Here is a 56,786-nt window from a genome sequence, read left to right on the forward strand (position 1 = left end):
CTACGACGGTGATCGCGTCGTCGGCTCCGCGACGATCACGGCGACCAGCTGATGCTGGCCAGCGGCGTCGGCTCGATGCCCGGCGGGGCCGTGGGCGAGGAGGCCCAGAACGCCCGCGCCTACGCCGAGGCGACGCGCGTGGTGCTCGGCGAGCTCGACCTGCCCCACGTGCCCGAGCTGCCGGGGCGCGGCGCAGTCGCGGGCCTGGTCGGTCGCACGATGGGACTCATCACCGAGCTGGGGGCCGACCTGCAGCCGGCCGGCTGGCGGCTCACCGACGCCAGCGGGGTCGACCAGCGTCGCGCCCGCTCGCTGCTCGCACAGGACCTCGACACCGTCGAGGAGCAGGCCCAGCAGGTCGAGGGCTGGTTCAAGACGCAGCTGTGCGGGCCGTGGACGTTGGCCGCGTCGGTGGAGCGCCCGCGCGGCGACCGGGTGCTGGCCGACGTCGGCGCCCGCCGCGACCTGGCTCAGGCGCTCGCGGTCGCGGTCGCCGACCACGTGGCCGACCTCCGCCGGCGCGTCCCCGGTGCCGCCGGTCTGCTGGTGCAGGTCGACGAGCCCGCGCTGCCCGCGGTGCTGGCCGCGCAGGTGCCCACCGCCTCCGGCTTCGGACGGCACCGCACCGTGCACCCGCCCGAGGCCAGCGAGGCGCTGGAGTGGGTGCTCTCGGCGGTCAGCGACGCGGGCGCCACCCCGGTGGTGCACTGCTGCGCCGCGGACGTGCCGGTCGACCTGCTGACCGGAGCCGGCGCCGTCGGGATCTCGGTCGACGTCGGCGTGCTGGCTCCGCAGGCCTACGAGGGCGTGGCGGGCGTGCTGGAGTCCGGCGGCTGGGCGATGCTCGGCGTCGTGCCCTCGCTCGACCCGCCGAGCTGGGACGACCGCGCCGGCGTGGCGGCCCTCGAGCGTTTCCTCGACATGCTCGGCCTCGCCCCGAGCGAGCACACGGTGGTGACCCCGGCCTGCGGCCTGGCCGGCGCGAGCGGCACCTGGGCGCGGACGGCGCTGGCCTCGTGCGCCACCGCGGCCCACGCCGACGACCGGACGTAGCCGGCGAACCGGACGGCGGGCTACCGAAACTCGTGTCCTGGAGGCGTTCTGAGACCGAATTTCGGGGGGTTTTGCCGGGTGCCCGGCAAAACCCCCCGCCGGCCCGACCTCAGACCCCGACCCCCTCCGGAGCCTCATCGGTGGCCAGCTCCTCGTGCTTGACGTTGAGGAAGATCCACACGATCACCGAGGCGCCCCAGATCATGAACGCGCCGACCAGGAAGGCGTGCACGGCGCCCTCGCCGAAGGCGAGCTGGCCCACGATCGAGCTGAAGCGCTCCTGCTGGGCGCTGGTGCCCTGGCCGGTGCCCTGCGGGGTGGCCTGCTTCACCGCGGCGACGATGTCGGCCGCCTTGGACTGCGTGTAGTGGGTGGCGACGGTGGCCAGCGTGGCCAGGCCCAGGGCGCCACCCACCTGCTGCATCGTGTTCAGCACGCCGGAGCCGATGCCGGAGTCGCGGTGATCGACGCGGTGCACGGCGGCCAGCGTCATCGGCACGAACACCAGGCCCATGCCCAGCGACATCAGCGCGATGAAGGGGAAGATGTGGGCCCAGTAGCTGATGTCGTCGCCGACGCGCACCGTGCCCTGGCCCGAGGCGAGGGCGAACACGTTCTTGACGCTGTCGTCCAGGCCGAGCCGGGAGAACCCGAAGAGGGCGACGCCGGCCATGATCGTGCCGATGCCGGCCAGCCAGCGCGGGTCGACCCGCTCCATCAGCTTGGAGGCCGCGGTGGCGGCGATGACGATGCCGAAGCTGAAGGGCAGGAAGGCCACGCCGGTGTGCAGCGGGCTGTAGCCCATGATGTTCTGCACGTACAGCGACAAGAAGAAGAACATCGCGAACATCGCCGCCGGCACGATCATCATGGCGACGAAGGCCGTGCCGCGGGTCCGGTCGAGCAGGATCCGGAACGGCAGCAGCGGGTGCTCCACGCGGCTCTCGATGACGACGAAGACGGCCAGCAGCGCGACGCCGAGGATCAGCGCGGTCAGGGTCTGCCCGCTGCCCCAGCCGTAGGCCGACTCACCGGCCCGCGAGAGGCCGAACACGATGGCGACCAGGCCCAGGGTGCCGGTCAGTGCGCCCGGGACGTCGAGCTCGCCGGGGTGGCTCTCGGACTCCGGCAGCAGCACCGGGGCGAAGGCGGCGGCGGCGATGCCGATCGGGACGTTGATGAGGAAGGTCAGCCGCCAGCCGTCGACGGTGGTGCCGAACAGGTCCGGCGTGAGGCCGGTCAGCCAGCCGCCGAGGATCAGACCCACGGCGGCACCGACGCCGGACATGGCGGCGTAGACCGAGAAGGCCTGGTTGCGCTTGGGGCCGGCGGGGAAGGTCGTGGTGATCAGCGCCAGCGCGGTGGGCGAGGCGAGCGCGGCTCCCAGGCCCTGCAGGCCTCGGGCGCCCAGCAGCATCGCCTCGTTCTGCGCGACCCCACCGAGGGCGGAGGCGAGCGCGAAGAGGGTGACGCCGATCATGAAGATCCGGCGGCGGCCGTAGAGGTCGCCGAGGCGACCGCCCAGCAGGAGCAGGCCGCCGAAGGCCAGCGAGTAGCCGGTCACGACCCACTGCAGGTTGGCCTGGCCGATGGAGAGGTCCTTGCCGATGAAGGGCAGGGCGATGTTGGCGATGGTGGCGTCGAGCACCACCATCAGCTGGGCGACGCAGATCAAGACGAGCGCCCAGCCCGGGTGGCGGCTGCGCCCGGACGAGGCCGCCGGGGCGGCGTCGATGGCGGTGTCGGTCATGTGAGGTCCTCGGAGTTCGTCGGAGTTCGTTGGAGTGGGGAGCAGGGGAACGGGTCAGGAGACGGGAGCGGCCTGTGGACGCAGGACCGCGGGGAGGATGACGTGGTCGACGACGCGACGGACCACGTCATCGTCGAGGGGGAGTCCGAGCACGAAGGCACGGTGCAGCAAGATCCCCGCCATGGCCGGCGCGATGACCTCGAGATCGGCGTCGGCGTCGATCTCGCCGCGTTCGATGGCACGGGCGTACAGCTGGGTGGAGACGTCGACCTTGGGGCCGATGAACCGCTCGCGGAACTCGGCGGCCAGGGCCGCGTCGGAGGTCAGGGCGGTGCAGACGGCGCCGAGCACCTTCGTGGCCTCGCTGGCCATGTGATCGCCCGTGCCGCAGAAGGTCTCGAGCAGGTCGCCGCGTAGTGAGCCGGTGTCGGGCGGCAGCTCGACCTCGGGTGCCCCCTTGGCGCGCACCAGCGCGTCGATGACCAGCGCCTGCTTGGTCTCCCAGCGCCGGTAGAGCGTGGCCTTGCTGGCGCGGGACGCCTTGGCGACGGCGTCCATGGTGAGCCGGTCGTAGCCGACCTCGATCAGCAGCTCGAGCGCGGCGTCGAGGATCTCGCCCTCGCGGTCGCCCTCGACGCGCGGTCGGACCGGGGTCATGGTCACCTGCCGTTTACCTGATTGAAACGAAACGGTTTCGTTCTCTGGAAACGGTACGGTTTCGTTCCATGCTTGGCAATCGGCCCGTCAGGGTGTCTAGACGGCCAGCAGCCGCAACGTCTGACGCAGCGCGAACCGGTGCCACATGTGCGGCCGGTAGAGCATGTAGTGCCCGGCCGCGCCGAGCGGGTCGAACTCGGCCAGCCGCGCCACCGCGCGGGCGCGCTCGACGTAGGCGCGGGTCGCGCGGGCCGAGGTGATCCGGTCGCGCAGGCCGTGACCGCAGACCAGGTCGCGGGCCTCGAGCGCGCCGACCGGGTCGTCGCGTTCGAGCCAGGGCGCCAGCCCGACGACGCCGGTGACGTTGCGGTCGTCGGCCACGTAGGCGGCGGTGCGTCCGCCCATCGAGTGACCCAGCAGCACCACCGGCACCTCGCCGTGGGCGTCTCGCACCTGGTCCAGGGCCCAGCGTGCGTCGGCGACGGGGGAGGGGGCGTCGAGCTCGGCGTTCCAGCCGCGGACGCCGTAGCGCAGCAGCCAGGTCGCATAGCCCTCGCGCGTGAGGCGGTGGGCGATCGCCGAGCGCAGCACCTCCATCCGCCACAGCGAGCCGCTGCGGGAGGTCACCGGCTCGGTGCTGTGCTGCGTGCCTCCGTGCAGCATCAGGACCACACCGCGAGGCGGACGGCCGGGCTCCACACGACTCAACGCCCGACCCTCGGAACTGTCGAACGGCATGGGTCCATCCTTCCCGGCCCGCGAAAGGGCATCGGTAGAGCGTTTCGTCGGAGGGCCGGTGTTGGATGGGTGCGTGAGCCAGTCCCAGGTGGCAGCGGCGACGCCGCAGGCGCGCGAGGAGCACCGCGTGCTGAGCGAGGAGATCGAGGACGCGCGCTGGCGCTACTACGTGCTCGACGACCCCACCCTCTCCGATGCCGACTTCGACCAGCGCATGCGGCGCCTGGAGGAGCTCGAGGAGTCCTTCCCCGAGCTGCGCACGCCCGACTCGCCGACCCAGAAGGTGGGAGGCGCGGTCTCCACCGAATTCACCGCGGTGGACCACCTTGAGCCGATGCAGAGCCTGGACAACGCGTTCTCCTACGAGGAGCTCGAGACCTGGGCGACGCGGCTGGCGCGCGATGGCGTCGAGGCCCCGGCCCTGCTGTGCGAGCTGAAGGTCGACGGGCTCGCGATCAACCTGCTCTACGAGAACGGTCGCCTCGTGCGCGGCGTCACCCGCGGCGACGGACGCACGGGCGAGGACGTCACGCCCAACGTCAAGACGATCGACAACGTCCCTCACCGGCTCACCGGCACCGAGGAGTACCCCGTGCCCGCGCTGGTCGAGGTCCGCGGCGAGGTGTTCTTGGGCGTCGAGGCCTTCGAGCGGCTCAACGTGGCCATGTCGGAGGCGGGCAAGCCGGTCTTCGCCAACCCGCGCAACGCTGCGGCGGGATCGCTGCGGCAGAAGAACCCCAAGGTGACCGCCACGCGTGCGCTGGCCCTGGTCTGCCACGGGATCGGCGCGCGCGAGGGGTTCGAGCCCGTCGCGCAGTCGGAGTCCTACGCCGCGCTCGCCGCCTGGGGCCTGCCCATCAGCGACCGGGCCCGGGTCGTGCCCACGCTGAAGGCGGCCGAGGAGTTCATCGAGTACTTCGGCGAGCACCGCCACGACCAGGCCGTCATCGGCGAGCACGAGATCGACGGCGTGGTCCTCAAGGTCGACGACGTCGCGCTGCAGCGCCGGCTCGGGTCCACCTCGCGCGCGCCGCGCTGGGCGATCGCGTTCAAGTACCCGCCCGAGGAGGTCAACGCCGAGCTGCTGGCCATCGAGGTCAACACCGGGCGCACCGGCCGGGTGACGCCGTTCGGCCGCATGGTGCCGACCAAGGTCGCCGGGTCGACCGTGGAGATGGCCACCCTGCACAACGCCCACGAGGTCGAGCGCAAGGACGTACGTCCCGGCGACACCGTGGTGCTGCGCAAGGCAGGCGACGTGATCCCCGAGATCGTCGGACCCGTGCTGGCGCTGCGACCCAAGGGCCTGCGCCGGTGGAAGATGCCCACGGTCTGCCCGGCGTGCGGCACCGCACTGGTGCAGGAGAAGGAGGGCGACAAGGACCTGCGCTGCCCCGACCACGAGCACTGTCCCGCCCAGGTGCGCGAGCGCGTCTTCCACGTGGCGGGCCGGGGCGCGTTCGACATCGAGGTGCTGGGCTACGAAGCCGCGGTCGCGCTGCTCGAGGCGGACGTGATCGCCAACGAGGGCGACGTGTTCTCCCTCGACCGCGAGCAGCTGCTGCGGACGCCGCTGTTCACCCGCGCCCCCAAGAAGGGCGAGGAGGGCCCCCAACTCTCCGCGAACGGGCAACGGCTGCTCGACAACCTCGCGGCGGCCAAGGACCGGCCGCTGTGGCGGGCCCTGGTCGGGCTCTCGATCCGCCACGTGGGCCCGACCGCCGCCCGGGCGCTGGCGGGGGAGTTCGGCTCGATGCAGCGCATCCGCGAGGCATCGGAGGAGGAGCTGGCCGCCGCCGAGGGCGTCGGACCGACCATCGCGGCGTCCGTCCGGGCCTGGTTCGACGGCCCGGAGTCGGCCTGGCACACCCGCATCGTGGACGAGTGGGCCGCCGCCGGTGTCCGCATGGAGGACGAGCGCGACGAGTCGGTGCCCCGCACGCTGGAGGGCAAGACGGTCGTCGTCACGGGCTCCCTGGCCGGCTTCAGCCGCGACCAGGCCAAGGAGGCGATCCTGGTCCGCGGCGGCAAGGCCAGCTCGTCGGTCTCCAAGAAGACCGACTACGTGGTCGTCGGCGACTCGCCCGGCTCCAAGGCCGACAAGGCCGAGCAGCTCGGCGTCCCCGTGCTCGACGAGGACGGGTTCCGCCGGCTGCTGGAGACCGGCGAGGCGGGATAGTCCGAGACGAGATGGTCGTCAGGACGGCGTTGTCACAGCCATTTCGTCTCTGACTATCCCCTCTCGCAGCGCCACCGCCGCACCCGGAGCCAGCGGCAGCCGGGGGAGGACGACGGCGTGCAGGGAGTGGTAGAGGTCCGGACGTCCCGTCCAGACGCTGTCGCTGGGGGACAGGTCGGGGGCGAGCTGGTGGGCCCAGGAGCCGGTGGCCGGGTCGATCCAGTGGCGGGCGGCGTGGTTCCACCAGCGGCGGTACCACTGGTCGTAGACGGCGTTCCCGGTCGCCTCGTGGAGGGCTGCCGCGGCGCTGATCGCCTCGCACACCACCCAGTGCATGCGCTCGCGGACGACCGGGCGGCCCGACCAGTCGGTGGTGTAGACGAAGCCGTCGTGGTCGTCCACGGACCAGCCGTCGGCCACCGCGCGCTCGAAGAGCATCACCGCGGTCTCCAGCATCCAGCCGGGAGCGTCCCGGCCGAGCGCCGCCCGCACCGCGAGGGTCAACCGCGACCACTCCAGGCCGTGGCCGACGGTGGCGCCGTAGGGCTGGAAGGGGTGGTCCGGCTGGTCGCGGTGGTACTCGGGCATCGGCGTCCAGTCGACGTCGAAGTGCTCGGGCACCCGCCAGTCGTTGGCGGCCGCCCAGCTGTGCACGCGGGAGGTGATGTGGTGGGCGCGGTCGAGGAAGGTGCGGTCACCGGTGGCGTCGTAGGCGGCCAGGGTGGCCTCGACGCCGTGCATGTTGGCGTTGACGCCGCGGTAGGGGTCCAACCGTGTCCAGGCGGCGTCCCACTGCTCGGCGTAGAGGCCGGCCTCGGTCAGGAACCGGGTCGCCAGCACCTCGGCGGCGTCGTCGAGCAGGGCGGGCGCCCCCGGCCGGCCGGCGACGCTGGCCGTCGAGGCGGCCAGCAGCACGAAGGCGTGGGCGTAGGCCGACTTGGTGTCGTCCTCGCTCGAGGCGTACCAGCCGCCGTGGGCGTCGTCGTGCAACCGTCCGGTCAGCCCGGCGAGCGCGACGTCGGCCAGGTCGTCGCAGCCGGGCACCCCGGCCAGGGCGCCGAGGGAGTACACGTGGGCCATCCGCGCGCTGATCCAGGTGTGCACCGGTCGCGACAGGTCGGGGCGGCCGTCGTCGCCGAGCCACGCCGCCCCACCGTCGGGGTGCGCGAACGCCGTGCCGAAGGCCAGCTGCTGCGAGGTCTGGCGCACGAGCCAGGCGACGTGGTCCGTGCGTCGTTGCCACGGGATGCTCATGTCCGCATCCTGCCCGGTGGTGGTCAGGGACGGCAGGCCGCGCTCGGACCGCGATAGTCCGGCGAGCGGTAGAGCACGAGGTCGCCTTCGCGGGCGACCTCCTCGTAGCCGAGGGAGCGCACCCGGTCCCGCGTGCGCTGTGGGGTGGCGCGGACGGCCTGACTCCGGCCGGCGGAGAGGTCGATGGCCACGAAGTCCGGAGCGCGGTCGAGCTGTCCCAGCTCGCTGACGCGGTTCGTGGTGACCAGATGAGGGATGAGGTTGTTGGCCGCCTCGACGCAGGTGCCGGCCGGGATCCGGGCCACCACCTCACGTTGGGGTTGCGCGTGTCGGACGTCGCGCAACAGCCCGCCGTTGGCCATGGCCCACATCGGGAAGATCACGGGGACGATGCAGATCCCCACCACCAGGCTCCCCAGGAGTCCGAAGCCGAGCGTGTCTCCCATGCGGGGCCAACGGCTCAGCATGCGTCGGGCGCCGTCCACGCCGGCCAGCACCACGATCGGCCACGCCGTCGCCGAGTAGTGGTAGATCGGCTCCCACAGCTCGGGTTGGGACGAGAAGAACCGTTCGGCCAGCAGGGGCAGGACGGCGAGCAGCATGGGCGAACGCAGGCACAGCAGCAAGGTGGGGGCCAAGAGCAGATCGAGGCTGCCCTGCTTGACCCACGGAGTCGAGAAGAGCTGGACCGCATGCAGCGGGTGCGTGACGACCGAGAGCAGTGCTCGCGGCATATCCGGACCCAGGGAGTCGTAGGACCAGTGCGTGAGGCCACCGCCGACGCTGAGAGCCGGGATGACGACCATCGCCGCCACGACGTAACCCAGTAGTCCCAGGCCTATCGCCGCGAGGCCGGCACGGCGTCCGGCCCGACGTCCGGCAGGGGTGGCGTGCCGGACGTCGAGGACGAGCCGGACCACTCCCAGCATCACCACCAGCGGACCCATGTCCTCCTTGACGACCAACAGCCCGGCGCAGCAGAGCAGGAACACGCGGTCGCGACGTCGGTCGAGGGCGTCGAGGGCGAGAGCGATGAGAGGGACGGCGAACATCACCTCGTGCACGTCGAACGCCAGCATGTTCTGCAGCGGCCAGCTCACGGCGTAGCCGACGGCGACCAGGGCGCCGGCCCGTCCGCCCAGGCGCCGGGCGGCCATGGCGTGCACCGGGAGCACCGAGAGCGCCATGAGGGCTGCCTGCGCCAGCAGCAGCGCGCGCGGGTCGGGCCAGATCCAGTACAGCGGGGCCAGCAGCGCCATGACGGGGCTGAAGTGGTCACCGAGGAGGTTGAGGTGGGCGCCGGCGACGTCGGCGTGGGGGGTCTGGAAGCGGGCGTAGCTCTGGACCAGCTGGTAGTTCAGGCCCAGGTCGTAGCCCTCGGTGTGGAAGGCGGCGTGACGCAGCAGCGCGAAGACGGCGCCGAGGACGCCGGCTGCGGTGGCGATGAGGAGTCCGGCGCGGCGCCGTGGGGTGGGTGCGGGTCGGCGCGCGGGTGCGTCGGTGGCTCTCACCGCGGCGTCGGTCACGGGCTCAGCGTAGGCATTTCCGGTACTGGTTCGTGGTGTTTTGTCGGATTATCTGGTCGGCTCGACCGGCGTCGGTCCGGCGTCGCGGCGACTCCTAGGATTGGCCCATGCCGCAGATCACCCGAGACGAGGTCCGCCACCTGGCCGACCTGGCCCGGATCGACCTCGACGATGCCGAGCTGGACCGGTTGGCCCCCCAGCTGGAGGGCATCCTCGACGCGATCGCCTCGATCAGCGCCGTGGCCGCCGAGGACGTCCCGGCCACCTCGCACCCGGTGCCGCTGAGCAACGTCTACCGCGAGGACGTCGTCGCCGCATCGCTGGCGCCCGAGGAGGCGCTCAGCGGGGCCCCGCAGGTCGAGCAACAGCGCTTCGAGGTGCCGCGCATCCTCGGGGACGAGCAGTAGATGAGCGACCTGACGCGGCTCACCGCCCACCAGCAGGCCGAGCTGCTGGCCACCGGCGAGGTGAGCTCGGTGGAGCTGACCCGCGCGCACCTCGACCGCATCGCCGCGGTCGACGGCGCGGTGCACGCTTTCTTGCACGTCGACGAGCACGGCGCGATCGAGGCGGCCCGCGCGGCCGACGACCGGCTGAGCAAGGGTGAGCCGGCCTCGCCGCTGGACGGTGTGCCGATCGCGGTCAAGGACGTCATCGTGACGCGCGGGCTGCCCTCCACGGCCGGGTCGCGGATCCTGGAGGGATGGGTGCCGCCGTACGACGCCACCGTCACCGAGCGGCTGCGTGCGGGCGGTCTGCCGATCCTGGGCAAGACGAACATGGACGAGTTCGCGATGGGCTCCTCCACCGAGCACTCGGCCTACGGGCCCACCCACAACCCGTGGGACCTCGACCGGATCCCCGGCGGCTCCGGCGGCGGCTCGGCCGCGGCGGTCGCCGCCTTCGAGGCGCCGCTGGCGATCGGCACCGACACCGGCGGCTCGATCCGGCAGCCGGGGGCGGTCACGGGCACCGTCGGCGTGAAGCCGACGTACGGCGCGGTGAGCCGATACGGGTTGATCGCGCTGGCCAACTCCTTGGACCAGGCCGGTCCGGTCACCCGCACCGTGCTCGACGCGGCGCTCCTGCACGAGCTGATCGGCGGGCACGACCCGCGCGACTCCACCAGCCTCACCGACCCGGTGCCGGCGCTGGTCGAGGCCGTCCGTGCCGGCGCGGCGGGCGACCTGTCCGGCCTGCGGGTCGGGGTCGTCAAGGAGCTCGGCGGCGAGGGCTTCCAGCCCGGCGTCGAGGCCCGGTTCGCCGAGTCGGTCGAGCTGCTGCGCGACGCAGGGGCCGAGGTGGTCGAGGTGTCCTGCCCGCACTTCGAGCACGCGCTGGCGGCCTACTACCTGATCCTGCCGAGCGAGGCGTCGTCGAACCTGGCCCGCTTCGACGCGATGCGCTACGGCCTGCGGGTGACCCCGGAGGGCGACCCCAGCGCGGAGGACGTCATGCGCGCCACCCGCGACGCCGGCTTCGGAGACGAGGTGAAGCGGCGGATCATCCTGGGCACCTACGCCCTCTCCAGCGGGTATTACGACGCCTACTACGGGCAGGCGCAGAAGATCCGGACGCTGGTGCAGCGCGACTTCGACGCCGCCTTCGCCGAAGTCGACGTGCTCGTCTCGCCGACCTCGCCGACCACGGCGTTCCCGCTGGGCGACAAGCTGAGCGACCCGATCTCGATGTACCGCCAGGACATCGCCACGATCCCGGCCAACCTAGCCGGCGTGCCCGGCATCTCGGTGCCCAGCGGCGTGGCGGACGAGGACGGCCTGCCCGTGGGGCTGCAGGTGCTCGCGCCGCAGCGGGCCGATGACCGGCTCTACCGGGTCGGCGCCGCGGTGGAGGCGCTGCTGGAGGAGCGATGGGGCGGCCCGATGCTGGCCCAGGCCCCCGAGCTGGAGGTGGCACGGTGAGCGACCAGGTGCTCTCGTTCGAGGACGCGCTCGAGCGCTACGACCCGACGTTCGGGCTCGAGGTGCACGTCGAGCTCAACACCGAGACGAAGATGTTCTGCGGCTGCCAGAACGCCTTCGGCGCCGAGCCCAACACGCAGACCTGCCCGACGTGCCTGGGTCTTCCCGGCTCGATGCCGGTGGTGAACCGGACGGCGGTGGAGTCGGCGATGCGCATCGGGCTGGCCCTGAACTGCCAGATCGCCGACTGGTGCCGGTTCGCGCGGAAGAACTACTTCTACCCAGACATGCCGAAGAACTTCCAGACCTCGCAGTACGACGAGCCGATCGCCTTCGACGGCTACCTCGACGTCGAGGTCGCCTCGCCCGACGGCGGCAGCGAGACGGTGCGCGTGGAGATCGAGCGCGCCCACATGGAGGAGGACACCGGCAAGTCGCTGCACGTGGGCACCTCGGGCCGCATCCACGGCGCCGACTACTCACTCGTCGACTACAACCGGGCCGGCATCCCGCTCATCGAGATCGTCACCAAGCCGGTGGCCGGCACGCGCGCCTCGGCGCCCGCCGTCGCGCGGGCGTACGTGGAGCAGCTGCGCGAGCTCATCCTCGCGCTCGGCGTCTCCGAGGCCCGCATGGACCAGGGCAACATCCGCGCCGACGTGAACCTCTCGCTCGCCCCGGCCGGGTCGGGCGAGCTCGGCACGCGCACCGAGACCAAGAACGTGAACTCCTTCCGCTCCATCGAGCGGGCGGCCCGCTACGAGATCGGTCGCCAGGCGGCGGTGCTGGAGGAGGGGGAGAAGGTCTTCCAGGAGACCCGGCACTGGCACGAGGACACCGGCGTCACGACGTCGGGCCGTGCGAAATCCGACGCCGACGATTACCGCTACTTCCCCGAGCCCGACCTGGTGCCGCTGGCGCCCTCGCGCGAGTGGGTCAACGAGCTGCGCACCACGCTGCCCGAGCCGCCGCGCGAGCGCCGGGCGCGCCTGCAGGCCGAGTGGGGCTTCAGCGACCTGGAGATGCGCGACACCGTCGGCGCGGGAGCGCTCGTCCTCGTCGAGCAGACGGTCGCCGCCGGAGCCCCCGCGCAGGCGGCCCGCAAGTGGTGGCTCGGCGAGCTGGCCCGCCGCGCCAACGAGACCGAGACCGAGCTGTCGGCGCTGCCGATCACCCCGGCCGACGTCGCCCGCGTGCAAGCGTTGGTCGACGCGCGCACCATCAACGACAAGCTCGCCCGGCAGGTGCTCGACGGCGTCCTCGCCGGCGAGGGCGACCCTGACGAGGTGGTCGCCGCCCGTGGGCTGGCCGTGGTCTCCGACGACGGCGCCCTCTCGGCCGCCGTCGACGAGGCGATCGCGGCCAACCCCGACGTCGCGGACAAGATCCGCGAGGGCAAGCTCAACGCCGCCGGCGCTCTCATCGGCGCGGTGATGAAGAGCATGAAGGGCCAGGCCGACGCGGCTCGGGTGCGGGAGCTGATCTTGGAGAAGCTGGGCTGAGGCCCCGGGGGTGCGCCAACCGCACACGTGCGCACCTGGCTCGCCGATCGGGCGCGACCCTGCGTGCCGACGTCGCACGTGTGCGGTTGGCGCACCCACCGACTGGCCCGGGGCCGGCCGCGACCGGCCCTGTCGCCGGCCCGGGGCCGGCCGCGCCCGGCCCTGCCCGACCACCAAAACTCCACACTTGCGAAGCAAACCGGGGGGTCCGCCCGATATGTCACGCCCACAACTTCGCAAGTGCGGGACTTTGGCGCTCAGGGGGCGATCTCGAGGATCCGGTCGTCGCTGGCCTTCGGGTTGCCGCGGCCGTCGCGGTTGGAGGTCGTGACCCACAGGTTCCCGTCCGGGGCGGCGACGACGGTGCGCAGCCGGCCGTACTGGCCAACGAAGAAGTCGGTCGGGTCGCTGGCCCGGGTGCCGGACACGGTGACCCGCCACAGCCGCTGGCCGTGCAGCGCCCCGAGCCACAGGTGGCCGTCGAGGTAGGCCAGGCCCGAGGGGGAGGCGTCGTCGGTGGACCAGACGACCTTCGGGTTGCGGAACTCGCCGGACTCGACGCGGCCCTCGGCCTTCGGCCAGCCGTAGTTGGTGCCGCGGGTGATCAGGTTGAGCTCGTCCCAGGTCTGGTCGCCGAACTCCGAGGCCCACAGGTGGCCGTCGGGGTCGAAGGCCAGGCCCTGGACGTTGCGGTGCCCGATGGTCCACACCGGCGAGTCGGGGTCGGGGTTGCCGGGCGCGGGGCGACCGGTCGTGGTGATCCGCAGGATCTTGCCGCCCAGCGACGAGGGGTCCTGGGCCAAGGAGCTGTCGCCGGTCTCGCCGGTCGAGGCGTAGAGGTAGCCGTCGGGACCGAACGCCAGCCGGCCGCCGTCGTGGATGTTGCCGGCCGGGATCTTGGTGAGCACCGGCGTCGTGGGTCCGAGCGAGGTGCCGTCGAGGCGGGCCTTGACGATCCGGTTGTCGCGCGTGGTGGTGACGTAGAAGAACACCGTGTGGTCCTGGGCGAACTGCGGGGAGACGGCGACGCCGAGCAGCCCGGACTCGCCGCGGGAGTCGCCCTTGACGGTGCCGACGGGGGTGACCTGGCCGCCGCTGGTCACCAGCAGCACCCGGTCGGTGTCGCGCTCGGTCACCACGGCCGTGCCGTCGGGCAGGAAGGCGATGCCCCACGGCACGCGCAGGCCGGAGGCGACGGTGCGCACGACGCGCGGGCCGGTCGAGGTCGTCGCCTCGGGCGAGGCGGTCACCGGTGCCGCGCCGCGGGATGACGTGGCGAACGGACCGCTGTCCGTGCCGCCGCCGCAGCCGGCCGCGAGCACGGCCACCACCAGCAGCGCGACGAGGGGTCTCACGCTGACACGGTAGTGAGCAGGTCCACGAGCAGGCCGTGCACCGCGTCCGGCTGCTCGAGCTGCACGAAGTGCGAGCCGTCGAGCTCCACGTAGGTGGCGCCGAGCACCCGCGCGGCGGCGGCGCGGACGTCGGCCGCGCGGGCCAGCAGGTCGTGCCGGGCCCCGACGAAGGTGGCGGGCACGGCGATACGGCCGACGTCGACGCGGTCGGCCGCCAGCGTGCGGGCGGCGTGGGCGTACCAGTCCACCGGCGTGGTCAGGAACTCCGCGACCGCGCGTCGAGCGGTGTCGAGATCGGCCACCGGGCGCATGAAGCCCGAGTGCGCGAGGGCGTTCGTGGTGCGCGGGGTGACCGGGGCGTGCTGGGTGAGCGGGGTGAACGCCGCGCCGATGCGGGCCAGGGTGCCGGCCAGTCCCCGGCCGAACGCGCGGGCCACCGGCCGCGGCACGTGGAGCGGACCGCCCATCGCGCCGAAGGGGTCATCGGGCACGCCGGCCAGTGCGAACAAGCCGCGGACGCGGTCGGGGTGGGCGAGCGCGAACCGGCAGGCGGTGCCCACGCCGATCGACCAGCCCGCCACCACGCAGCGTTCCACCGCGGCGTCGTCCAGCACGGCCAGGGCGTCGTCGATGAATGCCTGCTGGCCGACGTGGCGGCGGTCCGAGGGTCGGTCGGACCCGCTGACGCCGCGGTGGTTCCACGAGACCACCCGCACCCCGCAGTCGGGGTCGAGCAGCGCCGGCCAGGCGTGGGCGTTGGTGCCCAGCCCGTTGCACAGCAGCACGGTCGGCAGGTCGCTGGCGACGTCGTTGGTCCAGGTGACCAGCCGGGTGCCGTCGGCGCTGCGGACCTCGCCGAAGCGCAGTCGTGCCTCTTTGCTCACCGAGCCGCGAGTCGCAGCACGGGGATCACCCGGTCGGTTTTCTGCTGGTAGTCACGGAAGCCCGACGACATCTCGGTGAACCGCTGCCACGCCGCGTCGCGCTCCTGCCCCTGCAGGTCCTCGGTGTGGACGTCGACGGTGCGCTCACCGGTCTCGATCTCGACGTCGGGGTGGGCGAGGAGGTTGCGGTACCAGTCCGGGTGCCGGTCGGCACCGGCCGCCGAGGCGGCGATCAGCCAGCTGCCGCCCTCGTCGATGGCGGCGACGGGGTTGACCCGCTCCTCGCCGCTCCTGGCTCCGATGCTGTGCACCAGGACGAGGCCGTCGCCGAACATCTCGGTGTGCCCGCCGTGGTCGCGGAACTCGGCGATGATCTGGGCGTTGAAGTCGCTCATGTCGCCCGAGCGTAGGTCGCGTCGTCGGCGATGTCGGAGCCGCTGTGCTCGCGCATGAGGCCGACGGCGATCAGCGTGACCACCGAGCAGCCCAGGATGGCGCCGGCGATCGCGAAGCCCGACCCGGTGTGCTCGAGCAGGTAGGTCGCCACCAGCGGCGCGGGGCCACCGGCGATCACGGACGCCAGCTGGTAGCCGACGCCGGCCCCCGCGTAGCGCAGCGCGGTGGGGAACTGCTCGGCGATGAGCGAGGCCTGCGGCCCGTACTGCATGCCGTGCGGGATGAGTGCGACCAGCATGCCGACGAAGGCCAGCGCCGCCACCCCGGAGTCCAGCAGCGCGAACAGCACGAACCCGTAGACCCCGGTGACCGCGGCGCCCACCATGTAGATCCGTTTACGGCCGTAGGTGTCGGAGAGGTGGCCGAACAGCGGCACGGCCACGACCTCGACCGCGGCGGCCAGCAGGATCGCCGAGAGCGCGAACCGCTTGGAGTAGCCCTGCTCCTCGGTCAGGTACGTCAGCGTGAACGTGGTGATGACGTAGAACGGCGCCTGCTCGGAGAGCCGCGCGAAGGCGCTGAGCAGGATCGGCTTCCAGTGCGCGCGCCACACCTCCAGCGACGGCAGCCGCGAGAGCTCGCCCTGCGCGACCCGCTTGGCGAACATGGGCGTCTCCAGGATGGAGAGCCGGATGTAGAGGCCGATGCCCACCAGCACCGCGCTGCACAGGAAGGGGATGCGCCAGCCCCAGGCCTGGAACTGGGCGTCGGTGGTGACCGCGCTCATCAGGTAGAGGAAGCCGGTGCCCAAGATGAGTCCGAACGCGACACCGAGCTGGGGCAGGGAGGCCATGAGGCCGCGACGCTTCTGGTCGCCCCACTCCATCGAGAGCAGCACCGAGCCGCTCCACTCACCGCCCACGGCGATGCCCTGGAAGAGTCGCAGCAGCACCAGGATCAGCGGTGCCGCACGGCCGATGTGGTCGGCGCTGGGCAGTACGCCGACGACGGTGGTGGCCAGGCCCATCATCAGCAGCGTGATGATCAGCGTCGCCTTGCGACCGATGCGGTCGCCCCAGTGGCCGAAGATCGCGGCGCCGACCGGCCGCGCCGCGAAGCCCACGGCGTAGGTGGCGAAGGACTCCAGCCGGCCGGCGTACTGGCTGGACTCGGGGAAGAACAGCGCGGGGAAGACGAGCGCGGCCGCGGTGTTGTAGAGGAAGAAGTCGTACCACTCGATGGTGGTGCCGACCGTGCTGGCCAGTCCGGCCTTGCGGATCTGGCGTCGATGCTCGGCGGTACCCTCGGCAGCGGTGGCCTCCGAGGCGGCGTTCGGGTCGAGAGTCATCTGTGATCCCTACCACACTCCGAGCGGGCGATGGGTCGCCCGAGCCCCGCGACTAGTCTCGGCGCATGGCCGAGCAGCAGAGTCCCGACATCAAACCCCGCTCCCGCGACGTCACCGACGGCATCGAGAAGACCGCCTCGCGCGGCATGCTGCGGGCGATCGGCATGCAGGACGAGGACTTCGCGAAGCCCCAGATCGGCGTCGGCTCGAGCTGGAACGAGACCGGCCCTTGCAACCTCTCGCTGCGCCGGCTCGCCGAGGCCGCCAAGCGCGGGGTCACCAGGGCCGGCGGGTACCCGATGGAGTTCGGCACCATCTCGGTCAACGACGGCATCTCGATGGGCCACGAGGGCATGCACTTCTCGCTGGTCTCGCGCGAGGTGATCGCCGACTCCGTCGAGACCCTGATGAGCGGCGAGCGGCTCGACGGCTCGGTGCTGCTCGGCGCCTGCGACAAGACCCAGCCGGGCATGCTCATGGCGGCGGCCCGGCTCGACCTGGCCAGCGTGTTCCTCTACGGCGGCTCGATCATGCCGGGCAACCTCGACGGCCAGGACGTCACCATCATCGACGCCTTCGAGGCGGTCGGCGCGTGTCTGGCCGGCAAGATCAGCGAGGAGGAGGTCAAGCGCGTCGAGCGCGCGATCTGCCCCGGCGAGGGTGCCTGCGGCGGCATGTACACCGCCAACACCATGGCCTCGGTGGGGGAGGCGCTCGGCATGAGCCTGCCCGGGTCGGCTGCCCCGCCGTCGATCGACAGCCGTCGCGACCTGTTCGCCGAGCGCTCGGGCGAGGCCGTCGTCGAGCTGCTGCGGCAGGGCATCACCGCCCGCGACATCATGACGATGGAGGCCTTCGAGAACGCCATCACGGTCGTCATGGCGCTGGGCGGCTCCACCAACGCGGTGCTCCACCTGCTCGCGATCGCGCGGGAGGCCGACGTCGACCTGCGGATCGACGACTTCAACCGCATCGGCGACAAGGTGCCGCACCTGGCGGACATGAAGCCGTTCGGTCGCTACGTGATGAACGACGTCGACAAGATCGGCGGGATCCCGGTGGTGATGAAGGCGCTGCTCGACGCGGGCCTGCTGCACGGTGACTGCCTGACCGTGACCGGCAAGACGATGGCCGAGAACCTCGAGGCGCTCGCGCCGCAGCCGCTCGACGGCGAGGTGCTGCACACGATGGACAGGCCGATCCACGCCAGCGGCGGCCTCACCATCCTCAAAGGCACGCTGGCCCCCGACGGCGCGGTGGTGAAGTCGGCCGGCTTCGACTCGGAGGTCTTCACCGGCACGGCGCGGGTCTTCGACGGCGAGCGGGCCGCGATGGACGCCCTGCTCGAGGGCGGCATCAGCGCCGGCGACGTCGTGGTCATCCGCTACGAGGGCCCCAAGGGCGGCCCGGGCATGCGCGAGATGCTCGCGATCACCGGCGCCATCAAGGGCGCAGGCCTCGGCAAGGACGTCCTGCTGCTCACCGACGGCCGTTTCTCCGGCGGCACCACGGGCCTGTGCATCGGGCACGTCGCGCCCGAGGCGGTCGACGGCGGCCCGATCGCGTTCGTACGCGACGGCGACACCATCACCGTCGACATCGCCAACCGCCGCATGGACGTCGCGGAGGCCGAGGACGACGAGTGGGAGTCGCGCCGCGAGGGCTGGGAGCCCCACCCGCCGAAGTACACCACCGGCGTGCTGGCCAAGTACCGCAAGCTCGTGCAGTCCGCCGCCGTCGGCGCGGTCACCGGCTGACGGCGGCCGATCCGCCGTCGACCCGTCAAAGATGCAGCCGCACCTCTGACGGGTCGCCGATGGCTACTTGATGGCGCTGTTGAGCTTGTTGACGTCCCAGCTGCCCAGCCCGGTGGTGAAGTCGTAGCCGGGCAGCGCGGTGTAGGCGCCGTTCGTGCCGACCACGACGTCGTGGAAGGACGCCGGGACGGTCGTCGGCGGCAGCGGCTGGGTGGTCTGGGCCTGGGCGTAGATGCCGTACAGCTTCGGTGAGGCGAAGCCGAGCTTGCCGCCGTGGCTGGAGTTCAGCCTCGTCCAGAGCCCCAGCGCGAGCGGCGAGGACAGGCTCGTGCCACCGATCTGCTCGTCGGCGCCGTCGACCGTGATGAGTGCGCCCGTGGTGGGGTCGGCGTCGAAGGCGACGTCGGGCACGCCGCGCAGGCCCGCGGCCGACGTCGGCACCACGCCGCTCTGCCAGTAGCCCGGCGTCTCGACCGGGCTGACGCCGCCGCCACCGGCGTTCCAGGCGACCTCGGCGGTGTAGGCGTCGGCGTCGGTCGTGGCCAACGTGGTGCCGCCGACGCCCACGACGTACGGCGAGGAGGCGGGGTACTCGGTGTCGGGCAGGCCAGCGCCGGGGACGCCGTTGGTCGGCGCGACCGCGCACGCGCTGCCGGTGTCGCCGCTGGAGGCGAAGAACGTCTGGCCCTGCACCGCGGCCTCGGCGAAGGCGATGTCGTCGACGGTCATCGACCCGTCCAGGAAGGGCAGCACGTCGCACTCGCCGAGCGAGGCGGAGCCGGCCTGGGCCTTGTCGTCGGAGACGAAGCGGTTGATCGAGCGGGCCAGGTCGGAGTTGGTGAGCGAGGTCGCCACGTAGACGTAGAGCTGCTTGGTGCTCGGCGCCGCGCCGGTGGAGGTCTGCGTGTCCAGGTCCCACTCGTCGGCGCCGGCGGTGTCGGTGCTCTTGATGCCGGTGTACACCAGCGACACGGGCACCTGGCGGAGCTTGCGCTTGGCCTCGTAGGTGCGCAGGTCCTTGACCGTCTGCGTCAGGTCGCCCTCCGCGATCACCGCGAGCGACGTGCCGTCACCGGCCTTGGTGGCCTTGGCGTCGTAGACCGTCGGGAACTCGTCGGGGTAGAAGCCGGTCAGCTTCGGCAGGCTCGCGGCCTGGGGACGCACGGTGGCGCCCAGCGTGGAGAGGCCGAGCACGCCGGTGACCGTGCCGGCCAGCGACGTCGGCACCTGCGCGGCGGCGGTGTTGGCCAGCACGGTGCGGCCGGACTGGGTGAAGCGGCCGATCGTGGTGTGGAAGGCCTGCTGGGCCTGGGCGACGGTGGCGTCGGCGGTGACCTGCAGCCGGTTGCCGGCCACCGTCACGTTGGTCATCCCGGCGCTCTGCAGGTAGCTGCGCACGGCGTCGGCCTGGGCCTGGGTGGCGGCGAAGCGGTCGGTGAACTGCGCGGGGGTCAGGTACTGCTCGTAGGCGGCGTCACCCGGCGTGCTCTGGGCCTTGATGAGCGCGTCGAGACCGGCCCGGTCGCGCGGGGTGAGGCCGACGGTCAGGCGCAGCGGCGTGCTCGCCGGCGCGGACCCGAGCGCGGTGGCGCCGACCAGGCTGAGCGCGTCGGTGGCGGTGGGAGCCCAGCCGGTGTCGGCTGCACCGGCGGCCAGGTCGGGGGAGACGACGGCGAGGGCCGCGGCCGCGAGGGCGGCCAGGGCGATGCGGAGGTGCGAGCGACGCATGGTGCTCCGATCGGCGAGGGGCGGGTGCTCCCGCCCGGGTACCGGTTCAACGACGTCGCCCGGGGATGGTTACTGACCGGTCACTTGTGTCTGGACCACACCGGCCCCGATGACGGCGCGGGTCGCGGCAGACTGGGGCGGCATGGACCAACGCCTCAGCTTCGTCACGCTCGCGGTCGCCGACCTCGACCGCACCCGCGCCTTCTACGTCGACGGGCTGGGCTGGACGCCCGAGATGGTCGTGCCGGGCGAGGTGCTGATGATCCGGGCCGGGGAGCGGCTGGTGCTCTCCTTCTGGGCCGAGTCGGGCTTCGAGGCCGAGGTCGGACCCATCCGCCGGGGCCAGGGCATCGTGCCCATCACGCTCGCGCACAACGTCGCCACCCCGGCCGAGGTCGACGCGGTGCTCGAGGTGGCCGCCTCGGCCGGCGCCGAGGTCTCGCCCGGCCAGCAGCGCGACTGGGGCGGCTACACCGGCTACTTCGCCGACCCCGACGGCTTCCGCTGGGAGATCGCCACGAACCCCGGCGACATCGGCCGCCTGGTGCTGCCCGACTGACCGGCACGCCCTAGGGTCGAGCCGTGCCGATCAACGACCACGGCCAACCCGTGGGCGAGCCCGTGCCGGACTGGTCGCCGCGCCCGGTGGTGGCGCCCGTGAGGCTGGTCGGGCGCACGGTGCGCGTCGAGCCGCTGGCCGAGGAGCACGTCGCCGACCTGTGGCAGGCGCTGTGCGTCGAGAGCCCGCCCTCGACGTGGACGTACCTGCCGTGGGGCCCCTACAGCGACGCCGCCGGGGTGCGCGGCTACGTCGCCACCCTGCTGGACGACCCCGGTTGGGTGCCCCATGTGCTGGTGGTCGAGGGCCGCGCGCAGGGGGTGGCCTGCTACCTGCGCAACGACGCGCCCAACGGCGTGGTCGAGGTGGGCGGCATCGGCTACGGCGCGGCGCTGCAGCGCACGGTCGCCGCCACCGAGGCGATGTACCTCATGGCGAGGCACGTCTTCGACGAGCTGGGCTACCGGCGCTACGAGTGGAAGTGTGACAGCCTCAACGAGCCCTCGCGCCGGGCCGCCACCCGGCTCGGGTTCGGCTACGAGGGCCGCTTCCGCCAGGCGCTGGTCTACAAGGGCCGCAACCGCGACACCGACTGGTTCGCGATGACCGACGGTGACTGGCCGGCGCTGCGCGCGGCGTACGAGTCGTGGCTGGATCCGGGCAACTTCGACGACGGCGGCCGTCAACGCGCTCCGCTCGCATGCCGGACGGCGAGTCCAGATCCTGGGACGGGTGTCACACTGTCTTGACCGGTCCCGGACGCAGACGAGAACCTAACCTCATGCGTGAGCTTCTCCTCGTACGCCACCGGCGCGTAGGTCGGGCCTGAGACAGGCCGCACCTCCGCGTCGTCCCTCCGTCTGCCGATCCGGCCGGAGGGTTTTTTGTTGCCCGACCCCCGTACCGAACCCGTGTCACCTGAACCGACGAAGGACATCCGATGAGCCAGGACGCCCCCGGCGCGGCAGAGCGCGTCACCGGAGCGCAGAGCCTGATCCGGTCGCTCGAGGCGGCCGGTGCCGAGACCATCTTCGGCATCCCCGGCGGCGCGATCCTGCCCGCCTACGACCCGCTGTACGACTCCTCGATCCGCCACATCCTCGTGCGTCACGAGCAGGGCGCCGGCCACGCCGCCCAGGGCTACGCCGCCGCGAGCGGCCGGGTCGGGGTCTGCATGGCCACCAGCGGGCCGGGCGCCACGAACTTGGTGACGCCCATCGCCGACGCGCACATGGACTCGGTGCCGATGGTCGCGGTCACCGGCCAGGTCGGGGAGTCGATGATCGGCACGGACGCCTTTCAGGAGGCCGACATCCGCGGCATCACGATGCCGATCACCAAGCACAACTACCTGGTGACCGACCCCGACCAGATCCCGCGGGTTGTGGCCGAGGCGTTCTACCTCGCCTCCACAGGCCGCCCCGGCCCGGTGCTCGTCGACGTCGCGAAGTCCGCTCTGCAGGCGCAGACCACCTTCGCCTGGCCCACCCAGCTCCACCTGCCCGGCTACCGACCCGTCACCAAGCCGCACGCCAAGCAGATCCGCGAGGCGGCCAAGCTGATCACCGGGTCGCGCAAGCCCGTGCTCTACGTCGGCGGCGGCGTCATCCGCTCCGGCGCCAGCCGCGAGCTGCGGGTGCTGGCCGAGAAGACCGGCATGCCGGTGGTCACCACGCTGATGGCCCGCGGGGCGTTCCCCGACAGCCACCCGCAGAACCTCGGCATGCCCGGCATGCACGGCACGGTGGCCGCCGTGGCCGCGCTGCAGAAGAGCGACCTCATCATCAGCCTGGGCGCGCGCTTCGACGACCGTGTGACCGGCAACCTCGACTCCTTTGCGCCGAACGCCAAGGTCGTCCACGCCGACATCGACCCCGCCGAGATCGGCAAGAACCGCCGGGCCGACGTGCCGATCGTGGGCGACGCCCGCGAGGTCATCGCCGACCTCATCGTGGCGCTGCAGGCGCTCGAGGACCACGGCGACACCGGCGACTTCGAGGCCTGGGTGGGCTTCCTCGCCGGCGTGAAGCAGCGCTACCCGCTGGGCTACGACACCCCGGCCGAGGGCCTCGCGCCGCAGTACGTCATCGAACGGCTCGGTGCCATCGCCGGCCCCGAGGCCGTCTACGCCTCCGGCGTCGGCCAGCACCAGATGTGGGCCTCGCACTTCATCACCTACGAGAACCCCCGCACGTGGATCAACTCCGGCGGCGCCGGCACCATGGGCTTCGGCGTGCCGGCCGCGATGGGGGCCAAGGTCGCCTGCCCGGACACGACCGTGTGGGCCATCGACGGCGACGGCTGCTTCCAGATGACCAACCAGGAGCTGGCCACCTGCACCCTCGAGGGCATCCCGATCAAGGTCGCCGTCATCAACAACGAGTCGCTGGGCATGGTCCGGCAGTGGCAGACGCTGTTCTACGAGGGGCGGTACTCCAACACCGACCTGCAGTCCAAGCGCATCCCGGACTTCGTCAAGCTCGCCGACGCTTACGGCGCCGTGGGGCTCTCCTGCGAGACGCCGGAGCAGGTCGACGCGACCATCGAGAAGGCCATGGAGATCGACGACGTGCCCGTGGTCGTCGACTTCCGCGTGCACCGCGACGCCATGGTGTGGCCGATGGTCGCCGCCGGCACCTCCAACGACGACATCAAGTACGCCCGCGACCTGGCTCCCGACTTCGACGAGGACGACCTCTGACATGGCCGAGTCCCACACCCTGTCCGTGCTCGTGGAGGACAAGCCCGGCGTGCTCGCCCGCATCGCCGGTCTCTTCAGCCGCCGCGGCTACAACATCACCTCGCTGGCGGTCGGTCCGACCGAGCACCCGGAGATCTCCCGCATGACCATCCGGGTCGAGGTGGAGGACTCCCCGCTCGAGCAGGTGACCAAGCAGCTCAACAAGCTGGTCGAGGTCATCAAGATCGTCGAGCTCGAGCCCCGCGAGGCCGTCGAGCGCGAGCTGCTGCTGGTCAAGGTCCGCGCCGACACCGCCACCCGCGGCCAGGTGCTCGATGCCGTGCAGCTGTTCCGGGCGAAGGTCGTCGACGTCGCCGTCGACGCGATCACCATCGAGGTGACCGGCAACCACGACAAGCTGCAGGACTTCTTGCGGGTGGTGGAGACCTTCGGCATCCGCGAGCTCGTCCAGAGCGGCATGGTCGCGGTGGGCCGCGGCTCGCGCTCGATCACCGAACGCACCCTGCGGCCCGCGCCCATCGCGTTGGCCGACTGACCTGAACCGACCGATCCACCAACCAGAAGGAGTCCACACACCGTGGCCGAGATGTTCTACGACGACGACGCCGACCTGAGCGTGATCCAGGGCCGCCACGTGGCGGTCCTGGGCTACGGCAGCCAGGGCCACGCTCACGCGCTGTCGCTGCGCGACTCCGGCGTCGACGTCCGCGTCGGACTGCCCGCCGGCTCGAAGAGCCGCGCCAAGGCCGAGGCCGAGGGGCTGCGCGTCCTGGAGCCCGCCGAGGCCTGCGAGGAGGCCGACCTGATCGTCGTGCTGGCCCCCGACCCGGCCCAGCGCAAGCTCTACGCCGAGGCGATCGAGCCCAACCTGGTCGAGGGCGACGCCCTGTTCTTCGGGCACGGCTTCAACATCCGCTTCGACTACATCAAGCCGCCCGCCGGCGTCGATGTGTGCATGGTCGCGCCGAAGGGCCCCGGCCACCTGGTGCGCCGGGAGTTCTCCGAGGGCCGAGGCGTGCCGGTGCTGGTCGCGGTCGAGCAGGACGCCTCCGGCAAGGCCTGGGACCTGGCGCTCTCCTACGCCAAGGCCATCGGCGGCCTGCGCGCCGGCGGCATCCGCACCACCTTCACCGAGGAGACCGAGACCGACCTGTTCGGCGAGCAGGCGGTGCTGTGCGGCGGCGCCTCGCAGCTGGTGCAGTACGGCTTCGAGACCCTCACCGAGGCCGGCTACCAGCCCGAGGTGGCCTACTTCGAGTGCCTGCACGAGCTCAAGCTGATCGTCGACCTGATGTACGAGGGCGGCATCGCCAAGCAGCGCTGGTCGGTCTCCGACACCGCCGAGTACGGCGACTACGTGTCCGGCCCCCGCGTCATCGACGAGCGGGTCAAGCAGAACATGCAGGACGTGCTCGCCGACATCCAGAACGGTACGTTCGCCCAGCGCTTCATCGACGACCAGGACGCCGGCGGGCCCGAGTTCGCCGAGTTCCGCAAGAAGTCCGAGGCCCACCCGATCGAGGCCACCGGTCGTGAGCTGCGCAAGCTGATGGCGTGGGTCAAGAGCCACGACGACGACTACGTCGAAGGCACCTCGGCGCGCAGCTGAGGTGCTCGTCCACCCGGCGCGCCTCGAGGTCCCCGACCACCTCGAGGCGCGCTAGCGGGTGATCGTGATCTGGTGCAGCGGCCGGACCCAGGCGTCCTCCCACCGGTCCTGCCCGCCGTGGACCACCAGCTCCGGGTGGGCGCTGCGCAGCGTGGCCAGCCAGGTGTGCCGCAGCAGGGCCAGTTCGACGGCGCCCTCGAAGCCGTGCGCCCCGATGCGCACGCGCACGGTCTCCAGCACGCCCACCCGCGAGATCCCCTCGCCGAAGGACCCGAACGGATCGGCGGCGAAGACGCGAAGGCCGACGCACCAGTGCTCCACCGGCTGCGCGCCGGCCCGGTGGGCCAGCGGTCCGGGCTTGACGTAGAAGCCGCACAGCACCTGGAAGGCGCCGGCCTGCTCGCCGGTCGCCGTGTGCACCAGGTAGGTGCGGTAGCCGTCGTCGCGCCACGACGAGATGAGCCCCGGACGCCGGTACCTGGCGGGCTCGTAGGTCGGGGGGACGGCGGCGGCCGCGGCGATGAGGGCGTTGCCCATGGTCGGGCGCCCCCCGGGCGTGGTGGGTGCCGCCACGACCAGGGGGGCGAGCAGCGACCGCGACGGTCCCCTCATGCGATGCCCAGCCACGGCAGCTCGACGTCCGGGTCGAGCTCGCCCAGGAAGAGACCGGCCCGCTCGCGCCACGTGGCCATGGCGGCCTCCAGGGCGGCCACGCCGTAGTGGTCGGGGTCGTGGGGGAGCGACGAGTCGCCGGCCAGCACCACGCCGGCGGGAACGGTGCTCAGCCGCAGCCCCAGGAAGCGGTGACCCAGCCCGGTACGCCAGGTGAAGTCCGACGGGGTCGGCCGATCGAGCGGGAGGCCGATCTGGGCCAGGGCGTCGGCCACCTGGGCCTGGGTCGTGCCGTGCAGCTCGATGCGCACCGGGCCGGCCTCGAGCCGGTGGCACCACACCCCGCGGACCTGCGCCGCGGCCAGCGAGCGGTCGCAGAGGGCCTCCTCCGGCGCGGGGTCGGGCTCGGCTCTGGTGAAGGCGGTCAGCAGGTTCGACCGGATCGCGTCGTAGCCGCCCGGGTTCGCCAGCGCACCCTTGATCGCGGCGTAGGTCGGCGTGGAGACGGTGGCGCGGTGGTGGTCGGATCGTGCGATCTCCAGCGTCCAGTCCTCGGCGGAACGGCCCTCGCCGATGCTCGTCGCTGCGGTGATGCGCCATGTCGCGTCGGTCAGGCGCCGGTACAGCAGCTGGCCGCTCCGTCCCAGGGAGAGCGCCGGCGTGCCGTCGCCCTCGAGCCTCAGCATGGCCGCCCGTACCCGGGCCGCGCTGAGCAGACTGCGCTCGAGGGCGGAGTCGGCGACGACGTGGTCGCGCGCCGACTCCGCCGCCACCCGGCGTCTGGTCAGCGACCTCCCGAGCAGCCCCATTCCAGCCTCCGCTTCGTGCCAGCAGGCGCCGGCGTCGTCCTCACCCCCCGGGAGGGCGACGTGCCGAGCCGGTCTTGTCGCCGCGCTGCCCGAGTCTGCGTCGAGCGCGTCGGCGCGGACACCGTGCTGGCACGGGGATCTAGACGAGAGGGCCGGTTCTGCGGCGAGGCGTGGTCTCGACGCCCGACGCGCACTAGCGTGCGCGTCGTGGAGGTCGCGGTCCCGCCCGCGCGACGGGTGCTCGGGCCGCTGGCGCGGCCCGCCTGGTTGCCCGCCTGGCTGCCGGCCTGTGCCATAGGGCTGTCGTCGCTGACGGTGCTGGCCGAACCGCGAGACGTCCTCCACCCGGTGATCGGCCTGATGGAGGGCGCGCTGATCGCGTCGCTGGCCGTCGCGGGAGCGCTGCTGGTCGAGGACGACACGCAGCGTGGCAACGCCCTGCTGCTGTGGGTGGTCGGGGCGCTGCTCGCCGTCGAGCACCTGCACCTGGTGCCCCACTCGCCCTTCCCGATGCTGGGCTGGGTGGCCGGACCCGCGGCGGCCGTGGTGGTGGCCGTGGTCCTGGTGCGCTTCCCGGGACCGACGCTGTCGCCGCGAGGTCGCCGGTGGGCCGGCGCGGCCCTGGTCGTCCTGGTGGCGACCCGGCTCACGGTGAGCGTCCCGCCGCAGCGGCTGCGGCTGGGCTGGTGGCCGGCGCTGCCGCTGCCCGGCGCCGCGGCCGAGGCCGGCCTGCGGTTCGGCAACGCCTACCTGCTGGTGCTCGCATGCTGGTTCGTGGGCCTGATGGCCTGGCGGATCACCCGTTCCCGAGGGCTCTCCCGTCACGAGCTGGCTCCGGTGGTGGCGGCGTCGCTGGGGGCCACGCTGGCCATCGCGGCCCACGTGGTCTCGGTGTTCAGCGGCCAGACCCAGGTCGGCCTCGGCGTGCTCGTCGCCGAGCAGGTCGGACTGCTCGCGGTGCCGGCCGGGTTCGTCTTCGCGGCGTCGCGGATGCGGGCCGCGCGCAGTGCCGTGGGGGACCTGCTGCTCGAGGTGCGCTCTTCCAGCAGCCCGACGCAGATCGAGGCGGCGCTGGCCACGACGCTCTCCGACCCCGGTCTCGCGCTGCACCTGTGGGCGGCCGAGGAGGAGCTGTTCCGCACCGCAGGCGGCCAGGCGCAGCAGCCGGCACCGGGCCCCGGCCGGATGGTCGTGCCGGTGGACGCCGAGGACGGCTCGCCGCTGGCGATCATCGTGACCGACGCCTCGGTCGCACGGCACGGCCAGCTGGTGCAGGCCAGCGTGGCCGCGGTACGGCTCGCCCTGCAGAACGCGGCGGCGACGGAGATGCTGCGCCGCTCGCGCACGCGGCTGGCCGAGGCCGAGCTGGCCGAGCGCAAGCGGCTCGAGCGCGACCTGCACGACGGGGTGCAGCAGCGTCTGCTCGCCCTCGGGATGAGCATCGACCGGGTGGTGCACTCCGCGCCCGATGAGCAGACCAGGGACCTCGCGAAGGCCGCCGCGGAGCACGTGCAGGGCGCCATCGCCGACGTGCGCGACCTGGCGCGCGGCGTGCTCCCGGCGGTGCTCACCCAAAGCGGTCTGGCCGCGGCGGTGCAGAGCGCGGCCGAGCGGCTCCCGGTGGCGATCACCAGCTCCGTCCCGGGCCGACGATGGCCCCTGGCCGTCGAGGCGACGGCCTACTTCGTCATCTGCGAGGGCCTCAACAACGTGGTCAAGCACGCCGGGAGCCTTCGCGCCGAGGTCCTGGTCGACAGCGACGAGCACGTGCTGACGGTGACGGTCCGCGATGCCGGGCGCGGGGGCGCCAACGTCCACGGTGGGTCCGGGCTGCTCGGTCTGCGCGACCGCGTCGCCGCGATGGGCGGGACGATCAGCGTCGATTCGGTCGAAGGAGCAGGGACGTGCCTGGTGGCTCGCCTGCCCTACGAGTAGCGATCGCCGAGAACAGCCGGCTCTTCCGCGACGGCCTGGTGCTCCAGCTCGAGGCCGCGGGAGTCGGCGTGGTGGCCGAGTGCGACCGCGCGGACGACCTGATCGACCTGTTGCCCGAGCTTCGCCCCGACCTGGTGCTGATGGACATCCGGATGCCGCCGACCGAGACCGACGAGGGCATCCGGGCGGCGGCCGAGATCCGCGACCGCTTCCCGGGCGTGGGCATCCTCATCCTCTCGACCTACGCCGAGTCGACCTACGCCGCCGCCGTGCTGGCCATCTCCGAGACCGCCATCGGGTACCTGCTCAAGGACCGCGTGACCGACGTGGGCGCGCTGCTGGACGCGCTGCAGCGGATCGCGGCGGGGGAGTGCGTCGTCGACCCGGACGTGGTGGCCACCCTGCTCGGCCAGCCGCCCCGACGCGACGACCTGGCGCAGCTCACCGCGCGCGAGCGGACGGTGCTGCACCTCATGGCCGAGGGCAGGTCGAACGCCAGCATCGCCGAGCAGCTGTCGCTGACAGTGCGGACCGTCGAGGCCTACACCGCGGCGATCTTCGCCAAGCTCGGGCTCGTGGCGCAGCCGCAGACCAACCGTCGGGTCGCCGCGGTGATCGCCTGGCTGCGCGGTTCGCACACCGTCTACTAGACGCGCGTGCTGGACGCTTGCGTCAGTCGGTCTCAGTCGGTCTCGACGACGACGGCCCAGGAGCCGACGCCGACCAGGCGGGAGGCGTGCACCTCGTTGCCGTCGACCACCAGCGCCTGCAGGGTTCCGGTGTCGGGGTCGAACTCGATGTCGCGGACCTTGCCCAGCTCGTCGCCCTCGGTGGAGAGCACGCGCTTCTTGAGCACTTCGTGGTCCTTGCCGACGAAGCCGGAGAGCTGGTCGTCGGCGTCGGTGATCTTGTCGGTCTCGGCGATGGTGACGGCGTCGCCGCCGACGCCGGCCAGGTCGCCCCAGCGGGCGTACTTGCCCTGCGGGGTCTTCTTGAACTGCAGCGCCACGAGCCGGCGCGAGGCCGGGTCGAGCAGGAAGCCGTTGACCTTGCCGACGGTGTCGGCGGTGGTGGTGCTGACCAGCTTCGAGCCCTTGACGTCGGTCCACCTCATGTCGGCAGCTCTCCCTCGGTGGGCCGGTCGGCAGGCTGGTCGGTGGGGGGAACTGCGGTCGTCGGTGCGGTCGTCGGGGCAGGCGTCGGGGCTGGCGGCGCGATGGTGGCCGGCGTGGTGCGCTCCGAGGCCAGCTGCGCGCGGAACTCCGCCACCGAGGCGCCGAAGCCGGCGAGGTCGTCGGTGACGAAGCCCTCGGCGCCCGCCGGGACCATCAGGTGCTCCCCGGACACGGCGAGCTGGTCGGGCAGCGGCACCAGCAGCTTGGTGCCCTTGGCGGCGTTGGAGCGGCGTGCGGCCAGCGACTCCGACGCGGCGATCTCGTAGCCCACCACGTCGCACGGCTCGTCGGAGGCGTCGTCGGGTCCCGAGGGCCGGCCGACCTCGATGACGACGTCGACCACCTCGCCCAGGTCGACACCGGAGTCGGTGAGCACCCGCGAGCCGAGCACCTTGCCGCCGCCCGAACGACCCTGGCCGTCGGCCGAGGCCGCAGCGGCCACCACCTCGTCGACGCCGGAGAGGGCCTGGTCGTCGCGGATCATCACCGCGTCGGCCCCCAGCGCGTGCACCCGCTGCCAGAGCAGGCCCTGCTTGAGCGGGCCGGCGAGCAGGCCGCGTCCGGCGAGCGTGAAGCCCGCCACCGCACCGCCGTCGGCGGCGTACACGACGTCCTTGACCTGGGCGATGTCGTCGCCGGCGAAGGTGACCACCGGAAGCTTCGCAACTTCCGAGGTCCGCATCAGGCGTGTCACGCCCGGCTACTTCCGAGGTCCGGCGATGACGTCGCCTCGGCGACGCCGCGCCTGCACCAGGAGCAGGCCGCCGACCAGCAGCGCGAGCACCACGACGATGACGATCAGCCAACCCCACCAGTCCACGACTGCACACTATCCCGCGTGAGCACCCCCGACACCGATCTGGTCTGGTACGCCGGATACGGCTCCAACCTCGACCCCGCACGCTTCGGCTTCTACCTCGGCGGGGGACGTCCGCCCGGCGCGCGGCGCGCGGTCCCGGGAGCCCGGGACAGCACCCCGCCACGCCGGACCCGGCCGGTGGAGCTGCACGGCGAGATGGTCTTCGGATGGGAGTCGCCGACGTGGGGCGGCGGCATCTCCTTCTTCGACGCCACCGGCACCAGCACCAGCGCCAGCACCAGCACCGTGCTCGCGACGGCCTACCTGCTCACCTCCGAGCAGTTCTCCGACGTCGCCGCCCAGGAGATGCACCGCGAGCCCGGGACGCTGCTTCAGCTGGACCAGGTGCTCGCGACGCGCTCCCACGCCTACGGGCCCGGGCGCTACGAGACCGTGCACCTGGTCGGCGAGATCGACGGCTCGCCGGTGCTCACCTTCACCTGCGACGATCCCGAGCACCTGCCCCGCAACGCACCCGCGGGCGCCTACCTGGCGACGCTCACCCGCGGCCTGCGGGCCGTGCACGGGCTTGCCGACGACGACGTCGCGTCGTACCTGCTGGGCTGGGAGGGCATGGAGACCTGGGCGCCGGACGAGGTGGCCCGGCTGGTCGCGGCGACTACCTGACCCGGCGGGTGGTCGAGACGCTGGTGCCCTTTCCGGCGACGTCGCGCGGGGTGACGACGACCCGCAGCCGGTGCCCGACCCGCGCCAGCACCGAGCGGACGCCGGTCTGGCCGGAGGTGCGCAGCAGCACCCGGTGGCTGGTCAGGTCGGTGACGACCACCCGCGTGGTGGCCAGGCCCAGCGTGGAGCGGGCCACCGTCGACCACGACGCGAAGACGCGGGCGCGATGACCCCGGTGGCGGCCCACCGTCACGGTGACGTGCGCCGTCGGGCCCGGCGTGGACGTCGTGGTGGTGCTGGTGGTCGTGGCGGCCACGGGGCAGGAGGTCGCCGCCGTGGCCACCGGGGCGTCCGTGGTGGTCTGGCCGAGCCGGGCAATGAGGGCGGGCCACTGCACGGCGCCGAGGCCGCTGGCGACGTCGTAGCCGTCGCCGGCGCAGGTGGGCAGCGAGCTGTCGGCGGCGGCGCCGATCTGGCCGCTGGTGACGTCGCGGAACACGCTGGAGCGACTGGTCTGGTAGGAGCCGTAGAGCGCCTGGTGGATGTCGCCGGGGCGTGTGCTGCTCGAGATCGACGACTCGGCCAGGGCGTCGGTGAACAGGGAGGCCGCGACCGGCGCGGAGAGGCTGGTGCCGCCGTAGGTGCCCCAGGCGCCCTGGTTCAGCACGCGGAAGCCGGTGCTCGGGTCGCCGATCGCCGAGATGTCGGGGACCAGCCGGTTGGACCCGGCGGCGTAGCTCCCCGACAGGGTGTTGGTCTGCCAGGTGGGCCGGGCGAACAGGACCGACTGACCGCCGCCCGCCCCGCCGTTGCTCAGGCAGGTCTGCGCGCTGGCGCACGACCACGTGCTGTCCAGCCAGTTGCTGCCCGTGCGGGTCAGCGTCGTGCCACCGACGGCGACCACGTTGGGCGAGGACGCGGGCAGCGTCACGGAGGTGCCGCCGGTGGTGGGGCAGTAGAGCCCGCTGTCGCCCGAGGCCGCGAAGATCGTCACTCCGGCGGCGCTGAGCGAGGCCAGCGCGTTGTCGATGTTCGTGGCGAACGCGCTGTTGACGGTGCCCCTCGATCCGGTCTCGCACATCCCCCAGGAGATCGAGAGCGCCACGATCGAGGTGTCGCTGGCGGCGTCGGTGCGGATCCGGTTGAGCAGCGGCACCCAGTTGTCGGAGCTGTTGGTGGCGACGTAGACCCGCTGCTTCGCCGTGGGCGCGGTGGACAGGATCGACTCCTGGTCCAGGGCCACCTCGACGGAGCCGGAGGTGTCGGTGTTGGTGGTGCCGACGTCCACGCGGGTCAGGTTCGGCTGCGCCAGCCCGTTCGCCGTGGCGTAGTTGGTGATGTCGGAGGTGTTGTAGCTGGAGAACTGCAGGGTGGCGATGGTGCGCGAGGAGGCCGACTGGCCCGTCAGCGACTGACCGGAGCTGGTGCCGCCGGAGTAGGCGCTGCGGAAGTCGGAGCCGCTGAGCACCGTGTTGAGCGGCATCACCTCGCCGGCGGCGGCGCTGCTCGGCAGCACCGCGTCGACGCCGTCGCCCAGGAACGCCGGAGTGGTGGCGTAGGAGGCTGTGGGAGAGGTGGGTCGAGCGCCGAAGGCGTCGCGGACGGCGGCGGCTGATGCGGTGGCGGTGAGGCTCCACGGCGTCTGCTGGGTGATCGTGAAGCCCCGCGCGCGCAGCGAGCGAGCGGCGTGCCGACGCACCGCGGGGCTCGGCAGCAGTCGCGCGACGCGGGCGGCGCGCTCGCGCCGGTCGATCCCGCGGCGCTGGGCCAGCGCGCGCAGCCGGTGCGGGTGGGGTGCGGCGAAGGTGACCATCACGCTCGTGACGGCACCGGTCCCCGTCGAGGTCCCCGAGCTCGTCGTCGAGCTGGTCGCAGAACCGGTGGCGGCCTGGGCGCTCGAGGGGCCGGCGATCACGACGCCGGTCGCGGACAGGCCGAGGAGGCCCACCCAGCAGGCGAGTAGCCCGAGGAAACGCCTCGTGCGGTTCATACGACCCCCGTGTCAACCGACTAACGGTGCAAATCGTCCCATTTGCGACAGGCTGTTGTCCGGCGAACACGGGATACTCGGCCCGTGACCTCGACCTCATCGTCCGGGCGTCCGGTGGTCCTGCTGACCGAGCCGCTGGCGCCCAGCACCGTCGAGGCGCTGGGCGAGGAGGTGGAGGTACGCCACTGCGACGGCACCGACCGTGCGGCCCTCCTCGGCGCGCTGCCGGCGGCGGCGGCGGTGATCGTCCGGGGCTCGACCCGCATCGACGCCGAGGCGCTGGCCGCCGCTCCGCTGCTGCGGGTGGTGGCGCGGGCCGGCATTAGCCTGGCGGGCGTCGACGTCCGGGCCGCCACCCAGCAGGGCGTCATGGTGGTAAACGCCCCGGCCGCGAACGTGGTGAGCGCGGCCGAGCTCGCGATCGGGCTGCTCCTGGCGGCAGCCCGCCACATCAGCCCCGCCCACGCGCGGCTGCGCGCCGGGCAGTGGGAGCGCGCGCCGTTCACCGGCATCGAGCTGTACGGCAAGACCGTGGGCGTGCTCGGGCTGGGCCGGGTCGGGGTGCTGGTGGCCCAGCGGCTGGCCGCCTTCGGGATGCGGGTCGTGGCCCACGACCCGTTCGTGCAGGCCGGCCGCGCCGCGCAGCTCGGCGTGCGGCTGCTGCCGCTGGAGGAGCTGATGGCCACCGCCGACGTCGTCAGCGTCCACCTGCCCCGCACCCCCGAGACCGAGGCCATGATCGGCGCCGCCGAGCTGGCGCTGGCCCGCCCGCACCTGGTGCTCGTCAACGTCGCCCGCGGCGGCATCGTCGACGAGACCGCGCTGTACGAGGCGCTGCGCTCGGGTCGCGTCGCGGCCGCCGGTCTCGACGTCTATGAGACCGAGCCGTGCACCGACAGCCCGCTACTGGGTCTGGACAACGTCGTGGCCACGCCGCACCTGGGCGCCACCACGCACGAGGCCCAGGAGAAGGCCGGCCTGGCGGCGGCCCGGTCGGTGCGCCAGGCGCTGGCCGGGGACCTGGTGCCCGACGCCGTCAACGTGCAGGGCGGCCCCATTGCTGAGGAGGTGCGTCCGGGCATCGGACTGACCGAGCGGCTGGGCCGGGTGTTCACGGCGCTGGCCGGGGGAGCGGTGCAGCAGCTCGACGTCGAGGTCCGCGGCGAGATCACTGAGCACGACGTCACGGTGCTCGAGCTCGCGGCGCTCAAGGGCGCCTTCGCCGACGTCGTCGGCGAGCCGGTCTCCTACGTCAACGCCCCGCTGCTGGCCGCCGAGCGCGGCACGGCCGTGCGGCTGCTGACCGAGTCCGAGAGCCCGGACCACCGCAACCTGGTGACGCTGCGCGGCACGCTGCCCGACGGCCGCCGGGTGTCCGTGGCCGGCACGCTGGTCGGCCTGGCCCAGCGCGAGCGGCTGGTCGAGGTCAACGGCTTCGACGTCGACCTGGAGCCCACCGACCACCTCGCCTTCCTCGAGTACGAGGACCGCCCGGGCAAGGTCGGCGCCATCGGCGTCCTGCTCGGCGAGGCCGGGGTGAACATCGCCGGCATGCAGGTCGCCCGCGACCAGCGCGGCGGCCGGGCCCTGGTGGCGATGAGCGTCGACTCCGCCGTCCCCGCCGACGTCTTGGACCGCATCGCCGAGGCCATTGGGGCCGGGGACGTCAGCGGGGTCGACCTGACCTCAGGAGCTCCGTGATTCCCCGCCTGTGCGGGGAATCGCGAGCCGGGCTCAGGCGGTCTCGGCCGCGATCGTGTCCCGGATCTTCTGGGCGTCGGTGCGGGGGGCGAGGGTGGCGGCCTGGAGCAGCGGGTTGCTCGCCGTCTGCCGCATGCCGCGGACGCCGTCGTCGACGACGAAGCTGGCGCGGGTGAACGCCGGCTGGTCCTTCACGCTCACCTTGGGCACGCAGCGGAAGTCCGCGGTGAAGTGCTCGGGGGTGATGGTGGTGTTGACGTAGCCGCGCAGGTTCGTCCAGAAGTTCAGGTTCGGGTTCCACGCCGCCCAGGGGTGCTGGCCGGTGGGCTCGTCGTAGCCGTCGCCGCCCGAGGTGATCGAGGAGGCGATGAACTCGGCGCCGACGATGCTCTGGTCGACGTCGCGGTCGGCGGTGGCGTCGAAGCAGGCGTAGACGTCGGAGGCCCAGTGGGCGTGCACGTCGCCGGTGAGCACCACCGGGTTGCGGACGCCGGCCTTGACCCACGAGTCGGTCACCCGCTGCCGGGAGGGGCGGTAGCCGTCCCAGGCGTCCATCGAGACGGTGTTGTCCGGGGTCGCGGTGCTGTCGCGCTTGCCGTAGAACACCTGCTGGCCGATGACGTCCCACCGGGCGCGGCTGCGGCGGAAGCCGTCGGCCAGCCAGGCCTCCTCCTCGGCACCGGGCAGCGAGCGCTGCGGAAGGTCGGCGTCGGGGCAGTCGTCGTAGCCGTCGCCGCAGGCCTGGTCGTCGCGGAACTGGCGGGTGTCGAGCATGTGGAAGGTGGCCAGCCGACCCCACTGCAGGCGGCGGTACACCTGGATGTCCGGTCCGCGGGGCACCGAGCGCGGCCGCAGCGGCATGTTCTCGTAGTACGCGCGGAAGGCGGCGGCGCGCCGGGCCGGGAAGCCGGGGGCGTCCTCGGGGTGCTCGGGCGTCTCGTCGGCCCAGTTGTTGTCGACCTCGTGGTCGTCGAAGACCACCAGCCACGGCGCCGCGTGGTGGGCGGCCTGCAGGTCGAGGTCGGCGTGGTACTGGGAGTAGCGCTGCCGGTAGTTGGGCAGCGTCACGGTCTCCGGGCCGTCGTGGTCACGGACGTTGCCCGAGGCGGCCACGTAGTCGCCGGCCTTGTACTCGTACTGGTAGTCGCCCAGGTGCAGCACCAGGTCGGGGTGGTCCTCGGCCAGCCGCCGGTAGGCGGTGAACCAGCCGTGCTCGTACTGCGAGCACGAGACGAAGGCCATCGCCAGCGAGCCGGTGCGCCCGAAGGGGGCGGGCGCGGTCAGCGTGCGGCCGGTCGGGGAGACGTGGCGACCGGTGCGGAACCGGTAGTAGTACTCCCGCCCCGGGCGCAGGCCCCGCGCCTCCACGTGCACCGCGTGGGCGTACGCCGGGCTCGCCAGGGCCAGGCCCCGGCGCACCACCCGGCGGAAGCGGACGTCCTCGGCCACCTCCCACTCCAGCGGGTAGGTGCGGCCCGGCATGCCGCCCTGGCCGTCCTCGGCGTCGGGGTCGACCGCGAGGCGGGTCCACAGCACGACGCTGGTGGGGTCGGGGTCGCCGCTGGCGACGCCGAGGGCGAAGGGGTCGGTGCGCGGCGTGACGGCCGCGGCGGTGGCCCGCAGCTGCGGGACGGTGAGGCTGGCGGTGGCGCCGGCGGCGACGAGGCCGGAGCGCAGGACGGTTCTCCGAGACGGTTGCATGGCCCGACCCAACGCCGACCCGACGCGCGCCGGGCGAACCGGACGTGAACGGCGGCTGAAACCCTCAGGCGACCATCGGTGTGCGCGGTCCGCGCCCGATCGAGCCGGGGCTGGACTGCGTCTCCTGCCAGGCCGCGGCGATCCGTTCGACGGCGTCGACCAGCACGTCGGCCGGCAGCGCGAACGGCAGCCGCACGAACCGGTCCAGGCCGCCCTCGGGGGCGAAGGCCGGGCCGGCGGCGAGCAGCACGCCGTGGCGGGCCGCGACCGGCACCAGTGCGGATGAGAGCGCCGCCGGCAGCTCGCACCACAGCGACAGCCCGCCGCCGGGAAGGCCGACGCGCCACTGCGGCAGGTGGCGCACGATCGCGGCGCGCGCCGCGTCGCGGGAGGCCCGCAACTGCCGGCGACGGTGCTCGAGCAGGTCCGCGCCGTGGGTCAGCAGGTCGGCAGCCACCAGCTGCTCCAGCGGCGAGCTGCCGAGGTCGAGCGCGAGGCGCGCGCGGAAGAGCGTGTCGACCAGGTGCTCGGGGGCGCGCACCCAGCCGATCCGGATCCCGCCCCAGAACGCCTTGCTCACGCTGCCCACGCTCACCGAGCCGGGGGAGTACGTCGCGAACGGCGCCGGCAGCGGCTCGTCGTCGAGGCCGAGCGCGACCATCGACTCGTCGACGACGGCCGTGGTCCGCGTCCGGCGCAGCGCACGTGCCACCCGCTCGCGGTCGGCGTCGCCCATCAGCCGCGCGGTGGGGTTGTGGAAGTCGGGGATGAGGTAGGCCGCCCGGGGTGCGACCTGGCGGATGGCCGTCACCAGGTCGGCGGCGTCCTCGTCGCGGTGCACGCCGACGCCGGCCAGCCGGGCGCCGGCGTGCCCGAGGGCGGCGATGGCGTTGGGGTAGGTGGGACTCTCCAGCACCACCCGGTCGCCGGGGGAGACCAGGGCCTGCACGGCCACGGCCACGCCGGCCAGCGCGCCCGGCACCACCAGCACCTGATCGGGCGAGGTGGGCAGGCCGCGGGCGTCGTACGTCGCGGCCACGGCCTCGCGCAGCACCGGCAGCCCCGAGGGGTGGTAGCCGGTGCCGGCCAGGTACGGCGGCAGCGCGGCCGTGGCGCGCTCGTAGGCCGCGAGCAGGCCGGGGCCGGGGAGCGGGGCGGCGCAGGTCAGGTCGATCGTGTCCGCTCGGGTGTCGCTGGGGGTGAGCAGGTGATCGGTGCGATGCCCCGCGGAGTCGGGCAGGGCGGCCACGCTGCCCGAGCCCTGCCGCGAGACCAGGTAGCCGTGGTCGCGCAGCTCGGCGTACGCGCGGGCCACCGTCGTCCGGCTGACGTCGAGCGCCGCAGTGAGCTCCCGCTCGCTGGGCAGCCGGGCCCCCAGCGGCAGGCGGCCGTCGGTGATGAGCACGCGTAGCGCCTCGGCCAGTCCCTTGTAGGCGGGCGAGCGGTCGAAGTCGTCGAGCAGCCGGGCGACGCTGCGAGCGGCGATGACGCGAGACATGCAGGCCAGTCAACCGCAACTGGCTATGTCGGACCAGGCCAGTTGCGGCTTCGATGAAGCCATGGCGTTCGCCCCCTCCCACCAGCCGGCCCGCCAGCTGGCCCGCCTGGGGCCCCTGGCCCAGCTTCGCGCCGGCCGCCTCGGGCGCCGGCTGCCCCAGCTGCTGGTCGGCCTCGTCCTCTACGGCGTCGGCATGGCGCTGATGGTGCGATCGGGCCTGGGCAACATGCCCTGGGACGTGCTGCACCAGGGCCTGGCCGGCCACCTGCCGCTGAACTTCGGCGAGGTGGTCATCGCCGTCAGCGCGGTGGTGCTGCTGCTGTGGGTCCCGCTGCGCGAGATCCCCGGGCTCGGCACGGTGCTCAACGCGCTGGTGATCGGCGTCGTGGTCAACCTCGGGCTGGCGCTGTTCTCCGAGCCGCACGGCCTGGGCCTGCGGGTCGCCATGATGCTGCTCGGCCTCGCGCTCAACGCGCTGGCCACCGCGATGTACATCGGCTCGCAGTTCGGTCCGGGCGCCCGCGACGGCCTGATGACCGGCCTGCACCGTCGCACCGGGCTCTCGATCCGGCTGGTGCGCACCTCGCTGGAGGTGGTCGTGGTCGTCCTCGGCTGGCTGCTCGGCGGCACCTTCGGCGTCGGGACCGTGCTCTACGCCGTGGTCATCGGCCCGCTGGTCCAGCTGCTGCTGCCGTCGTTCACCGTCGCCCTCACACCGGTAGAAAACGGGCGGCGGGTGTAGGAAACCAGGCAGTTGGTGGCGGTCTTGTCCCGGTTCGTGCCCCGGTTTCACCCGCCGGCCGGTGAAACCGGGGAACCCTCGAAACCCCCCGAAACCCACCCACCACCCCCCGATCCCGCCTACCCTCGACCCCGTGCTCCTCACTCGTCTCGGGCTGTCCCTCGGCGCCGCGGCGCTGGCCGCGCTGCACGTCGGGGCCCCGGCCACGACCCTGGTCAGCGCGCCCGCCGCCTCTTCGACTGCCTCCTCGTCGGGGCCGCTGGCCGGCCGCACCGTCGTCATCGACCCGGGCCACCAGCTCGGCAACGCCCGCTTCCCGCGGCAGATCAACGCACCCGTCGACGCGGGGGGCTTCGACAAGCCGTGCAACACCACCGGCACCGCCACCAACGCCGGCTATCCCGAGGCCACCTTCGCCTGGAAGGTCGCCGTCGGCGTCCGCGACCGGCTCCGTGCGCTCGGCGCGACCGTGATCATGACCCGGCACAGCAACAGCCGCGCGAAGTGGGGTCCTTGCGTCGACGTGCGCGGCAAGATCGGCGACCGGGGCTACCGCGGTCGCACCAGCGACGCCGACCTCAAGCTCAGCATCCACGGCGACGGTTCCGCGGCCGGCAACCACGGCTTCCACGTCATCGTCGCGACCGCCAAGAAGGCCGAGTCGATGCCGTACGCGCTCGACACCCGCGCCGCGCTGCAGCGGGCCGGCTTCGTCCGCTCGACCTACATCGGCGCCGGTACGGCCCTGTCGGTGCGCGGCGACCTGGGCACGCTCAACTGGTCCGACATGCCCACGGTGATGGTCGAGCTGGGCAACATGCGCAACGCCGGCGACGCCCGGGTGATGAGGTCGGCGGCGGGCCAGCGGCGCTACGCCACGGCGCTGGCCTCTGCGGCCCAGACGTACCTGTCCCGCTAGCGCGGCGATGTCCAACGTGTGACCGCCTGATTTCGTTCCCTGTGCATGCGCGGTTCATCTTCCGCAGGGTGGTCTCGCGGGTCTAGCGTGCTCTCGGCTCCGGCGTCGGGTCGGGCCGGTGAGCACGTGGGAGGGCTTCATGGCGACACAGACGCCGGCGGCGCCGGAGAACAAGCAGGGCAAGAGCGGTGCCTCGCTCGCGCGCGAGATCGGCCTGATCGGACTGCTGTGGGCCTCGATGGGCTCGATCATCGGCTCCGGCTGGCTGTTCGGTGCCCAGAAGGGCCTCTACAACGCCGGTCCGGCGGTGATGATCTCCTGGGTCATCGGCGGCGTCTGCATCTTGATCCTGGCGCTCGTGCACGCCGAGCTGGGTGCGATGTTCCCGCTCTCGGGCGGCTCGGCCCGCTTCCCGCACTACGCCTTCGGCGGCATCGCGGGTGCCGGGTTCGGCTGGTTCTCCTGGCTGCAGGCGGTCACCGTCGCGCCGATCGAGGTCTCCGCGGCCATCCTCTACGCGACGCACTACAAGTTCGCGCAAGGCTGGCTCAACCCGAACGAGACGCTGACCCACAGCGGCCTGATCGTCGCCGTCATCTTGATGGCGCTGCTGGCCGCGGTGAACTACCTGGGCGTCAAGGCGCTGGCCAACACCAACAGCGCGGTCACCTGGTGGAAGGTCGGCGTCCCGCTGGGCACGATCCTGGTCGTCGCGGTCGCGGGCCTGCTGGGCGCGGGCAACGCCGGCCTGCACTGGAGCAACTTCCACGCCGCCGACGGCTTCAACCCCTACGGCCTCAAGGGCATCCTGCTGGCCATCCCGGTGAGCGGCATCATCTTCGCCTACCTCGGCTTCGAGCAGGCCGACCAGCTGGCCGGTGAGTCCAAGAACCCCAAGCGCGACATCCCGCTGGCCGTCATCGGCTCGATCATCCTGGGCCTGATCATCTACATCCTGCTGCAGCTGATGTTCCTCATCGCGCTGCCCTCCAGCGCCATCGGCAAGCACTGGTGCGACGGCAACCCCGACAACGTCTCGGGCTGTCTGCCGGCCGAGATCGCCGGCAAGGCCAACCCCGCGATCCAGCACCTCTTCAGTGCCTTCTCCGGCCCCTGGGCCGAGATCGCGGCGCTGATCAGCCTGGGCTGGCTGGCCACGATCCTCTACATCGACGCCATCGTCTCGCCGCTGGGCACGGGCCTGATCTACTACGCCGCCGGCTCGCGCGTCTCCTACGGCCTGGCCCGCAACGACTACTTCCACTCGGTCTTCGGCAAGCTCACCGCCTCGAAGGTGCCGTGGGTGGGCGTCCTGGTGTCCTTCGTGGCCGGCTGCGTGTGCTTCCTGCCCTTCCCGAGCTGGCAGTCGCTGGTCGGCCTCATCACCAGCGCCTCGGTGCTGATGTACGCCGGCGCACCGCTCTCCTTCGGCGCCTTCCGCAAGCGGCTGCCCGACTACGAGCGTCCCTACCGGCTGCCGCTGGGTGAGTTCTGGTCGCCGCTGGCCTTCATCGTCTCCTCGCTGATCATCCTCTGGTCGGGCTGGGAGACGGCCTGGAAGCTGGGGATCCTGATCGTCATCGGCATCTTGTTGATCTTCAACCGCGAGATGGACCCCGCGCACCTCAACACCCGCGCCGCGGGCTGGCTGCCGGTCTACCTCATCGGCATCGGCGTGATCACGTACTTCTCCACCTTCGGCGGTTCGCCCGCCCAGCACGTGATGGGGCTGTGGACCTCGATCATCGTGACCGCCGCCTTCAGCCTGGTCATCTACTACTGGGCCATCGCGGTGGCGCTACCGACGGAGACCATCCAACGCATGATCGACGAGGTCGTGGTGCCCGAGGAGGACGACCTGGCCGGGCCCGCCCACTGAGCGAAGCGGGATAGTCAGAGACGACATGGCTGCCGATCGGACCGATCGGCAGCCATGTCGTCTCTGACTATCCCGCCTACCGCTTGGTGGCGATGAGCACCGAGGCGTCGGAGGCCACCATGACCTCCGCGGAGGTGAAGCGGTCGTCGAGGAGCCACTCCTCGCGCAGGCCGTCGACGCGGCCCTGGGTGACCGGGGGCCAGGACTCGCACGGGTCGACGTCGTCGAGCACCACGATGCCGCCGGGCTCGACCAGGTCGGCGACGGCGTGCACGTTGGCCTGGTCGGGGGCGTCGGCGTCGAGGAAGAGCAGCGAGAACGGCGCGTGCTCCTTCAACGTCGACCAGTCGGCCGCCACGACCTCGACCTGATGGTCGTCGGCGAAGATCTCGGCCGCGGCGCCGGCCAGATCGGGGTCGAGCTCGGCGGTGAGGATGCGGGCGTCGTCGGGGACACCGGAGCGCAGCCAGGCGGTGCCCACCCCGCAGCCGGTGCCGAACTCGGCCAGCGTGCCGCTGCGGGTGGCGGCCAGCGCGGCCAGCAGCCGGCCGGTCTCGTTGCGGCAGAAGGAGACGTAGCCAGCGCGGCGGGAAAGGTCGAAGGCGCGCGCGACGACGTCGGGAAGGTCGGGTCGGGCGCTCATCAGAGCAGTCTGCGCCGCACAGCCTCCGGTGAGACGAGTGTCTCAGCCGGCGAGACACGCACCGCGAATCCGGTGCGCACCCGGCCGCGGCGGCGTACCGTCCTTTCCATCATGCGGAGCGTGTTCGTACTTATCGTGCGCCGCGGCGAGGCCTTCTAAGACAGGCCACCTCGCCGCGGAGTTCGTGCGTTCCCCGGCCCGTCGCCTCTCCGCCGCGGGCAGCACGCGCTCCACGATCTGGCACCGGCTCCTTCCGGCGGACCCTTCCCGGCCGTCGAGGTCGAGCGCGTGGGCGATCCCCACCGCCGCCTCTGACGACGGCCACCACCGCCACCAGCAAGGAGCAGGTCCGATGTATGAGATGTACCCCGACTGGGGACCGGCCAAGAACGACCCCGACAGCCCGCGCAGCGCCAACGCCGTCCAGGCCGCGCTCGACCTGCGCGACCACGGGGGCCAGCGCCCCGACGACAACTAGCAGCGGAGTAGGTTCGCGCGCATGCCGCACACGCTCGCCGTCATCCCAGGTGACGGGATCGGCCCCGAGGTCACCACCGAAGCGCTCAAGGTCCTCACGCAGGCGACCCCTGCCGCGGACGCCTTCGAGCCGACCACGTACGACCTCGGGGCGGAGCGGTACCTGCGCACCGGCGAGGTGCTGCCGGACTCGCTGCTCGAGGAGATCCGCGGCCACGACGCGATCCTGCTCGGCGCGGTCGGCGGGCGTCCCGGCGACCCGAACCTGCCGCCGGGCATCCTCGAGCGCGGCCTGCTCCTCAAGCTGCGCTTCGAGCTCGACCACTACGTGAACCTGCGCCCCTCGCGCACGTGGCCCGGCGTGGCCACGCCACTGGCCGGCGACCCCGAGTTCGACTTCGTCGTCGTCCGCGAGGGCACCGAGGGCCCCTACACCGGCAACGGCGGCACCCTGCGCGGCGGCACGCCGCAGGAGGTGGCCACCGAGGTCTCGCTCAACACCGCCTTCGGCGTGGAGCGGGTCGTGCGCGACGCCTTCGCCCGCGCGCAGAAGCGGCGCAAGAAGCTGACCCTGGTCCACAAGACCAACGTGCTGGTGCACGCCGGCGCCGTGTGGTGGCGGCTGACACAGCAGGTGGCCCAGGAGTTCCCCGACGTCGAGGTCGACTACATGCACGTCGACGCCACGATGATCCACCTGGTCACGCGGCCGCAGCAGTTCGACGTGATCGTCACCGACAACCTCTTCGGTGACATCGTCACCGACCTGGCCGCCGCCGTCACCGGCGGCATCGGCCTGGCCGCCAGCGGCAACGTCAACCCCGACCGCACCACACCGTCGATGTTCGAGCCGGTGCACGGCTCCGCGCCCGACATCGCCGGACAGGGCAAGGCCGACCCGACCGCCGCGATCCTCTCGGCCGCGCTGCTGCTCGAGCACCTCGGGCTCGACGCCGCCGCCCGCAGCGTCGAGGAGGCGGTGCTGGCCGACATGGCCGACCGCTCGCCCGAGGTCGCCCGCAGCACCAGCGAGATCGGCGACGCGATCGCCAAGCGAGTAGCCGGCTGAGGCCCTCCGCCGAGGCGGGCCTCAGGCCCCACTGTCGCCCGTCTCACACCTAGGATGCCCCTCATGCTCGACATCACCACCACGCCGAACCCCTCACCGCGCAGCGACGCCGACCTGGCCGCTGTGCTGGCCGCCCCGGGCTTCGGCACGCACTTCACCGACCACATGCTCACCACCGAGTGGACGCCCGGCGACGGCTGGCACGACGCCCGCATCACCGCCTACGGCCCGCTCTCGCTGGACCCCGCGACCGCCGTCCTGCACTACGCGCAGGAGATCTTCGAGGGCATGAAGGCCTACCGCCACGCCGATGGCTCGGTGTGGACCTTCCGGCCCTTCGAGAACGCCGAGCGGATGGTCCGATCCTCGGCCCGGCTGGCGCTGCCGCAGCTGCCGGCCGAGGACTTCGTGCACGCCGTCGACAGCCTCGTCGCGGTCGACGAGCGCTGGGTGCCCTCCTTGGGTGAGGACTCGCTGTACCTGCGCCCCTTCATGTTCGCCAGCGAGGCGTTCCTGGGCGTGCGGCCCTCCCAGCACGTGACCTTCATGGTGATCGCCTCGCCCGCCGGGGCGTACTTCAAGGGCGGCATCAAGCCGCTCTCGCTGTGGCTGACCGAGGAGTACACCCGCGCCGGCCGCGGCGGCATGGGCGCGGCCAAGACCGGCGGCAACTACGCCAGCTCGCTGGTGGCCCAGCAGGAGGCCATCGCCCACGGCTGCGACCAGGTGGTCTTCCTCGACAGCGCCGAGGGCCGCTACGTCGAGGAGCTCGGCGGCATGAACATGTACTTCCTCTACGCCGACGGCCGCATCGTCACCCCCGAGACTGGCACCATCCTCGAGGGCATCACCCGCTCGGCCATCATCGAGCTGGCCCAGAAGTTGGGCCACCCGGTGGAGGAGCGGAAGTTCTCCATCGAGGAGTGGCGCGAGGGCATCCGCTCGGGGGAGATCACCGAGGTCTTCGCCTGCGGCACCGCCGCCGTCGTCACCCCCGTCGGCCGCCTGGAGTGGGACGGCGGCTCCGTCGAGGGCCGTAGCGAGCCCGGCGAGCTGACCATGGCCCTGCGCCAGCAGCTGGTCGACATCCAGTTCGGCCGGGCCGACGACACGTTCGGGTGGATGCACCGCGTGCTCTGAGCCGCCTTGGCGGTGCCCAGGCGGGGTAGTCCGTGACGAACGGACCCTCTGTCGGGCGATCTGAGGGTCCGATCGTCACGGACTACCCGGTCCGGGCGGGCGGTCCGACTACCCTCGAGGCGTGACCCAGACGCCCACGCAGGAGGAGCGCATCGGTGAGTACCGGCTCATCGCGCTCATCGGCGAGGGTGGCATGGGGGTCGTGCACCTGGCGCAGGCTCCCGACGGTCGTCGCGTCGCGCTGAAGGTGTTGCGCCCCCACGTCATCGGCGACGCCGAGGCGCGCGAGCGGCTGGCGCGTGAGGTGGCGTCGCTGCGGCGGGTGAGCAGCCCGCGGATCGCCGAGGTGCTCGATGCCGACTCCTCGGGTCCGCAGCCCTACATCGCCATGCGCTACGTGCCCGGACTCTCGCTGCACGAGTACGTGCGCGAGGAGGGCCCGGTCGCCGGTACCGACCTGTACCGGCTCGCCCGAGGGCTGGCCGAGGCGCTGCTCGCCGTGCACGCGGTCGGCGTGCTGCACCGCGACGTCAAGCCCTCCAACGTGCTCATGGAGGGCCGCAACCCGGTGCTCATCGACTTCGGGCTGGCCCGGGTGGCCGAGGACGCGCGGCTGACCCACACCGGTTGGCTGCTGGGCACGCCCGGTTACCTGGCACCCGAGATCCTCTACGGCGACGAGGCCACCCGCGCCGCCGACGTCCACTCCTTCGCCGCCACCCTGGTCTACGCCGCCACCGGCCGCCCGCCGTACGGCAAGGGTCCGGCGATGGCGGTCATGGACCGGGTGCGCCGCGGCGAGCACGACCTGTCCGGCGTGCCCGAGCCGCTGGCCGGGCTGCTGGACCGGTGCCTGGCCCCCGAGCCGCTGGAGCGCCCGGGGCTGCATGAGATCCGGCTCTGGCTGCACGAGCACGAGGGCACGGGGCCGGTGCGCGCGACGCCAAGCGCTCCGCTCGCGCCGATGACGCAGCCGATCGTGGCGCGACCGGCTGCGGTCCCGCTCCCGGTGCCATCGTCCGTGCCATCGTCCGTGCCGTCGTCGGTGCAGCCCTCGCTGCCACCCGAGTTCACCGTCTCCCAGCGCGCCCCGGCCACCCGGGCACTGCCCGCCGACCCGCTGCCGGCCTCGGTGACCCCGCTGACCAACCGTGACTCCCGCACGCTGCGGCGCGCCCAGCTGATGGGCATCGGCGCGGTCGTCGCCTCGGCCGTGGCCTTCGCGCCCTACGCCGCGGTGATCTTGACCTTCGTCGCGGTCCTGGGGCTGCGGACGGCGTCGGTGGCCCGCGAGCGCCATCACCGGCGTCGCACGGTGCGAGGGCGCAAGCGCTGGACCGACGTGCCGCGCACCACCCTCTCCTTGCCCGGCTACCTCCTGCTCGCGCTGCTCGGCTCGGTGCTGCTGGTCGGCTGGTCGGCGGCGGCGGCCGCCGCGGTCGGCATCGTCGCCGCCGTCGCCCGGGCGCCGTTGGGCGGCGGCATGCTGGCCATGGGGTTCGGCTTCGCCGCGTGCCTGTGGTGGGGCCCCGGCTCGCTGCGAGCCCGGGAGACGCTGAGTCGCAGCGTCGACCGCGCCGCCCGCAGCGACTACGCCGGGCTCTTCGTCGTCGGCCTGTGCGTCGTCGCCGTCGTCGTGCTGCTGGCCGCCCTGGCCGGCGGGGGACCCACCTGGTCGCCGGCCTCCGGCTCGCCGTGGAGCGCCGGTTTCCTGCGGACGGTGGCCGAGCACCTGCGGTGACGGTTCCCCACGGCACCGTGGTGAACCGTCACTTACCCACCGGAGCTCCCGTGGGTAGGTGGGCGTTCACCAGGGCACCGTGGTGAACCGTCACCGGCCCTGAGGCCACCCCGCCGCCACCTCGGCGGCCACCTTCGCGGCCTGGGCCAGCCCGGCCTTCGCGGCGTCGGGTCGCTTGGCCGGGTCGAGCACGTTCTTGCCGATCGCGGTGAGCGACTCGTGGTCGGGGGAGAGGACGGCGGTGCGGCGGGCGCCGGTGCGCCCGAGCTGGGAGGCAATGGTGTGGTGCCGGCTGAAGGAACGGGTCAGCGGGGCGATGACCAGGACGATGTCGCGCTCGCGCGCCAGGTCGGCGTTGGTGGCCGACCGGGCGCCGCCGTCGACGTAGGGGCGGCCGTCGATGACCACCGGCGGCCAGACGATCGGCACTGCGCAGCTCGCGGCGACGGCGTGCAGCAGGTCGACGTCGCCGTGGCGGTCGAAGACCCGTAGCTCGCCGGTCTCGGCGTCGACCGCCGTGATCTGCAGGTCGCGGTCTTCGGGCCAGTGCAGCCGGTCGCCCTTGGGCGTGCGCAGTCGTTGGCTGATGACGCGCAGCCGCTCGGTGGCGGGTCCGGGCTGGGCGGCGACGGCGGCCTGTCCGATGCGACGCCGCTTGGTCTGGCGGCTGCCCGGCAGCAGTACCAGCGGTGCCAGCCGGGCGAGCATGCCCGGGCCGAGGTCGGCCTTCACCTCGCCGGAGGCCGGACGCAGCTGTGAGGCGTAGAGGTCGTCGAGGTCCAGCCGGCTCGTCACCTGGGCGCCGACGACCGAGCCGGCCGAGGTGCCGATCACCGTGTCGGCCGCGGTGACGTCGATTCCGGCATCGCGTAGTCCCTTGAGCAGCCCGAGCTCCCAGGCGATGCCGGTGACCCCGCCGCCGCCGAGCACCAGCGCGGTCGTGACCGGGCCGTCGGGCAGGGGCTTGAGATGGGGACGTCCCAAGACGTCCAGCGGCGAGGACATGGCCGTCAGGATGCCAGCAACGGGGCGGTGCGGCGTCGGGCGATCAGCAGCACCAGCAGCACGAGGTAGCCGATCACGGCCGCCACCCCGAACGCGACGGCGATGGTGAAGGAGACGCTGTTGAGCGAGTCCGAGCGTCCGAAGAGCTGGCTCAGCAACGAGGTGTAGCTGTCGTCGGTGTCGCCGAAGTCGGGCAAGAACGCGCCGAAGCCGAGCATGCCGACCCAGGTGATGATCTGCGCGACGCTCTGGCCACGGGTCAGCGAGCGCGGTCGGCCGTCCTGCGTCCAGGCCAGGATGGTCGTGGCGACCAGGCCGACGAGCAGCAGCAGCGCCACGGGCATCAGGATCAGGATGAACCAGCCGCCGACGCCGAACACGACACGGCCGATCCAGACCCAGATCACGAGCACCAGGTTGAGCGGGCCCATCAGCAGCAAGGTGGTGCGCACTCCTCGACGGTAGTGGCACACTGGTGCTCGTGCAGCAGTTCGGCATCATCATCGTGTAGCGCGACAGAGCTTCTGTCGCGCCGGCCTCTCGTCCTCGAGGGGCTTTTTTGTTGCCCCGACCAGGAAGACCCGAGATGACCACCCCGTTCGACGTCTACGACACGACCCTGCGCGACGGCGCCCAGCAGGAGGGCCTCAACCTCTCGGTGGCCGACAAGCTGAACATCGCGCGGCAGATCGACAGGCTCGGCGTCGGCTACATCGAGGGCGGCTGGCCGGGGGCGAACCCCAAGGACACCGAGTTCTTCCGGCGCGCGCGCGAGGAGCTGCGGCTGGACAACGCCGTGCTCGCGGCCTTCGGCGCCACCCGCCGCGCCGGCGTCGCCGCCGCCGACGACCCGCTGGTGGCCGCGCTGCGCGAGAGCGGTGCGCAGGTGGTGACGCTGGTGGCCAAGTCGCACGACCGGCACGTCGAGCTGGCGCTGCGCACCACGCTCGAGGAGAACCTGGCCATGGTGCGCGACACCGTCACCCACCTGCGGGCCGAGGGGCAGCGGGTCTTCCTCGACGCCGAGCACTTCTTCGACGGCTACCGCGCCAACCGCGACTACGCCTTGGAGGTGCTGCGGACGGCCTACGAGGCGGGCGCGGAGGTGGTGGCGCTGTGCGACACCAACGGCGGCATGCTCCCGGGCTGGGTGGCCGACGTCGTCGACGACGTCGTCAGCACCACGCAGGGCCGCGTCGGCATCCACTGCCACAACGACACCGGCTGCGCGGTGGCCAACACGCTCTCGGCCGTCGACGCCGGCGCCAGCCACGTGCAGGGCACGCTCAACGGCTACGGCGAGCGCACCGGCAACGCCGACCTGGTCAACGTCGTGGCCAACCTCGAGCTCAAGGCCGGTCGACCGGTGCTCCCGCAGGGACTGCTGCGCGAGGCCACGCGCATCGCCCACGCGGTGGCGGAGGTGACCAACGTGCCGCCCGCCTCGCGCCAGCCGTACGTCGGCACCAGCGCCTTCGCGCACAAGGCGGGCCTGCACGCGAGCGCGATCAAGGTCGACCCCGACCTCTACCAGCACATGTCGCCCGAGGGCGTCGGCAACGACATGCGGCTGCTGGTCTCCGACATGGCCGGCCGTGCCTCGATCGAGCTCAAGGGCCGCGAGCTCGGCTTCGACCTCTCCGGCGACCGCGCCCTGGTCGACCGCGTGACCGCCCGGGTCAAGGACCTCGAGTCGCGTGGCTACACCTTCGAGGCCGCCGACGCCTCCTTCGAGCTGCTGCTGGCCGAGGAGGTCGAGGGCGCACGGCCCTCCTACTTCGAGGTCGAGTCGTGGCGGGTCATCACCGAGACCCCCGGCGCGGCGGACGCCGAAGCCGTCTCCGAGGCCACCGTGAAGCTGCGCGCCGGTGGCGCCCGCATCGTCAACACCGGCGAGGGCAACGGCCCGGTCAACGCCCTTGACCAGGCGCTGCGGGGCGCGATCGGGCAGGCGTACCCGGAGGTCGCCAAGTTCCAGCTGATCGACTACAAGGTGCGCATCCTCGACCAGGGCCACGGCACCGACGCCATCACGCGCGTGCTCATCGAGACCACCGACGGCGCCTCCTCCTGGGTCACCGTCGGCGTCGGCGCCAACGTCATCCAGGCTTCCTGGGGCGCCCTCGTCGACGGCCTCACCTTCGGCCTGCGCCGCGCCCAGGTGAGGTAGTCCAGATCGAGTGACACCACCGCGGACGCCGTCGGTGGTGCTACTTGATCTGGACTACCCCGGGAAACGCGCGAGGCCCTCACCACGGCGGATCGTGGTGAGGGCCCTCGCGAAGCAGTTCGCTCGTAACTCGTATCAGGCGTGCAGGGTGACTCCGCAACGCGGGCAGTGCTGCCCGTGGCAGCAGTCCAGCGCCTGGCCACACTCACATGTGACCAGCGTTCCGAGCGGGGATCGGGCCCCCACCTCGGTTACCATGCTCGCCATCACGCACCTCCATGGTCGACAAGCGAACGTGCTCAGAGCATCGGCGGCACGAAGGACTACCCGCGGGGTTTCGCCCGTTCCTGGCCTGACAGCCAGACGTTATGACCCGATCGGACTAAGCCGGTCCACAGACACGCCCTCCGCCCGCACTAGTCTCGGGGGCCGTGACGCAGCTGCACGAGCTCAGTGCTCTGGACCAGGCAACGGCGGTCCGTCGCGGCGAGGTCTCCACCCGCGAGCTCGTCGAGCACCACCTGGCCCGCATCGAGGAGCACTCCTCCCGCCTCGGCGCCTTCGTGACCCTCACGCCCGAGGCAGCGCTGGCCGCCCACCCCACCAGTGACGGGCCGCTGGCCGGGGTGCCGACCGCGGTCAAGGACCTCAACGCCACCGCCGGGGTGCGCACCACCTACGGCTCGGTGCTGATGCGCGACTACGTGCCGCAGCACTCCGACGAGGTGGTGCTGCGCCTGCAGCGAGCCGGGCTGGTGAGCCTGGGCAAGACCAACACCCCGGAGTTCGGCTCGCCCTGCTACACCGAGCCCGACCCCTCGATCGCGCCGCCGGCCGTCACCCCGTGGGACACCACGCGCATGGCCGGCGGGTCCAGCGGGGGAGCGGCCACCGCGGTGGCCGCCGGGCTGGTGCCGGTGGCACAGGGCTCCGACGGCGGCGGCTCGATCCGGATCCCGGCCAGCTGCTGCGGCATCGTCGGCTTCAAGCCCAGCCGCGGCGTCGTCTCCAGCGCGCCCGGCTACGGCGACCCGATCGGGTTGGCCACCAGCGGCCCCCTGGCCCGCACCGTCCGCGACGCCGCCGCGCTGCTCGACGTGCTCGCCGGACGCGCGGTGGGCGACCCGTACTGGACGCCGACGCAGCCCTACCTCGCCGCCTGCGACGTCGAGCCTCGGCGGCTGCGCGTGGCACGCTTCGTCGAGCCGATCCTGATGGACGCCGAGGTGCACCCCGCGTGCCACCGCGCCTGGGAGGACGCCTCGAGGCTGCTGGAGTCGCTCGGCCACGAGGTCGAGGACGTACCTGTCCCGATCCCGCGCGAGGCGGCCGAGGTGTTCCTGACCTGCTGGACGGTGCTGACCGCGGTGACGCCGGTGCCCGCCGAGCAGCGCCACCTGCTGCGACCGCTGACGCGCTGGCAGATCGAGCAGGGCGAGCAGGTGAGCGGACCGGACTTCGGCCGCGCCATCGGCGAGACCCGCCGCATCGCCGCGCGGGCGCTGGCCGCGCTGGCGGCGTACGACGTGGTGCTGACGCCGACGCTCGCCCAGCCGCCGCTGCCGGTCGGTGTGCTGCGCGACGACGAGGACCCCGAGGCCGACTTCCACGCCCAGGGTCGCTTCACCCCGTGGACCTCGAGCTGGAACATCACCGGGATGCCGGCCGTCTCGCTGCCGCTGCACCAGAGCGACGACGGGCTGCCGGTGGGTGTCATGCTCGCCGGCCGCCCCGGCGAGGACGCCGCGCTGTTCTCGCTCGCGGCGCAGGTCGAGGCCGCGCGACCGTGGGCGGATCGGCGCCCGTCGATCTAGGATCCTGCCCGTGTCGGACTCGGGTGCGGGCGAGGCGGCGTCCACGGCTGCCGCCGAGGGCCGTCCGAAGCTACGCCACCGCGCCCGCGGCTTCGTCAAGAACCGCTCGAACAAGCAGAAGGTCACCGGCGTCGCCGCGGTGGCGCTGCTGATCACCGCGCCCTTCGGGGGCCTGAAGGCCGAGCCGGCGCCGAAGCCCGCCACGCTGCACCTGAACCGCGCCTACGACATCGGGCCGTTCGACGTCACCGTGCAGAAGGTCGTCACCGTCAGCTCGCTCAGCCCCGTCATCAAGCCGGCCAGGAAGCACGACCGGCTGCTGGTCGTCGAGGCGCTGGTGCACAACCGCACCGACGAGCCGCAGTACTCCTCCTACATCTCCAAGGCGATCGTCACCAAGAACATGGGTGCGCGGCCCGGCGTCGCGGACGCCTACCTGGTCAAGGACGCCAGCTCGCTGAGCGAGCAGGTGAACCCGGGTCTGACCTACCGGCTGGCGTTCGTGTTCCAGCAGGCACGCGGCTGGGAGCCCGCTTCGGGTGACGACGCTCCGCGGCTTGGTCTGGGTCGTTGGACCTTCCAGGCCGACGACCCGCTCACCTTGGACCCCGACGCCTGGGTGCCCGAACGGCTCCTGGTCGAGGCTCCGGTCGACGTGAAGGTCAAGCCGTGAGGCGCTCGGTGACGTTGGCGGTGGCCCTGATCGCCGCGATGGCGTTGGGCCGGGCGATCACCGATCACCTACCGATCGGCAACGTCTCGAGCCGGCCGTTCGTGCGCACGGGACGGGTCGACCACGCGCTCTCGCTGCGCTACGCCGACGTGAAGGTCACCGACGTGCGGGTGGTCGCCTTCCTCGGCACGCCCAGCGGCGCGGCCGCGCCCGCGGGCCGGTTCCTCGCCGTCTACGCCACGATCACGGCGAAGCGCCAGCCGCAGCAGGTGGGCTACGTCGGTCTGCTCGGTGGCGACGGTCGTCCCTACGCCGTCACCAGCCGGGGCTCCTGCTCCGTGCCCGGCGCCTTCTACCCGACCGGTCTGCGCTACCACGTCATGTACTGCTTCGACGTGCCGAAGCGCGCGCTCGAGGGCAGCCGGCTGGAGCTGTCGCAGGGTGTGCCGGGCCAGGGCGGGGGCCAGGCGCGCGACGACGTCGCCCGGATCGCCCTCGGGTTGAGCCGGGCCGACGTGACGAAGGGCTGGGCCACCACGACCGGACTCGACGGCTTCTCCGGCGGCTTCGAGACGGCCGACCAGAAGTCGCTGACGCTGACCGAGGGGTCGTCGTGAGCAGGGGGTGGTGGCGCGCGAACCGGCTCTGGCTCCCGCTGGTGCCGGTCGCCCTGGTGGCGATGCTGGCCGCGGCGAGCTACCACGTGAAGACGTTCTGGTTCGACGACGGCCTGCACCGCACGCTGGTCACAGCGAAGCCCGGTCACGTCGCAGCGGTCGACATCCCCTACGAGGACACCGCCGGCAAGACCGCCTACCGGTTCCGGGTGCGCGTGGACAAGGTGACACCGACGACGACCTACCTGGACTCCCTGGGGGATCGCACCCGGGTTCAGGCGGGCGTCTCGGCCTACCGCGTGCGCCTCGGTTTCAGCGCCGACCCCAGCGTCGCGCTGAGCGGCTGCCAGCTCACCGTCGTCGACGCCGCCGGTCATCAGTACGACGTCAACGGCCTCCCGGTGAGCCAGACGCTGTGCGTACCCGACGGCCACGAGGGCCCCTCTCCCGCCTTGTACAAGGGGGCGAAGCGGGGCGCGGTGGAGAAGGGGCACCAGCGCCCACGCACCTGGACGACGTCGCCGGTGGTGCTGGTGCCCACCGGTGCCCGGCCGGTGGAGGTCAGGGTGTGGTTCGCTCGGCCGGACTACGTGAGCCTGCGGCTGCCTCGCTGAGCAGCGAGGGCACCAGCACCCACTCCAGGGCGGCGGCGAGCAGCGGCGCCGTCACCGCCATCGACAGGGCCAGGCCGAGCCCCGCCTCCATTGGCGAGATGGCCAGCCAGGTGTCGGTGTCCAACGGTCCGATGAGTAGCCGGACGGCCTCGGAGAACAGCAGCGGGATGCGGATCGCCACCAAGAACGCGAGCCCGAACACCAGCATCGGCAGCAGCCCGGCCGAGCCCAGCAGGCGCAGGCCGTTCCAGAACGCCGAGAACCGCTCGACGATGTCGGAGAGCAGCGAGGCGAGCCCCTTGCGCAGCCACGCCGGCACCACCGTGAGCCGCTCGATCCAAGGGTGCTCGAAGGGCGCGGGCGGTGCGAGCTTGTGGCCCAGCACGACCGCGCCGACGGCGAGCCAGGCGATCGGCACGACCACCACGGCGTCGAGTGACCCGACCAGTCCCAGCACCCAGGTGGTCAGCGCGTCCACCGGGTGCCCGAACCACCCGAGGTGGTCCACGACGCGCTCGTAGGTCGAGCGCACGGTGTGCACGGCGACGCGGTCGTCGAGCCAGTTCGTGCCGGCGGTGCGCACCTGCACGGACTGCCCGGCCACCTGCCCGGTGTAGTACACCTCGACCAGGGCGCCGAGGAAGGCCAGCAGCAGGAACCTGGTCAGGTTCTCGATGCGGCCCAGCGTCCAGCGCAGCACCCACGCGATCGCCACGATCATGAGCGCGATCTGCACGGGGTAGATGCCGAGCCGGCCGGCGTAGTCGTAGTGCAGCGTGTGGAGCAGCGAGAACCGGTTGAACTCGTTGAACGCCGCCTCGTTGCGGAAGCGCGAGATGTCCTGGTCGAGCAGGCCGTAGGAGACGTAGACGGCGAGGAACGGCACCAGCACCGACACCGCGACGTCGACGAGCCGCCGCTCCCGGCCCTCGGTGACGGCCTCAGGTGCCCGCTGCGCGCTGACCTCCTTCAGCCGCGGCAGGGAGGCGCCGCACAGGTGCAGCATCGCGATGATCGGCAGGAGGTACCCCAGCGGAGCCAGGATCAAGATGAGCTGGCCCAGGATCGGCACGGAGTCGCTGACCTCGACCGCCGCCCACAGCACGCCCGCGCGGATGCCCGCGCCCAGCAGGCTCAGTGCCAGCAGCGCCGGCCAGTGCCGGGCGATGAGGCGGCCCGCGGTGAGCAGCACGGCGGGCACGTCGCGGACCGAGACGCGGTCCTCCCGAGGAGATGGGGCAACGAGGGTCATGGCGCGCCGAGGTTACTTCGGGCGGGCCCGCACGTGCATCCGTTCGCCTTGCGGTCCGAAGATGCTGAGGATCTCGGTCGGACGGGCGTCGGCGCAGCCGAACCAGTGCGGCGTACGCGTGTCGAACTCCGCCACCTCGCCCGGGCCGAGCACCAGGTCGTGGTCCCCGAGCACCAGCCGCAGCCGTCCGTCGACGACGTAGAGCCACTCGTAACCATCATGGGAGCGTGGATCGGGCTCGCACCGCCGGGGGTCGATCACCTGCTTGAAGACGCGTGTGCCGCCGGGGCGGTTGCTCAGCGGCACGATCGTCGCCCACTGCGTCCTACGCGGCCGCAGGTGGACGCGTGGGTCACCGGTGGCTGGGGCGTCGACGAGGTCGTCGAGGGTGACGGCGTAGGTGCGGGCCAGGGGGAGCAGCAGCTCGAGCGTCGCCCTGCGGCCACCCGACTCCAGCCGCGACAGCGTGCTCACCGAGATGGCGGTCTGCTCGGCCACCTCGGCCAGGGTGAGGTCGCGCTCGGCGCGCAGGAGTCGCAGACGATCACCGAGGCCGTTTGCCATACCGGCAAGGTAACTTGTCGCTCTAGCGATAGCCGTTGAGGCTGAGAGCATGGATCACGACGTCATCGTCATCGGAGGAGGCGCGGCCGGGCTCTCCGGTGCTCTCATGCTGGGTCGCTCGCGACGCGACGTGCTGGTGCTCGACGCGGGGGAGCAGCGCAATCGGTCGGCAGAGGGCGTGCACGGCTTCGTGACCCGCGACGGACTGCCGCCTGCGGAGCTCGTCCGCATCGGGACCGAGGAGGTGGCCGGCTACGGGGTGCAGATGCGCCCAGCGACGGCCACCTCGGCGCGAGCGGTCGACGGTGGCTTCGAGGTGTCCCTCGCCGTCGGAGGTGCCGTCACGGCGCGCCGGCTGCTGGTGACCACCGGCGCGGTCGACGAGCTCCCCGACGTCCCCGGGCTGCGCGAGCAGTGGGGCCGTCACGTCGTGCACTGCCCTTACTGCCACGGCTGGGAGGTGCGCGACGAACCGATCGCCGTCCTGGCCACCGGACCCGCGGCTGCCCACCAGGCTCTACTGTTCAGCCAGCTCTCGGATCGGGTGAGCCTGCTGACCGACGGTCACGACGTCGCCGACCTCGACCTGGTCCGCGCTGCCGGGGTGAGGGTCGTCGAGGGCCAGGTCGCCCGGATCCTCGCCGAGGGCTCCCAGCTGACCGGCGTCGAGGTGGCCGGCTCCGTACTGCCGGTGACGACCGTGGCCGTCGCCTCGAAGGTGGTCGCACGTTCGACCGTGCTCGAGGCGCTCGGCGCGGAGACCGCCGACCTCGAGATGGGCGGGCAACTGGTCGCCCGCCACGTCGTCGCCGACCCGGTGACTCGCGAGACGTCGGTGCCAGGGGTCTACGCGGCGGGCAACGTCGCCGAACCGATGGCCCAGGTCGTCGGCGCCGCTGCCGCCGGCGCGATGGCGGGGGCGGTCATCAACATGGCGCTGGTGCAGGAGGACGTGCGCGCCGCCGTCGGGGCGTGACCCGGTAGCGCACGAGGGCGGCAGAGGCAGTCGGCCTCACGCGGCAGACCTCATCGGTGATCCATAGTGGGGGGATGGCCCTGCACCCGGAGAAGTCCTGGTTCGGCGTGGTCCTGGAGTGCGCCGACGCCTCCGAGCTCGCCCACTTCTACCGCCGGCTGCTGGGCTGGGAGCTCTTCGCCGACGCCCCCGACTGGGCGACCGTCGCCCCGTCGGCCACCGGCGGCCTCAACCTCGCCTTCAACGGCGACCCCGGCTACGCCCGCCCCGTGTGGCCCCGCGTGGACGGCGAGCAGCAGATGCAGCTGCACCTCGACTTCCAGGTCGAGGACCTCGACGAGGCCGTCGACCACGCCCTCGCCTGCGGCGCGACGCTGGCCTCGTTCCAGCCGCAGGACGACGTCCGGGTCCTGCTCGACCCGGCCGGCCACCCGTTCTGCGTCTACCTGGACTCCGAGGACTGAGGTCGGCGGACGTCTGGACCTACGTCGTAACCGACGTGGAGCCAGACGGTCCGTGGCCGGGGGTGAAATCGATGCGCTCGTTCGCATCGGTGGCCGTCTCCCTCGATGGCGCCGAGCAAGGCCGTTTCGAAGCGGTGCTCGAGCCGCTGCCCGGCACGGCGCCGGACGAGAGCACGTTCGCCTGGTTCCAGACCTACCCGGA

The 56,786-nt window shown here is 72.5% G+C and carries 52 protein-coding genes (1 of these 52 running past the window's edge); 30 read left to right on the plus strand and 22 right to left on the minus strand.

The genetic code is table 11. The features are described 5' to 3' along the window. On the plus strand, positions 1 to 52 hold the final stretch of the coding sequence (mnmA, locus tag D9V37_RS03980) for a tRNA 2-thiouridine(34) synthase MnmA (RefSeq protein WP_198412344.1). It extends 1,019 nt beyond the left edge of the window; the window shows 52 of its 1,071 coding nt (coding positions 1,020-1,071); its start codon lies beyond the left edge, outside the window; it ends in the stop codon at positions 50 to 52. Next, positions 52 to 1,053 carry a uroporphyrinogen decarboxylase/cobalamine-independent methonine synthase family protein gene (locus tag D9V37_RS03985; RefSeq protein WP_121804768.1) on the plus strand — a complete coding sequence of 334 codons (1,002 nt, stop codon included), beginning with the start codon at positions 52 to 54 and terminating at the stop codon, positions 1,051 to 1,053. Before mnmA ends, D9V37_RS03985 begins: the two co-directional genes overlap by 1 nt. A 109-nt stretch (positions 1,054 to 1,162) precedes the next feature. Here D9V37_RS03985 and D9V37_RS03990 read toward each other — a convergent pair whose 3' ends face one another. From D9V37_RS03990 to D9V37_RS04000, 3 genes are all read right to left on the minus strand, one after another. Then, positions 1,163 to 2,803 (minus strand): MFS transporter, encoded by a 1,641-nt coding sequence (locus D9V37_RS03990; protein WP_121804769.1) that lies wholly within the window; start codon positions 2,801 to 2,803, stop codon positions 1,163 to 1,165. A 54-nt stretch (positions 2,804 to 2,857) separates the two neighbouring features. Beyond that, on the minus strand, positions 2,858 to 3,460 hold the full coding sequence (locus tag D9V37_RS03995) for a TetR/AcrR family transcriptional regulator (RefSeq protein ID WP_121804974.1): 603 nt from the start codon (positions 3,458 to 3,460) through the stop codon (positions 2,858 to 2,860). Between the two features lie 96 nt (positions 3,461 to 3,556). Next, positions 3,557 to 4,198, minus strand: coding sequence for an alpha/beta hydrolase (locus tag D9V37_RS04000; RefSeq protein WP_121804770.1), 642 nt, complete (start codon positions 4,196 to 4,198; stop codon positions 3,557 to 3,559). Between the two features lie 58 nt (positions 4,199 to 4,256). Between D9V37_RS04000 and ligA the strand changes: the two genes are divergently transcribed. Beyond that, a complete protein-coding gene (ligA, locus tag D9V37_RS04005) occupies positions 4,257 to 6,377 on the plus strand; it encodes an NAD-dependent DNA ligase LigA (RefSeq protein WP_408636182.1) in 2,121 nt (706 codons plus the stop codon). 18 nt (positions 6,378 to 6,395) lie between these two features. Here ligA and D9V37_RS04010 read toward each other — a convergent pair whose 3' ends face one another. Then, a complete protein-coding gene (locus tag D9V37_RS04010) occupies positions 6,396 to 7,631 on the minus strand; it encodes an AGE family epimerase/isomerase (RefSeq protein WP_121804772.1) in 1,236 nt (411 codons plus the stop codon). 23 nt (positions 7,632 to 7,654) lie between these two features. Beyond that, positions 7,655 to 9,157, minus strand: a complete 1,503-nt coding sequence (locus D9V37_RS04015; protein ID WP_121804773.1) for a DUF2079 domain-containing protein — start codon at positions 9,155 to 9,157, stop codon at positions 7,655 to 7,657. A 107-nt stretch (positions 9,158 to 9,264) separates the two neighbouring features. Between D9V37_RS04015 and gatC the strand changes: the two genes are divergently transcribed. The 3 genes from gatC to gatB are packed head-to-tail and all read left to right on the plus strand — an operon-like array spanning position 9,265 to position 12,581. Further along, entirely contained in the window at positions 9,265 to 9,564 is a 300-nt protein-coding gene (gatC, locus tag D9V37_RS04020) for an Asp-tRNA(Asn)/Glu-tRNA(Gln) amidotransferase subunit GatC (RefSeq protein WP_121804774.1), read from the plus strand. Beyond that, entirely contained in the window at positions 9,565 to 11,079 is a 1,515-nt protein-coding gene (gatA, locus tag D9V37_RS04025; RefSeq protein WP_121804775.1) for an Asp-tRNA(Asn)/Glu-tRNA(Gln) amidotransferase subunit GatA, read from the plus strand. Then, the gene (gene gatB / locus D9V37_RS04030) at positions 11,028 to 12,581 is read left to right on the plus strand and encodes an Asp-tRNA(Asn)/Glu-tRNA(Gln) amidotransferase subunit GatB (RefSeq protein ID WP_121804776.1); all 1,554 of its coding nucleotides are present in this window, start codon (positions 11,028 to 11,030) and stop codon (positions 12,579 to 12,581) included. The genes gatA and gatB overlap by 52 nt, the downstream gene beginning before the upstream one ends. Before the next feature lie 257 nt (positions 12,582 to 12,838). Here the strand turns inward: gatB and D9V37_RS04035 are convergent, their stop codons facing one another. From D9V37_RS04035 to D9V37_RS04050, 4 genes are read right to left on the minus strand one after another with little or no spacing between them, the layout of a single operon-like run. After that, complete coding sequence (locus D9V37_RS04035; RefSeq protein WP_121804777.1) at positions 12,839 to 13,936, minus strand: PQQ-dependent sugar dehydrogenase; 1,098 nt, start codon at positions 13,934 to 13,936, stop codon at positions 12,839 to 12,841. After that, positions 13,933 to 14,820: an alpha/beta fold hydrolase gene (locus D9V37_RS04040; RefSeq protein WP_121804778.1), complete on the minus strand. Its 888-nt coding sequence runs from the start codon at positions 14,818 to 14,820 to the stop codon at positions 13,933 to 13,935. The genes D9V37_RS04035 and D9V37_RS04040 overlap by 4 nt, the downstream gene beginning before the upstream one ends. Beyond that, on the minus strand, positions 14,817 to 15,215 hold the full coding sequence (locus D9V37_RS04045; RefSeq protein ID WP_121804779.1) for a nitroreductase/quinone reductase family protein: 399 nt from the start codon (positions 15,213 to 15,215) through the stop codon (positions 14,817 to 14,819). Before D9V37_RS04045 ends, D9V37_RS04040 begins: the two co-directional genes overlap by 4 nt. Then, on the minus strand, positions 15,212 to 16,564 hold the full coding sequence (locus tag D9V37_RS04050; RefSeq protein ID WP_121804780.1) for an MFS transporter: 1,353 nt from the start codon (positions 16,562 to 16,564) through the stop codon (positions 15,212 to 15,214). The genes D9V37_RS04045 and D9V37_RS04050 overlap by 4 nt, the downstream gene beginning before the upstream one ends. 65 nt (positions 16,565 to 16,629) lie before the next feature. Between D9V37_RS04050 and ilvD the strand changes: the two genes are divergently transcribed. Next, complete coding sequence (gene ilvD / locus D9V37_RS04055; protein ID WP_121804781.1) at positions 16,630 to 18,321, plus strand: dihydroxy-acid dehydratase; 1,692 nt, start codon at positions 16,630 to 16,632, stop codon at positions 18,319 to 18,321. Between the two features lie 63 nt (positions 18,322 to 18,384). Here ilvD and D9V37_RS04060 read toward each other — a convergent pair whose 3' ends face one another. Beyond that, the gene (locus D9V37_RS04060) at positions 18,385 to 20,049 is read right to left on the minus strand and encodes a S53 family peptidase (protein WP_121804782.1); all 1,665 of its coding nucleotides are present in this window, start codon (positions 20,047 to 20,049) and stop codon (positions 18,385 to 18,387) included. A gap of 142 nt (positions 20,050 to 20,191) precedes the next feature. Between D9V37_RS04060 and D9V37_RS04065 the strand changes: the two genes are divergently transcribed. From D9V37_RS04065 to ilvC, 5 genes are all read left to right on the plus strand, one after another. Continuing rightward, a complete protein-coding gene (locus D9V37_RS04065) occupies positions 20,192 to 20,608 on the plus strand; it encodes a VOC family protein (protein WP_121804783.1) in 417 nt (138 codons plus the stop codon). Between the two features lie 23 nt (positions 20,609 to 20,631). After that, complete coding sequence (locus D9V37_RS04070; protein ID WP_121804784.1) at positions 20,632 to 21,357, plus strand: GNAT family N-acetyltransferase; 726 nt, start codon at positions 20,632 to 20,634, stop codon at positions 21,355 to 21,357. 191 nt (positions 21,358 to 21,548) lie between these two features. Next, entirely contained in the window at positions 21,549 to 23,309 is a 1,761-nt protein-coding gene (locus D9V37_RS04075) for an acetolactate synthase large subunit (protein WP_121804785.1), read from the plus strand. Between the two features lies 1 nt (position 23,310). Continuing rightward, positions 23,311 to 23,844, plus strand: a complete 534-nt coding sequence (ilvN, locus tag D9V37_RS04080) for an acetolactate synthase small subunit (protein ID WP_121804786.1) — start codon at positions 23,311 to 23,313, stop codon at positions 23,842 to 23,844. A 42-nt stretch (positions 23,845 to 23,886) separates the two neighbouring features. Beyond that, entirely contained in the window at positions 23,887 to 24,918 is a 1,032-nt protein-coding gene (ilvC, locus tag D9V37_RS04085) for a ketol-acid reductoisomerase (protein ID WP_121804787.1), read from the plus strand. Between the two features lie 51 nt (positions 24,919 to 24,969). Here ilvC and D9V37_RS04090 read toward each other — a convergent pair whose 3' ends face one another. Next, a complete protein-coding gene (locus D9V37_RS04090) occupies positions 24,970 to 25,530 on the minus strand; it encodes a hypothetical protein (protein ID WP_147455859.1) in 561 nt (186 codons plus the stop codon). Continuing rightward, positions 25,527 to 26,339 (minus strand): hypothetical protein, encoded by an 813-nt coding sequence (locus D9V37_RS04095; RefSeq protein WP_121804789.1) that lies wholly within the window; start codon positions 26,337 to 26,339, stop codon positions 25,527 to 25,529. The genes D9V37_RS04090 and D9V37_RS04095 overlap by 4 nt, the downstream gene beginning before the upstream one ends. Positions 26,340 to 26,546: 207 nt before the next feature. On the opposite strand from D9V37_RS04095, the gene D9V37_RS20620 reads away from it, so the two are divergent. Next, the gene (locus D9V37_RS20620; RefSeq protein WP_147455860.1) at positions 26,547 to 28,274 is read left to right on the plus strand and encodes a sensor histidine kinase; all 1,728 of its coding nucleotides are present in this window, start codon (positions 26,547 to 26,549) and stop codon (positions 28,272 to 28,274) included. Continuing rightward, a complete protein-coding gene (locus D9V37_RS04105) occupies positions 28,244 to 28,924 on the plus strand; it encodes a response regulator transcription factor (protein WP_232524723.1) in 681 nt (226 codons plus the stop codon). Before D9V37_RS20620 ends, D9V37_RS04105 begins: the two co-directional genes overlap by 31 nt. Positions 28,925 to 28,956: 32 nt before the next feature. Here D9V37_RS04105 and D9V37_RS04110 read toward each other — a convergent pair whose 3' ends face one another. Continuing rightward, the gene (locus tag D9V37_RS04110) at positions 28,957 to 29,388 is read right to left on the minus strand and encodes a PRC-barrel domain-containing protein (protein ID WP_121804791.1); all 432 of its coding nucleotides are present in this window, start codon (positions 29,386 to 29,388) and stop codon (positions 28,957 to 28,959) included. Beyond that, positions 29,385 to 30,101, minus strand: coding sequence for a PRC-barrel domain-containing protein (locus tag D9V37_RS04115; protein ID WP_198412345.1), 717 nt, complete (start codon positions 30,099 to 30,101; stop codon positions 29,385 to 29,387). The genes D9V37_RS04110 and D9V37_RS04115 overlap by 4 nt, the downstream gene beginning before the upstream one ends. Before the next feature lie 186 nt (positions 30,102 to 30,287). Between D9V37_RS04115 and D9V37_RS04120 the strand changes: the two genes are divergently transcribed. Continuing rightward, a complete protein-coding gene (locus D9V37_RS04120; RefSeq protein ID WP_121804792.1) occupies positions 30,288 to 30,935 on the plus strand; it encodes a histone deacetylase in 648 nt (215 codons plus the stop codon). Here the strand turns inward: D9V37_RS04120 and D9V37_RS04125 are convergent. Continuing rightward, entirely contained in the window at positions 30,928 to 32,925 is a 1,998-nt protein-coding gene (locus D9V37_RS04125; RefSeq protein ID WP_147455861.1) for a S53 family peptidase, read from the minus strand. The genes D9V37_RS04120 and D9V37_RS04125 overlap by 8 nt on opposite strands. An 84-nt stretch (positions 32,926 to 33,009) precedes the next feature. On the opposite strand from D9V37_RS04125, the gene serA reads away from it, so the two are divergent. Next, positions 33,010 to 34,626, plus strand: coding sequence for a phosphoglycerate dehydrogenase (serA, locus tag D9V37_RS04130; RefSeq protein WP_198412346.1), 1,617 nt, complete (start codon positions 33,010 to 33,012; stop codon positions 34,624 to 34,626). A gap of 33 nt (positions 34,627 to 34,659) precedes the next feature. Here the strand turns inward: serA and D9V37_RS04135 are convergent, their stop codons facing one another. Next, positions 34,660 to 36,327, minus strand: coding sequence for an alkaline phosphatase D family protein (locus tag D9V37_RS04135; RefSeq protein ID WP_121804795.1), 1,668 nt, complete (start codon positions 36,325 to 36,327; stop codon positions 34,660 to 34,662). Positions 36,328 to 36,391: 64 nt separating this feature from the next. After that, the gene (gene yczR / locus D9V37_RS04140) at positions 36,392 to 37,825 is read right to left on the minus strand and encodes a MocR-like transcription factor YczR (protein ID WP_121804796.1); all 1,434 of its coding nucleotides are present in this window, start codon (positions 37,823 to 37,825) and stop codon (positions 36,392 to 36,394) included. 61 nt (positions 37,826 to 37,886) lie between these two features. Here yczR and yczE point away from each other — a divergent pair, with 61 nt between their 5' ends. The 3 genes from yczE to D9V37_RS04155 all read left to right on the plus strand — a co-directional run bounded on the left by yczE (position 37,887) and on the right by D9V37_RS04155 (position 41,365). Beyond that, complete coding sequence (gene yczE / locus D9V37_RS04145) at positions 37,887 to 38,567, plus strand: membrane protein YczE (protein WP_121804797.1); 681 nt, start codon at positions 37,887 to 37,889, stop codon at positions 38,565 to 38,567. Between the two features lie 133 nt (positions 38,568 to 38,700). Beyond that, on the plus strand, positions 38,701 to 39,486 hold the full coding sequence (locus D9V37_RS04150) for an N-acetylmuramoyl-L-alanine amidase family protein (RefSeq protein WP_121804798.1): 786 nt from the start codon (positions 38,701 to 38,703) through the stop codon (positions 39,484 to 39,486). Between the two features lie 118 nt (positions 39,487 to 39,604). Beyond that, positions 39,605 to 41,365: an APC family permease gene (locus D9V37_RS04155; protein WP_232524724.1), complete on the plus strand. Its 1,761-nt coding sequence runs from the start codon at positions 39,605 to 39,607 to the stop codon at positions 41,363 to 41,365. A 76-nt stretch (positions 41,366 to 41,441) separates the two neighbouring features. On the opposite strand, the gene D9V37_RS04160 is transcribed toward D9V37_RS04155, so the two are convergent. Then, on the minus strand, positions 41,442 to 42,008 hold the full coding sequence (locus D9V37_RS04160; RefSeq protein WP_121804799.1) for an O-methyltransferase: 567 nt from the start codon (positions 42,006 to 42,008) through the stop codon (positions 41,442 to 41,444). Positions 42,009 to 42,360: 352 nt separating this feature from the next. On the opposite strand from D9V37_RS04160, the gene D9V37_RS20855 reads away from it, so the two are divergent. From D9V37_RS20855 to D9V37_RS04175, 4 genes are all read left to right on the plus strand, one after another. After that, positions 42,361 to 42,486 carry a hypothetical protein gene (locus D9V37_RS20855; protein ID WP_269778360.1) on the plus strand — a complete coding sequence of 42 codons (126 nt, stop codon included), beginning with the start codon at positions 42,361 to 42,363 and terminating at the stop codon, positions 42,484 to 42,486. Positions 42,487 to 42,507: 21 nt separating this feature from the next. Further along, entirely contained in the window at positions 42,508 to 43,554 is a 1,047-nt protein-coding gene (locus D9V37_RS04165; protein ID WP_121804800.1) for a 3-isopropylmalate dehydrogenase, read from the plus strand. Between the two features lie 63 nt (positions 43,555 to 43,617). After that, positions 43,618 to 44,694, plus strand: a complete 1,077-nt coding sequence (locus D9V37_RS04170; protein ID WP_121804801.1) for a branched-chain amino acid aminotransferase — start codon at positions 43,618 to 43,620, stop codon at positions 44,692 to 44,694. A gap of 121 nt (positions 44,695 to 44,815) precedes the next feature. Next, positions 44,816 to 46,435 carry a serine/threonine-protein kinase gene (locus D9V37_RS04175; RefSeq protein WP_121804802.1) on the plus strand — a complete coding sequence of 540 codons (1,620 nt, stop codon included), beginning with the start codon at positions 44,816 to 44,818 and terminating at the stop codon, positions 46,433 to 46,435. A gap of 90 nt (positions 46,436 to 46,525) precedes the next feature. Here the strand turns inward: D9V37_RS04175 and D9V37_RS04180 are convergent, their stop codons facing one another. Then, complete coding sequence (locus D9V37_RS04180; RefSeq protein WP_121804803.1) at positions 46,526 to 47,440, minus strand: patatin-like phospholipase family protein; 915 nt, start codon at positions 47,438 to 47,440, stop codon at positions 46,526 to 46,528. A 5-nt stretch (positions 47,441 to 47,445) separates the two neighbouring features. After that, positions 47,446 to 47,892: a hypothetical protein gene (locus D9V37_RS04185; protein ID WP_121804804.1), complete on the minus strand. Its 447-nt coding sequence runs from the start codon at positions 47,890 to 47,892 to the stop codon at positions 47,446 to 47,448. Positions 47,893 to 48,026: 134 nt separating this feature from the next. On the opposite strand from D9V37_RS04185, the gene cimA reads away from it, so the two are divergent. The 5 genes from cimA to D9V37_RS04210 all read left to right on the plus strand — a co-directional run bounded on the left by cimA (position 48,027) and on the right by D9V37_RS04210 (position 53,328). Continuing rightward, a complete protein-coding gene (gene cimA / locus D9V37_RS04190) occupies positions 48,027 to 49,610 on the plus strand; it encodes a citramalate synthase (RefSeq protein ID WP_121804805.1) in 1,584 nt (527 codons plus the stop codon). Between the two features lie 431 nt (positions 49,611 to 50,041). Next, positions 50,042 to 51,424 carry an amidase gene (locus tag D9V37_RS04195; protein ID WP_121804806.1) on the plus strand — a complete coding sequence of 461 codons (1,383 nt, stop codon included), beginning with the start codon at positions 50,042 to 50,044 and terminating at the stop codon, positions 51,422 to 51,424. A gap of 10 nt (positions 51,425 to 51,434) precedes the next feature. Further along, positions 51,435 to 52,097, plus strand: coding sequence for a hypothetical protein (locus D9V37_RS04200; protein WP_121804807.1), 663 nt, complete (start codon positions 51,435 to 51,437; stop codon positions 52,095 to 52,097). Continuing rightward, a complete protein-coding gene (locus D9V37_RS04205; protein WP_121804808.1) occupies positions 52,094 to 52,714 on the plus strand; it encodes a hypothetical protein in 621 nt (206 codons plus the stop codon). Before D9V37_RS04200 ends, D9V37_RS04205 begins: the two co-directional genes overlap by 4 nt. Continuing rightward, the gene (locus tag D9V37_RS04210; RefSeq protein WP_121804809.1) at positions 52,711 to 53,328 is read left to right on the plus strand and encodes a hypothetical protein; all 618 of its coding nucleotides are present in this window, start codon (positions 52,711 to 52,713) and stop codon (positions 53,326 to 53,328) included. The genes D9V37_RS04205 and D9V37_RS04210 overlap by 4 nt, the downstream gene beginning before the upstream one ends. Here D9V37_RS04210 and D9V37_RS04215 read toward each other — a convergent pair. Then, positions 53,276 to 54,580: a hypothetical protein gene (locus D9V37_RS04215; RefSeq protein WP_147455862.1), complete on the minus strand. Its 1,305-nt coding sequence runs from the start codon at positions 54,578 to 54,580 to the stop codon at positions 53,276 to 53,278. The genes D9V37_RS04210 and D9V37_RS04215 overlap by 53 nt on opposite strands. A 12-nt stretch (positions 54,581 to 54,592) precedes the next feature. Then, positions 54,593 to 55,144: a helix-turn-helix domain-containing protein gene (locus D9V37_RS04220; protein ID WP_121804811.1), complete on the minus strand. Its 552-nt coding sequence runs from the start codon at positions 55,142 to 55,144 to the stop codon at positions 54,593 to 54,595. A gap of 49 nt (positions 55,145 to 55,193) precedes the next feature. Here D9V37_RS04220 and D9V37_RS04225 point away from each other — a divergent pair, with 49 nt between their 5' ends. Continuing rightward, entirely contained in the window at positions 55,194 to 56,120 is a 927-nt protein-coding gene (locus tag D9V37_RS04225; protein WP_121804812.1) for an NAD(P)/FAD-dependent oxidoreductase, read from the plus strand. A 74-nt stretch (positions 56,121 to 56,194) separates the two neighbouring features. Then, on the plus strand, positions 56,195 to 56,584 hold the full coding sequence (locus tag D9V37_RS04230) for a VOC family protein (RefSeq protein WP_121804813.1): 390 nt from the start codon (positions 56,195 to 56,197) through the stop codon (positions 56,582 to 56,584). Positions 56,585 to 56,786: the final 202 nt, after the last annotated feature.

It is taken from the genome of Nocardioides mangrovicus (assembly GCF_003674065.1).
In the GTDB taxonomy this organism is placed as follows: domain Bacteria; phylum Actinomycetota; class Actinomycetes; order Propionibacteriales; family Nocardioidaceae; genus Marmoricola; species Marmoricola mangrovicus.

Excerpts from the sequence above, each read along its gene's own strand:
- yczE (WP_121804797.1), top strand. The coding sequence starts at position 37,887 with ATGGCGTTCGCCCCCTCCCACCAGCCGGCCCGCCAGCTGGCCCGCCTG.
- D9V37_RS04225 (WP_121804812.1), top strand. The coding sequence starts at position 55,194 with ATGGATCACGACGTCATCGTCATCGGAGGAGGCGCGGCCGGGCTCTCC.
- yczR (WP_121804796.1), bottom strand. The coding sequence starts at position 37,825 with ATGTCTCGCGTCATCGCCGCTCGCAGCGTCGCCCGGCTGCTCGACGAC.
- D9V37_RS04220 (WP_121804811.1), bottom strand. The coding sequence starts at position 55,144 with ATGGCAAACGGCCTCGGTGATCGTCTGCGACTCCTGCGCGCCGAGCGC.
- D9V37_RS03985 (WP_121804768.1), top strand. The coding sequence starts at position 52 with ATGCTGGCCAGCGGCGTCGGCTCGATGCCCGGCGGGGCCGTGGGCGAG.
- D9V37_RS04170 (WP_121804801.1), top strand. The coding sequence starts at position 43,618 with ATGCTCGACATCACCACCACGCCGAACCCCTCACCGCGCAGCGACGCC.
- gatA (WP_121804775.1), top strand. The coding sequence starts at position 9,565 with ATGAGCGACCTGACGCGGCTCACCGCCCACCAGCAGGCCGAGCTGCTG.
- D9V37_RS04125 (WP_147455861.1), bottom strand. The coding sequence starts at position 32,925 with ATGAACCGCACGAGGCGTTTCCTCGGGCTACTCGCCTGCTGGGTGGGC.
- gatC (WP_121804774.1), top strand. The coding sequence starts at position 9,265 with ATGCCGCAGATCACCCGAGACGAGGTCCGCCACCTGGCCGACCTGGCC.
- D9V37_RS04075 (WP_121804785.1), top strand. The coding sequence starts at position 21,549 with ATGAGCCAGGACGCCCCCGGCGCGGCAGAGCGCGTCACCGGAGCGCAG.
- ilvD (WP_121804781.1), top strand. The coding sequence starts at position 16,630 with ATGGCCGAGCAGCAGAGTCCCGACATCAAACCCCGCTCCCGCGACGTC.
- gatB (WP_121804776.1), top strand. The coding sequence starts at position 11,028 with ATGGGGCGGCCCGATGCTGGCCCAGGCCCCCGAGCTGGAGGTGGCACG.
- D9V37_RS04045 (WP_121804779.1), bottom strand. The coding sequence starts at position 15,215 with ATGAGCGACTTCAACGCCCAGATCATCGCCGAGTTCCGCGACCACGGC.
- D9V37_RS04060 (WP_121804782.1), bottom strand. The coding sequence starts at position 20,049 with ATGCGTCGCTCGCACCTCCGCATCGCCCTGGCCGCCCTCGCGGCCGCG.
- D9V37_RS04165 (WP_121804800.1), top strand. The coding sequence starts at position 42,508 with ATGCCGCACACGCTCGCCGTCATCCCAGGTGACGGGATCGGCCCCGAG.
- ilvN (WP_121804786.1), top strand. The coding sequence starts at position 23,311 with ATGGCCGAGTCCCACACCCTGTCCGTGCTCGTGGAGGACAAGCCCGGC.
- D9V37_RS04095 (WP_121804789.1), bottom strand. The coding sequence starts at position 26,339 with ATGGGGCTGCTCGGGAGGTCGCTGACCAGACGCCGGGTGGCGGCGGAG.
- D9V37_RS04090 (WP_147455859.1), bottom strand. The coding sequence starts at position 25,530 with ATGAGGGGACCGTCGCGGTCGCTGCTCGCCCCCCTGGTCGTGGCGGCA.
- D9V37_RS04135 (WP_121804795.1), bottom strand. The coding sequence starts at position 36,327 with ATGCAACCGTCTCGGAGAACCGTCCTGCGCTCCGGCCTCGTCGCCGCC.
- D9V37_RS04160 (WP_121804799.1), bottom strand. The coding sequence starts at position 42,008 with ATGAGCGCCCGACCCGACCTTCCCGACGTCGTCGCGCGCGCCTTCGAC.
- D9V37_RS04180 (WP_121804803.1), bottom strand. The coding sequence starts at position 47,440 with ATGTCCTCGCCGCTGGACGTCTTGGGACGTCCCCATCTCAAGCCCCTG.
- D9V37_RS04230 (WP_121804813.1), top strand. The coding sequence starts at position 56,195 with ATGGCCCTGCACCCGGAGAAGTCCTGGTTCGGCGTGGTCCTGGAGTGC.
- D9V37_RS20855 (WP_269778360.1), top strand. The coding sequence starts at position 42,361 with ATGTATGAGATGTACCCCGACTGGGGACCGGCCAAGAACGACCCCGAC.
- D9V37_RS04010 (WP_121804772.1), bottom strand. The coding sequence starts at position 7,631 with ATGAGCATCCCGTGGCAACGACGCACGGACCACGTCGCCTGGCTCGTG.
- D9V37_RS04110 (WP_121804791.1), bottom strand. The coding sequence starts at position 29,388 with ATGAGGTGGACCGACGTCAAGGGCTCGAAGCTGGTCAGCACCACCACC.
- D9V37_RS04050 (WP_121804780.1), bottom strand. The coding sequence starts at position 16,564 with ATGACTCTCGACCCGAACGCCGCCTCGGAGGCCACCGCTGCCGAGGGT.
- D9V37_RS04215 (WP_147455862.1), bottom strand. The coding sequence starts at position 54,580 with ATGACCCTCGTTGCCCCATCTCCTCGGGAGGACCGCGTCTCGGTCCGC.
- D9V37_RS04000 (WP_121804770.1), bottom strand. The coding sequence starts at position 4,198 with ATGCCGTTCGACAGTTCCGAGGGTCGGGCGTTGAGTCGTGTGGAGCCC.
- D9V37_RS03995 (WP_121804974.1), bottom strand. The coding sequence starts at position 3,460 with ATGACCCCGGTCCGACCGCGCGTCGAGGGCGACCGCGAGGGCGAGATC.
- cimA (WP_121804805.1), top strand. The coding sequence starts at position 48,027 with ATGACCACCCCGTTCGACGTCTACGACACGACCCTGCGCGACGGCGCC.
- D9V37_RS03990 (WP_121804769.1), bottom strand. The coding sequence starts at position 2,803 with ATGACCGACACCGCCATCGACGCCGCCCCGGCGGCCTCGTCCGGGCGC.
- D9V37_RS04065 (WP_121804783.1), top strand. The coding sequence starts at position 20,192 with ATGGACCAACGCCTCAGCTTCGTCACGCTCGCGGTCGCCGACCTCGAC.